The 54731-nt window shown below is 66.8% G+C and carries 56 protein-coding genes and 1 tRNA gene (2 of these 57 cut by a window edge); 37 read left to right on the top strand and 20 right to left on the bottom strand.

Features of this window, described 5'->3' with window-relative positions; all coding sequences use genetic code 11:
• Positions 1 to 122, top strand: the 3' end of a protein-coding gene (locus tag CX676_RS22950) for a hypothetical protein (RefSeq protein ID WP_232816412.1). Its footprint begins 178 nt before the window's first position; only the last 122 of its 300 coding nucleotides appear in the window; the start codon falls outside the window, past its left edge; it ends in the stop codon at positions 120 to 122.
• A 275-nt stretch (positions 123 to 397) separates the two neighbouring features.
• Here CX676_RS22950 and CX676_RS10365 read toward each other — a convergent pair.
• Positions 398 to 473, bottom strand: a tRNA-Lys gene (locus CX676_RS10365).
• A gap of 97 nt (positions 474 to 570) precedes the next feature.
• On the opposite strand from CX676_RS10365, the gene dapF reads away from it, so the two are divergent.
• The 7 genes from dapF to dxs all read left to right on the top strand — a co-directional run bounded on the left by dapF (position 571) and on the right by dxs (position 7639).
• Positions 571 to 1401, top strand: coding sequence for a diaminopimelate epimerase (gene dapF / locus CX676_RS10360; RefSeq protein ID WP_232816411.1), 831 nt, complete (start codon positions 571 to 573; stop codon positions 1399 to 1401).
• A complete protein-coding gene (mtaB, locus tag CX676_RS10355) occupies positions 1398 to 2660 on the top strand; it encodes a tRNA (N(6)-L-threonylcarbamoyladenosine(37)-C(2))-methylthiotransferase MtaB (RefSeq protein WP_101752549.1) in 1263 nt (420 codons plus the stop codon). Before dapF ends, mtaB begins: the two co-directional genes overlap by 4 nt.
• A 78-nt stretch (positions 2661 to 2738) precedes the next feature.
• Positions 2739 to 3572: a 3-methyl-2-oxobutanoate hydroxymethyltransferase gene (gene panB, locus CX676_RS10350; RefSeq protein WP_101752548.1), complete on the top strand. Its 834-nt coding sequence runs from the start codon at positions 2739 to 2741 to the stop codon at positions 3570 to 3572.
• A gap of 63 nt (positions 3573 to 3635) precedes the next feature.
• Positions 3636 to 4556: a histone deacetylase family protein gene (locus CX676_RS10345; RefSeq protein ID WP_101752547.1), complete on the top strand. Its 921-nt coding sequence runs from the start codon at positions 3636 to 3638 to the stop codon at positions 4554 to 4556.
• Entirely contained in the window at positions 4553 to 4792 is a 240-nt protein-coding gene (locus CX676_RS10340) for an exodeoxyribonuclease VII small subunit (protein WP_101752546.1), read from the top strand. Before CX676_RS10345 ends, CX676_RS10340 begins: the two co-directional genes overlap by 4 nt.
• On the top strand, positions 4793 to 5656 hold the full coding sequence (locus CX676_RS10335; protein WP_101752545.1) for a polyprenyl synthetase family protein: 864 nt from the start codon (positions 4793 to 4795) through the stop codon (positions 5654 to 5656).
• 51 nt (positions 5657 to 5707) lie between these two features.
• Positions 5708 to 7639 (top strand): 1-deoxy-D-xylulose-5-phosphate synthase, encoded by a 1932-nt coding sequence (gene dxs / locus CX676_RS10330; RefSeq protein ID WP_101752544.1) that lies wholly within the window; start codon positions 5708 to 5710, stop codon positions 7637 to 7639.
• Between the two features lie 37 nt (positions 7640 to 7676).
• Here dxs and fliP read toward each other — a convergent pair whose 3' ends face one another.
• From fliP to fliF, 4 genes are read right to left on the bottom strand one after another with little or no spacing between them, the layout of a single operon-like run.
• On the bottom strand, positions 7677 to 8402 hold the full coding sequence (gene fliP, locus CX676_RS10325; protein WP_198590347.1) for a flagellar type III secretion system pore protein FliP: 726 nt from the start codon (positions 8400 to 8402) through the stop codon (positions 7677 to 7679).
• Positions 8402 to 8662, bottom strand: a complete 261-nt coding sequence (locus CX676_RS10320; RefSeq protein ID WP_232816410.1) for a FliM/FliN family flagellar motor switch protein — start codon at positions 8660 to 8662, stop codon at positions 8402 to 8404. The genes fliP and CX676_RS10320 overlap by 1 nt, the downstream gene beginning before the upstream one ends.
• Positions 8659 to 9219: a hypothetical protein gene (locus CX676_RS10315; protein ID WP_101752541.1), complete on the bottom strand. Its 561-nt coding sequence runs from the start codon at positions 9217 to 9219 to the stop codon at positions 8659 to 8661. Before CX676_RS10315 ends, CX676_RS10320 begins: the two co-directional genes overlap by 4 nt.
• Entirely contained in the window at positions 9216 to 10814 is a 1599-nt protein-coding gene (fliF, locus tag CX676_RS10310; RefSeq protein WP_101752540.1) for a flagellar basal-body MS-ring/collar protein FliF, read from the bottom strand. The genes CX676_RS10315 and fliF overlap by 4 nt, the downstream gene beginning before the upstream one ends.
• A gap of 112 nt (positions 10815 to 10926) precedes the next feature.
• Between fliF and CX676_RS10305 the strand changes: the two genes are divergently transcribed.
• From CX676_RS10305 to CX676_RS10245, 13 genes are all read left to right on the top strand, one after another.
• Complete coding sequence (locus CX676_RS10305; protein ID WP_101752539.1) at positions 10927 to 11415, top strand: flagellar basal body-associated FliL family protein; 489 nt, start codon at positions 10927 to 10929, stop codon at positions 11413 to 11415.
• Positions 11412 to 11774, top strand: a complete 363-nt coding sequence (locus CX676_RS10300; protein WP_101752538.1) for a hypothetical protein — start codon at positions 11412 to 11414, stop codon at positions 11772 to 11774. Before CX676_RS10305 ends, CX676_RS10300 begins: the two co-directional genes overlap by 4 nt.
• The gene (locus CX676_RS10295; protein ID WP_157935894.1) at positions 11767 to 12312 is read left to right on the top strand and encodes a MotE family protein; all 546 of its coding nucleotides are present in this window, start codon (positions 11767 to 11769) and stop codon (positions 12310 to 12312) included. The genes CX676_RS10300 and CX676_RS10295 overlap by 8 nt, the downstream gene beginning before the upstream one ends.
• Before the next feature lie 10 nt (positions 12313 to 12322).
• Entirely contained in the window at positions 12323 to 13189 is an 867-nt protein-coding gene (gene motA / locus CX676_RS10290; protein ID WP_101752536.1) for a flagellar motor stator protein MotA, read from the top strand.
• Entirely contained in the window at positions 13190 to 13465 is a 276-nt protein-coding gene (locus CX676_RS10285; RefSeq protein ID WP_101752535.1) for a hypothetical protein, read from the top strand.
• Positions 13462 to 15561: a flagellar biosynthesis protein FlhA gene (locus CX676_RS10280; RefSeq protein ID WP_101752534.1), complete on the top strand. Its 2100-nt coding sequence runs from the start codon at positions 13462 to 13464 to the stop codon at positions 15559 to 15561. The genes CX676_RS10285 and CX676_RS10280 overlap by 4 nt, the downstream gene beginning before the upstream one ends.
• Positions 15558 to 16343, top strand: a complete 786-nt coding sequence (locus tag CX676_RS10275) for a flagellar biosynthetic protein FliR (protein WP_232816409.1) — start codon at positions 15558 to 15560, stop codon at positions 16341 to 16343. Before CX676_RS10280 ends, CX676_RS10275 begins: the two co-directional genes overlap by 4 nt.
• Positions 16340 to 17410 (top strand): flagellar type III secretion system protein FlhB, encoded by a 1071-nt coding sequence (flhB, locus tag CX676_RS10270; RefSeq protein ID WP_101752533.1) that lies wholly within the window; start codon positions 16340 to 16342, stop codon positions 17408 to 17410. Before CX676_RS10275 ends, flhB begins: the two co-directional genes overlap by 4 nt.
• Positions 17404 to 17766 (top strand): hypothetical protein, encoded by a 363-nt coding sequence (locus CX676_RS10265; protein WP_101752532.1) that lies wholly within the window; start codon positions 17404 to 17406, stop codon positions 17764 to 17766. The genes flhB and CX676_RS10265 overlap by 7 nt, the downstream gene beginning before the upstream one ends.
• 77 nt (positions 17767 to 17843) lie before the next feature.
• On the top strand, positions 17844 to 18914 hold the full coding sequence (bioB, locus tag CX676_RS10260; RefSeq protein WP_101752531.1) for a biotin synthase BioB: 1071 nt from the start codon (positions 17844 to 17846) through the stop codon (positions 18912 to 18914).
• A gap of 35 nt (positions 18915 to 18949) precedes the next feature.
• Entirely contained in the window at positions 18950 to 20095 is a 1146-nt protein-coding gene (locus CX676_RS10255; RefSeq protein ID WP_101752530.1) for an 8-amino-7-oxononanoate synthase, read from the top strand.
• Complete coding sequence (gene bioD / locus CX676_RS10250) at positions 20080 to 20769, top strand: dethiobiotin synthase (RefSeq protein ID WP_101752529.1); 690 nt, start codon at positions 20080 to 20082, stop codon at positions 20767 to 20769. The genes CX676_RS10255 and bioD overlap by 16 nt, the downstream gene beginning before the upstream one ends.
• A gap of 13 nt (positions 20770 to 20782) precedes the next feature.
• Positions 20783 to 22027, top strand: a complete 1245-nt coding sequence (locus CX676_RS10245; protein WP_101752528.1) for an adenosylmethionine--8-amino-7-oxononanoate transaminase — start codon at positions 20783 to 20785, stop codon at positions 22025 to 22027.
• A 54-nt stretch (positions 22028 to 22081) separates the two neighbouring features.
• On the opposite strand, the gene CX676_RS10240 is transcribed toward CX676_RS10245, so the two are convergent.
• Positions 22082 to 23512 (bottom strand): Glu/Leu/Phe/Val family dehydrogenase, encoded by a 1431-nt coding sequence (locus CX676_RS10240; protein ID WP_101752527.1) that lies wholly within the window; start codon positions 23510 to 23512, stop codon positions 22082 to 22084.
• Positions 23513 to 23933: 421 nt separating this feature from the next.
• Between CX676_RS10240 and CX676_RS10235 the strand changes: the two genes are divergently transcribed.
• The 4 genes from CX676_RS10235 to CX676_RS10220 all read left to right on the top strand — a co-directional run bounded on the left by CX676_RS10235 (position 23934) and on the right by CX676_RS10220 (position 25782).
• Entirely contained in the window at positions 23934 to 24563 is a 630-nt protein-coding gene (locus CX676_RS10235) for a TetR/AcrR family transcriptional regulator (RefSeq protein WP_232816408.1), read from the top strand.
• 146 nt (positions 24564 to 24709) lie between these two features.
• Positions 24710 to 25057: a hypothetical protein gene (locus tag CX676_RS10230; protein WP_101752525.1), complete on the top strand. Its 348-nt coding sequence runs from the start codon at positions 24710 to 24712 to the stop codon at positions 25055 to 25057.
• Positions 25057 to 25359 (top strand): I78 family peptidase inhibitor, encoded by a 303-nt coding sequence (locus CX676_RS10225; protein ID WP_101752524.1) that lies wholly within the window; start codon positions 25057 to 25059, stop codon positions 25357 to 25359. The genes CX676_RS10230 and CX676_RS10225 overlap by 1 nt, the downstream gene beginning before the upstream one ends.
• 90 nt (positions 25360 to 25449) lie before the next feature.
• Positions 25450 to 25782 carry a DUF2794 domain-containing protein gene (locus CX676_RS10220; RefSeq protein WP_101754256.1) on the top strand — a complete coding sequence of 111 codons (333 nt, stop codon included), beginning with the start codon at positions 25450 to 25452 and terminating at the stop codon, positions 25780 to 25782.
• Between the two features lie 4 nt (positions 25783 to 25786).
• Here the strand turns inward: CX676_RS10220 and CX676_RS10215 are convergent, their stop codons facing one another.
• Entirely contained in the window at positions 25787 to 26506 is a 720-nt protein-coding gene (locus CX676_RS10215; protein WP_101752523.1) for an LrgB family protein, read from the bottom strand.
• A complete protein-coding gene (locus CX676_RS10210) occupies positions 26499 to 26873 on the bottom strand; it encodes a CidA/LrgA family protein (RefSeq protein WP_101752522.1) in 375 nt (124 codons plus the stop codon). Before CX676_RS10210 ends, CX676_RS10215 begins: the two co-directional genes overlap by 8 nt.
• Positions 26874 to 27026: 153 nt before the next feature.
• Here CX676_RS10210 and CX676_RS10205 point away from each other — a divergent pair, with 153 nt between their 5' ends.
• The 4 genes from CX676_RS10205 (at position 27027) to CX676_RS10190 (ending at position 32582) form a co-directional block, all read left to right on the top strand.
• Positions 27027 to 30479, top strand: a complete 3453-nt coding sequence (locus CX676_RS10205) for a chromosome segregation SMC family protein (protein WP_101752521.1) — start codon at positions 27027 to 27029, stop codon at positions 30477 to 30479.
• A 42-nt stretch (positions 30480 to 30521) separates the two neighbouring features.
• Positions 30522 to 30977, top strand: a complete 456-nt coding sequence (locus CX676_RS10200; protein ID WP_101752520.1) for a RidA family protein — start codon at positions 30522 to 30524, stop codon at positions 30975 to 30977.
• Positions 30977 to 31729, top strand: coding sequence for a glycerophosphodiester phosphodiesterase family protein (locus tag CX676_RS10195; RefSeq protein ID WP_332872927.1), 753 nt, complete (start codon positions 30977 to 30979; stop codon positions 31727 to 31729). The genes CX676_RS10200 and CX676_RS10195 overlap by 1 nt, the downstream gene beginning before the upstream one ends.
• Before the next feature lie 76 nt (positions 31730 to 31805).
• Entirely contained in the window at positions 31806 to 32582 is a 777-nt protein-coding gene (locus CX676_RS10190; RefSeq protein ID WP_101752518.1) for a GNAT family N-acetyltransferase, read from the top strand.
• Positions 32583 to 32618: 36 nt separating this feature from the next.
• Here CX676_RS10190 and CX676_RS10185 read toward each other — a convergent pair whose 3' ends face one another.
• Both CX676_RS10185 and CX676_RS10180 read right to left on the bottom strand, forming a co-directional pair.
• On the bottom strand, positions 32619 to 33932 hold the full coding sequence (locus CX676_RS10185; protein ID WP_101752517.1) for a DEAD/DEAH box helicase: 1314 nt from the start codon (positions 33930 to 33932) through the stop codon (positions 32619 to 32621).
• Positions 33933 to 34217: 285 nt separating this feature from the next.
• Positions 34218 to 34619: a GFA family protein gene (locus CX676_RS10180; RefSeq protein WP_101752516.1), complete on the bottom strand. Its 402-nt coding sequence runs from the start codon at positions 34617 to 34619 to the stop codon at positions 34218 to 34220.
• A 119-nt stretch (positions 34620 to 34738) separates the two neighbouring features.
• Between CX676_RS10180 and CX676_RS10175 the strand changes: the two genes are divergently transcribed.
• Positions 34739 to 35200 carry an AAC(3)-I family aminoglycoside N-acetyltransferase gene (locus CX676_RS10175; protein ID WP_101752515.1) on the top strand — a complete coding sequence of 154 codons (462 nt, stop codon included), beginning with the start codon at positions 34739 to 34741 and terminating at the stop codon, positions 35198 to 35200.
• Between the two features lie 75 nt (positions 35201 to 35275).
• Positions 35276 to 36409, top strand: coding sequence for a GNAT family N-acetyltransferase (locus CX676_RS10170; RefSeq protein ID WP_101752514.1), 1134 nt, complete (start codon positions 35276 to 35278; stop codon positions 36407 to 36409).
• A 120-nt stretch (positions 36410 to 36529) separates the two neighbouring features.
• Here the strand turns inward: CX676_RS10170 and CX676_RS10165 are convergent, their stop codons facing one another.
• Genes CX676_RS10165 through CX676_RS10150 form a run of 4 tightly spaced genes read right to left on the bottom strand, consistent with a single transcriptional unit; the run spans position 36530 to position 41113 of the window.
• Complete coding sequence (locus tag CX676_RS10165; RefSeq protein WP_101752513.1) at positions 36530 to 37609, bottom strand: BMP family ABC transporter substrate-binding protein; 1080 nt, start codon at positions 37607 to 37609, stop codon at positions 36530 to 36532.
• Positions 37610 to 37635: 26 nt separating this feature from the next.
• Complete coding sequence (locus CX676_RS10160) at positions 37636 to 38523, bottom strand: ABC transporter permease (protein ID WP_101752512.1); 888 nt, start codon at positions 38521 to 38523, stop codon at positions 37636 to 37638.
• A complete protein-coding gene (locus tag CX676_RS10155; protein ID WP_101752511.1) occupies positions 38520 to 39596 on the bottom strand; it encodes an ABC transporter permease in 1077 nt (358 codons plus the stop codon). Before CX676_RS10155 ends, CX676_RS10160 begins: the two co-directional genes overlap by 4 nt.
• The gene (locus CX676_RS10150) at positions 39593 to 41113 is read right to left on the bottom strand and encodes an ABC transporter ATP-binding protein (RefSeq protein WP_232816406.1); all 1521 of its coding nucleotides are present in this window, start codon (positions 41111 to 41113) and stop codon (positions 39593 to 39595) included. The genes CX676_RS10155 and CX676_RS10150 overlap by 4 nt, the downstream gene beginning before the upstream one ends.
• A 93-nt stretch (positions 41114 to 41206) precedes the next feature.
• Here CX676_RS10150 and dnaE point away from each other — a divergent pair, with 93 nt between their 5' ends.
• Together dnaE and CX676_RS10140 are read left to right on the top strand one after the other, a co-directional pair.
• A complete protein-coding gene (gene dnaE, locus CX676_RS10145; protein ID WP_101752509.1) occupies positions 41207 to 44677 on the top strand; it encodes a DNA polymerase III subunit alpha in 3471 nt (1156 codons plus the stop codon).
• Between the two features lie 94 nt (positions 44678 to 44771).
• Complete coding sequence (locus CX676_RS10140; protein WP_101752508.1) at positions 44772 to 45836, top strand: hypothetical protein; 1065 nt, start codon at positions 44772 to 44774, stop codon at positions 45834 to 45836.
• A 21-nt stretch (positions 45837 to 45857) separates the two neighbouring features.
• Here CX676_RS10140 and CX676_RS10135 read toward each other — a convergent pair whose 3' ends face one another.
• The 6 genes from CX676_RS10135 to CX676_RS10110 are packed head-to-tail and all read right to left on the bottom strand — an operon-like array spanning position 45858 to position 51874.
• Positions 45858 to 46250, bottom strand: coding sequence for a Na+/H+ antiporter subunit G (locus CX676_RS10135; protein ID WP_408634457.1), 393 nt, complete (start codon positions 46248 to 46250; stop codon positions 45858 to 45860).
• 12 nt (positions 46251 to 46262) lie between these two features.
• Entirely contained in the window at positions 46263 to 46532 is a 270-nt protein-coding gene (locus tag CX676_RS10130) for a K+/H+ antiporter subunit F (protein WP_101752507.1), read from the bottom strand.
• Positions 46529 to 47020 (bottom strand): Na+/H+ antiporter subunit E, encoded by a 492-nt coding sequence (locus CX676_RS10125; protein WP_101752506.1) that lies wholly within the window; start codon positions 47018 to 47020, stop codon positions 46529 to 46531. Before CX676_RS10125 ends, CX676_RS10130 begins: the two co-directional genes overlap by 4 nt.
• Entirely contained in the window at positions 47017 to 48615 is a 1599-nt protein-coding gene (locus tag CX676_RS10120) for a monovalent cation/H+ antiporter subunit D (RefSeq protein WP_101752505.1), read from the bottom strand. The genes CX676_RS10125 and CX676_RS10120 overlap by 4 nt, the downstream gene beginning before the upstream one ends.
• A complete protein-coding gene (locus tag CX676_RS10115) occupies positions 48612 to 49028 on the bottom strand; it encodes a Na+/H+ antiporter subunit C (RefSeq protein WP_101752504.1) in 417 nt (138 codons plus the stop codon). Before CX676_RS10115 ends, CX676_RS10120 begins: the two co-directional genes overlap by 4 nt.
• Positions 49028 to 51874, bottom strand: a complete 2847-nt coding sequence (locus CX676_RS10110; protein WP_101752503.1) for a monovalent cation/H+ antiporter subunit A — start codon at positions 51872 to 51874, stop codon at positions 49028 to 49030. Before CX676_RS10110 ends, CX676_RS10115 begins: the two co-directional genes overlap by 1 nt.
• A gap of 155 nt (positions 51875 to 52029) precedes the next feature.
• Between CX676_RS10110 and ruvC the strand changes: the two genes are divergently transcribed.
• The 4 genes in view from ruvC to ruvB are tightly spaced (at most 10 nt apart) and all read left to right on the top strand, a layout consistent with a single transcriptional unit that may run on beyond the window.
• Positions 52030 to 52518, top strand: a complete 489-nt coding sequence (gene ruvC / locus CX676_RS10105) for a crossover junction endodeoxyribonuclease RuvC (RefSeq protein ID WP_101752502.1) — start codon at positions 52030 to 52032, stop codon at positions 52516 to 52518.
• The gene (gene ruvA / locus CX676_RS10100) at positions 52515 to 53198 is read left to right on the top strand and encodes a Holliday junction branch migration protein RuvA (RefSeq protein WP_101752501.1); all 684 of its coding nucleotides are present in this window, start codon (positions 52515 to 52517) and stop codon (positions 53196 to 53198) included. Before ruvC ends, ruvA begins: the two co-directional genes overlap by 4 nt.
• A 4-nt stretch (positions 53199 to 53202) precedes the next feature.
• Positions 53203 to 54039, top strand: a complete 837-nt coding sequence (locus tag CX676_RS10095) for a M48 family metalloprotease (RefSeq protein WP_101752500.1) — start codon at positions 53203 to 53205, stop codon at positions 54037 to 54039.
• Between the two features lie 10 nt (positions 54040 to 54049).
• Positions 54050 to 54731, top strand: the 5' portion of a protein-coding gene (ruvB, locus tag CX676_RS10090) for a Holliday junction branch migration DNA helicase RuvB (protein ID WP_101752499.1). Its footprint extends 338 nt past the window's final position; 682 of the gene's 1020 nt are visible here — the first part of the coding sequence; its start codon is at positions 54050 to 54052; the stop codon falls past the right edge of the window.

Raw genomic sequence — 54731 nt, 5'->3', positions numbered from 1 at the left:
ACTCACACTTTCCGCCCACATTGCCGGATATCGCTCCCACGAAGGCGGGAACCGCTGCGATATTTGAGGTCTCCGCGCTTCCCGCCTTCGCTACCCTCAGTGAAAATCGCAAAAAAAATTAAGCAACTGATCAATCTCAATAACCGCAGCTGCTCAATGCCCGTCGCTGGGGGCGATTATTCTCCTGACCGTGGATAGCCCATTCGGCCAATCATTGGCTCGCGCGTATGCAACAGCGCATCTTGATCCTGAGATGCCAGAAACCGGGATCTTCGGGCGGGTCGCCCCCGCTGATCCAAGCATCAGGAGCGCCAATGGGCAGAACTTCTGTCGCAAATGGACAGAAAGCTGTCCCAAATGGCCAACTTAGGTGTCACCTGTCAAAGAGGAAGTTCAGTGGTGAGCCCAACAGGATTCGAACCTGTGACCCACTGATTAAAAGTCAGTTGCTCTACCAACTGAGCTATGGGCCCACAACAGGGAGCCTAACTAGGAGGGGCGTCGGGCAGCGTCAAGCGGAAAAATCATCATCTCTGGCGGAATCTTCATCGGGGGCCTATATGCCCGGTCATGAACACATATTCCGGCGATGCCCTGCCTTTCATGAAGATGCACGGGCTGGGCAATGATTTCGTGGTGATCGATCTGCGCGGGGGCGGCGAAGCCCCGGCGGCAGAGGTGATCGCGCGCATCGCGGACCGCAATCGCGGCGTAGGATTCGACCAGCTTGCGACCATCCAGATGGACGATCAGGCCGATGTCCGGCTGCGCTTCTGGAATGCGGATGGCTCGGTCAGCGCGGCTTGCGGCAATGCGACGCGATGCATTGCCCGCCACGTGATGGATGAGACCGACCGGGACCGGCTGTCGCTGCGCACGGATCACGCCGTCCTTTTGGCCGAGGATGCCGGGAACGGGCTGACCCGGGTGAACATGGGCCAGCCGGTCTTGGACTGGCGGGCGATTCCCTTGGCGGAAGACGTCGATATCGACCATCTCCCGATTGCGGGCGATCCGGTCGCCACCGGCATGGGCAACCCGCATATTACCTTCTTCGTCCCCGATGCCGCCGCCATCGACCTGCCGCGATTCGGGGCGGAATACGAACATCACCCGCTTTATCCCGAGCGCACAAATGTCGAGGTCGTTCAGGTGCTGTCGCCCGACGAGATCCTGTTGCGGATCTGGGAGCGTGGCACCGGGCCGACGCTGGCCTCGGGCTCCTGCTCCTGCGCGGCGGCGGTGGCTGCGGCGCGGCGCGGACTGACCGGGCGGCGGGTCAAGGTGAATGTTCCCGGCGGCGTGCTGATGATCGACTGGCGCGAGGATGGCGTCTGGATGGAGGCGCCGACGGCGCATGTCTTTTCCGGCGTCTTCACCCCCGAATGGCTGGCCGGATGAGCGCGCCGGTCTTCTCCACGCTCGGCTGCCGGCTGAATGCCTATGAGACCGAGGCCATGCGCGAGATGGCCGAGGCGGCAGGGCTGTCGGGCGCGGTCGTCGTGAATACCTGCGCGGTGACCGCCGAGGCCGTGCGCAAGGCCCGGCAGGAGATCCGCCGGCTGGCGCGCGAGAATCCGGGTGCGCCGGTCATCGTCACCGGCTGCGCGGCGCAGACCGAGCCCGAAACCTTTGCCGCCATGCCCGAGGTCACGCGCGTCATCGGCAATCACGAGAAGATGCAGCCTGAGACCTGGAACGGGCTGCGCGCACCGAACTGGATCGGCGAGACCGAAAAGATCCGCGTCGATGACATCATGTCGGTCAAGGAAACCGCTGGCCACCTGATCGACGGCTTCGGCCGGCATCGCGCCTATGTGCAGGTGCAGAACGGCTGCGATCACCGCTGCACCTTCTGCATCATCCCCTATGGCCGGGGAAATTCCCGCAGCGTTCCGGCGGGCGTGGTGGTCGAGCAGATCCAGCGGCTGCGCGATCGCGGCTTCAACGAGGTGGTGCTGACCGGCGTTGACCTGACCAGCTGGGGTGCCGATCTGCCGGGCCAGCCGCGTCTGGGCGATCTGGTCATGCGCATCCTGCGGCTGGTGCCCGACCTGCCGCGGCTGCGGATCAGCTCGATCGATTCGATCGAGGCGGACGAGAACCTGATGCTGGCCATCGCCAGCGAGAAGCGCCTAATGCCGCATCTGCACCTGTCGCTGCAGGCCGGCGATGATATGATCCTGAAGCGGATGAAGCGGCGTCACCTGCGCGACGATGCCATCCGCTTCTGCGACGAGGCGCGCCGGCTGCGCCCCGACATGGTTTTTGGCGCCGACATCATCGCCGGGTTCCCGACCGAAACCGATGCGATGTTCGAGAACAGCCTGAAGCTGGTCGAGGATTGCGGCCTGACCTTCCTGCATGTCTTTCCCTATTCCGCCCGCAAGGGCACGCCCGCCGCGCGGATGCCGGCGGTCAAGGGGCCGGTGATCCGCGACCGCGCAGCCCGGCTGCGCGCGGCAGGGGATGCCGCGCTGCACCGCCATCTCGAGGCGCAGGTCGGGCGGCAGCATCTGGTCTTGACCGAAGGTGCGGCGCTTGGCCGGACCGAGCAGTTCACCGAGGTGACGCTGCCCGAGGGCCTGCCCGAAGGTTCGCTGATGACTCTGCAGATCGTGGGACATGACGGCACGCGGCTGGTTGCCGCGCGGCCATAGGCTCGCGCTCTGGACCGGATGCGTTGATCGCGGGGCGGTGAGCGGCTAGAACCACCGCGAGCGCATGGGGGATCAGGGATGAGTGTGACCGGCACGATCAAGCGATTGACCGCAGTTGATATCCGCGCCCGCAAGGGCGGCGATCCCATCGTCAGCCTGACCGCCTATACCAAACCCATCGCCAAGCTGGCCGATCCGCATTGCGATGTGCTGCTGGTGGGCGATTCGCTTGGCATGGTGGTCTATGGCTTTGACTCGACCCTGCCGGTGACCCTGCAGATGATGATCGATCACGGCCGTGCGGTCATGCGCGGCAGCCAGCATGCGCTGGTCGTGGTCGACATGCCCTTTGGCAGCTACGAGGCCGGGCCGGACAAAGCCTTTGCCAGCGCGGCCCGTATTTTGGCCGAGACCGGGGCAGGGGCGGTGAAGCTGGAGGGCGGGGTCAGCATGGCGCCGACCATCCAATTCCTGACCCAGCGCGGCATTCCGGTCATGGCCCATGTCGGGTTGACGCCGCAGGCGGTGAACGCCTTTGGCGGCTATTCGGTCCAGGGGCGCGGCGCGGCGGCGCAGAAGGTGCTCGATGATGCCAAGGCGGTTGCCGATGCCGGGGCCTTTGCCGTGGTGCTGGAAAAGCTGCCGGCCAGCCTCTCGGACCGGGTCACAGCCGAAATCGATATTCCGACCATCGGCATCGGTGCCTCGGCCGGTTGCGACGGGCAGATATTGGTGATCGACGACATGCTGGGCCTCTTCTCGGATTTCCGCCCGAAGTTCGTGCGCCGCTATGCCGAACTGGGGCAGGCGGCGGATCAGGCGATTGCCGACTATGCCGGCGATGTGCGCGCCCGTCGCTTTCCGGGGCCGGAACATCTGTTCGCCGACGAGGCACCGAAGCCCAAGGGCTAGGCCCATGCCACGCGGCCTTGTTTCACATTGCCCTGACCCGGCAGCCGGCCTAGCCTGCCGACCATGACCACGCGCGTTTATACCCATCCCGATGCCGACCGACATGTCACCCCGCCCGGCCATCCCGAGCAGGTTCCCCGGCGGCGCTCGGTGCTGGACGCGCTGGCGGACCTGCCGCTCGACTGGCACGATGCGCCCCTGGCCGATCAGGCCGAATTGCTGCGCTGCCATCCGCAATCCTATGTCGACCGTATCCGGGGTTCGATCCCGACCGAAGGCTGGCAGATGCTGGACGGCGACACCCATGCCGCGCCGGGCAGCTGGGATGCGGCGCTCAGGGCGGTGGGCGGGGCCACGGATGCCGTCGATGCGGTGCTGACCGGTAAGGCGCACAGCGCCTTTGTCGCCATGCGCCCGCCCGGCCACCATGCCGAGCGCGAGACGGCGATGGGCTTTTGCTTTTTCGGTACCGTCGCGATCGCCGCGAAACGGGCGCTGGACCATCACCGGCTGGACCGCGTGGCAGTGCTGGATTTCGACGTTCATCACGGCAATGGCACGCAGGACCTGCTCTGGTCCGAGAAGCGCGCCTTCTTTGCCTCGAGCCACCAGATGCCGCTTTATCCCGGCACGGGCGCGGCTGACGAGACGGGTGAATTCGGCCAGATCATGAACGTGCCGCTGCGTCCGGGTAGCGACGGGGCGGTGGCGCGCGCGGCCTGGGGGCGCATTCTCGACCGGATGATCGGCTGGAAGCCGCAGCTGGTGCTGATTTCCGCCGGCTTCGATGCCCATGCCGATGATCCCCTGGCGCAGCTTGACTGGCAGGATCAGGATTTCACCGCCATCACCCGCGCCATCTGCGACGCGGCGGCGGTCTCGGGCGCCCCGGTGGTCAGCAGCCTCGAAGGTGGTTATGATCTCGCCGCTCTGGGCCGCAGCGCGCGCGCCCATGTGATCGAACTAATGGAGACCGCCGGATGAGCGATGATGTCAGCAGCCTGAGTTTCGAACAGGCGATGAAGGAACTGGAAGCAACGGTCTCGAAGCTGGAAACCGGCGACGCCACGCTGGACGAATCGATCAGCCTCTACGAGCGCGGGGCGAAGCTGCGCGCGCATTGCGAGGCGCGGCTGCGCGAGGCGGAGGAGCGGGTCGAGAAGATCACCCTGGCCGCCGATGGCACGCCCGCCGGCACCACGCCCGCCGAGGGCCTGTAAATGCAGGAACGGCTCGAGGCCGTGAAGACCATGGTCGCTGCGGCGCTGGACGAGGCCATCGCCCGCCTGCCGCGCGGCGAACTGGCCGATGCGATGCGCTATGCCACGCTTGGCGGCAAGCGGGTCCGGGCCTTTCTGGTGATGGAATCGGCGCGGCTGAACGGCGTCAGCGACGAGGCCGCCCTGCCGGTTGCCGCTGCCGTCGAGGCGCTGCACGCCTATAGCCTCGTCCATGACGACCTGCCGGCGATGGATGATGACGACCTGCGCCGGGGGATGCCCACGGTGCATATCCAATGGTCCGAGGCCACCGCGATCCTTGCGGGTGACGCCCTGCAGACATTGGCCTTCCAGCTGTTGACCAACGAGGTCATCGGTTCACCCGAGGCGCGGGTGGCGCTGATCGCCGAATTCGCCCGCGCGGTCGGCGCGCAGGGCATGGTCTGGGGTCAGGCGCTGGACATCGCCGCCGAAACCGCCGTTGAAGAGCCCGACGTGAAGCAGGTGACCCGTATTCAGGAAGCCAAGACCGGCGCGCTAATCGAATTCTCGGCGGTCGCGGGCGCGATCATCGCCGGTGCCGATCCCGAGCCGCTGCGCGACTATGCCCGCAATCTGGGTCTGGCCTTCCAGATCGCCGACGACATCCTTGACGTGACCGGCGACGAGGCCGCGACCGGCAAGCGCGTCGGCAAGGATGAGGAGGCCGGCAAGGCCACCTTCGTCTCGCTTCTGGGCCTCGAGGGCGCGCAGACCAAGGCAGGCAAGCTGGTCCACCGGGCCGAAGCCGCACTGGAGCCCTATGGCGAGGCGGCCGGAAACTTGCGCGAGCTTGCGCGTTTCGTTATCGAACGCGACACCTGACCGACGCCAAGCCCGATTGCCCAGCCTGATTGCCCCGAGGAGGGGACAGCCATGACCCCGACCCACGGAAACGACCGGCCCGCGACGCCCGTTCTGGACCGCGTCACCCTGCCCTCCGACCTGAAATCGTTGAGCGATGCCGAGTTGCGGCAACTGGCCGACGAGTTGCGGGCCGAGACGATCAGCGCGGTGTCCGTGACCGGTGGGCATCTGGGTGCGGGGCTGGGCGTGGTGGAACTGACCGTGGCGCTGCACGCCGTTTTCGACACGCCGCGCGACAAGATCATCTGGGATGTCGGCCATCAGTGCTATCCTCACAAGATCTTGACCGGCCGGCGCGACCGCATCCGCAGCCTGCGCATGGGCGGTGGGCTGTCGGGTTTCACCAAGCGCGCCGAAAGCCCCTATGACCCCTTCGGCGCCGGCCACAGCTCGACCTCGATCTCGGCGGCTCTCGGCTTTGCCATGGCGCGCGAGCTGGGCGGCGATCCGGGCGACGCCATCGCCGTGATCGGCGACGGCGCGATGAGCGCCGGCATGGCCTATGAGGCGCTCAACAATGCCGGTGATCTGGGCAAGCGGCTGTTCGTCATCCTGAACGACAACGAGATGTCGATCGCGCCCCCGGTGGGCGCCATGTCCTCCTATCTGACCAGGCTCTATTCCGAGGGCCCGTTCCACGAGCTGAAGGCCGTGGCCAAGGGCGCCGTCGGCTTCCTGCCGCCACCCTTCCAGGAGGGCGCGCGCCGGGCCAAGGAAATGCTGAAGGGCATGACCGTCGGCGGGACGCTGTTCGAGAACCTGGGCTTTTCCTATATCGGGCCGGTCGATGGCCACGACCTTGACCAGCTTCTGCCGCTGCTGCGGACGCTGAAGACCCGGGCCAAGGGACCGGTGCTGATCCATGCGGTGACCAAGAAGGGCAAGGGCTATGGCCCGGCCGAAAGCGCCGCCGACAAGGGCCATGCCACCGGCAAGTTCGACGTGCTGACCGGGGTGCAGGCCAAGGCCAAGTCGAACGCGCCCAGCTATACCGCCGTCTTTGCCGATGCGCTGGTCGATCAGGCCAGTCGCGACGACAGGATCGTGGCGATCACCGCCGCCATGCCCGATGGCACCGGGCTGAAGAAATTCGCCCAGACCTTCCCGCGCCGCTGCTTTGACGTGGGCATCGCCGAACAGCATGCCGTCACCTTCGCCGCCGGGCTGGCGGCGGGCGGTATGAAGCCCTTCTGCACGCTCTATTCGACCTTCCTGCAGCGCGGCTACGACCAGATCGTCCATGACGTTGCGGTGCAGAACCTGCCCGTGCGCTTTGCCATCGACCGCGCCGGTCTGGTCGGCCAGGACGGCCCGACCCATGCCGGGGCCTATGACATCGCTTTCCTCGCGAACCTGCCGGGTTTCGTGGTCATGGCCGCCGCCGACGAGGCCGAGCTGGTCGACATGCTCGCCACCGCCGCCGCCCATGACAGCGGCCCGATTGCCTTCCGCTTCCCGCGTGGCGAGGGCGTGGGGGTGGAGCTGCCCGAGCATGGCCGCGTGCTGGAGATCGGCAAGGGCCGCATCGTCGCACCGGGGCGCGGCGTCGCCATCCTGTCCTTCGGCACCCGCCTCTCGGCCGTGCTCGAGGCGCGCGAGGCACTGGCGGCGCGGGGCATCACCCCCACCGTCGCCGATGCCCGCTTCGCCAAGCCGCTGGACCGCGACCTGATCCTGAAACTGGCCGCCGATCACGAGGCGCTGATCACCATCGAAGAGGGGGCGGTCGGCGGCTTCGGCAGCCATGTCGCCCAGCTTCTGGCCGATGAGGGCGTCTTTGATCGCGGGCTGAAATTCCGCTCAATGGTGCTGCCCGACGAATTCGTCGATCAGGACGCGCCCATGGCGATGTATGACACCTCGGCGCTGAACGCCCCGCATATCGTCGCCAAGGTGCTGGAGGTTCTGGGCATTTCCGAGTTCAAGGGCAAGCAGGCCTGATCACGCGCCTGTCGCGCCGATTTATCGCTGGCGCGGCCTATTGATAGCTGCGCACCAGCGCGCCGGCGATCAGCGTCCAGCCATCGACGACGACGAAGAAGGCCAGCTTGAAGGGCAGGGCCACCATCACCGGCGGCACCATCATCATGCCCATCGACATCAGCACCGCCGAGACCACCAGATCGATGATCAGGAAGGGCAGAGAGATCAGGAAACCGATCTCGAAGGCGCGGGTGATCTCGGACAGCATGAAGGCGGGCACCAGAACTGACAGCCGCTCGGGCGGCCCGATGCCCGCCGGCGCCACCTCGGCCAGCGCCAACAGCGTGTCGGGATCGGTGCGCGCGATCATGAAGCCGCGGAACGGCTCGATCCCGAGGCTAAGGGCCTCGGTCAGGCTGATGCGGCCCTCGCTCAAGGGCAGGCCGGCCACCTCCCAGGCCTCGCGCAGCACCGGGTCAATGATGAACCAGGTCAGGAAGATGGCGAGGCTGACGATCAACATGTTCGGCGGTGATTGCGGCAGGCCGATCGACTGCCGCAGGATCGACAGCACGGTGACGATGAAGGGAAAGCAGGTGACCATGATGGCGATGCCGGGTGCCAGCGAGATCGCCGTAAGCCCCAGCACGATCAGCACCGCGTTCTGCCCGAGGCCCGCTGCACCCTGCTGCTGCAAGGGTGCGAGCCCCTCCAACCCCTGCGCCCCGGCCGGCAGCACCGACAGGGCCAGGGCCAGAAACAGCAGCGGCAGCGCGCGGATCACGGGGTTTCAGCCGCGCCGATGATGCGGATGCACAGACGGTTCTCGGGCGCGCCATCGCCGGTCAGTTCGCCCCGGGCGATGACCTTCTCGCCGACGCAGATCTCGACCCCGTCGCTGATCGACTGGTCCAGCGTCAGCACTTCGTTCCGGCGCAGGGCCGAGAGCTCGGCCACGGTCAGTCGCGTGCGACCGATGCGGATGGTCACCTCGACCTCGATGTCATCGGTGTCGATCAGTTGCGATGGATCATCCATCATCCTTCATCCTCCAGCAATTCGGCGATCAGGTCGCGGAAATGCTGGGCGACCTGCTGTTTCGAAAAGGCGCTGCGGCCCTGGTCGAAGATGATCGAGGCCTCCTCGCCTTCGGGGCCGATCCGGATATCGGCTTCCCCGATTCCGGCCGCCGCTGCGCAGCGGCGGATCATCGCCTCCATCTCCGGTGGACAGAGGATGTGCCAGCCGGGCGGCGTCGCCTGGCCGGCCAGCCACAGGAGTTCCTCCCGAAGCGCGGCCTCGATACCGGCGGAGTCGGCCCGGGCGGCCAATGCGCCCACGATCTCGCTCAGCACCGGCATGAGCCCCGCCACGGTCTCCCGCTCGGCCTCGGCCCAGAGCGCCTTGGCGTCAGTCACCACCAGCCCGAGCGCACCGATGGCCTCGGTCAGTGCGCGCAGTTCGTCCGAGAAACCCATGGCGCGGCCTTCGGCCTGGCCGTCGCGATAGGCGATGGCCAGTTCATCCCGGCGAGTCAGCTCGCGGGCTGGCGCAGGGTCCGTGGAGAAGGATTCAAGCCTGAAGACCGCTTCGCTCAATGCGCCTTCTCCTTCTCGTCGATCCACCCCGAGAGGATCTTCAGGCTTTCCTCCTGCCGGTCCTTCATCATGCCGCGCAGCCGCGCGACAGGGTCGGCGGGAGGCAGCGACAGCGGCGCCTTGCCCGGCAGGTCCGAGCCGATCAGCGTCGCGTCAAGCCCCGCCTGCGAGAAGGGCGGCTCGATCACCGCAGCGTCGGACGTCAGGGCGGTCAGGCCCATGGGGCCGGCTCCGCTGTCATCCAGCAAGCGATTTCCCGTCTGGCCGGCCTGACGCCCGCGCAGGATCGGGCGCAGGATCAGCGCGGCGACGGCCACGGCGAAGAAGCCGATCAGCATCAGTTTCAGCAGCGCGTTCAGCTCCAGCCGGTCCAGCCAGCCCCCCTGCGTGGCCAGCGTGCCCTCGGTGCCCAATTCGGCGAAGGGCAGGGACTTGACGGTGATCTGGTCGCCGCGCGCCGGATCGAAGCCGACGGCAGAGGCCACGAGCTCGCGCAGGGTCTCGATCTCGGCATCCGGGCGCGGCACCATGGACGTACTGCCATCGGCGGCGGTCTGGACGATGCCATTGACCAGCACCGCCACGGACAGGCGCTTGACCGAACCGGGCTGGCGCGACACCTCGCGCACCGATTTGCTGACCTCGTAATTCGACTGTTGGCGATTCTCCGAGCGCGAGGATTTGCTGGGATCGCCGCCCGCGGCACTGCCATCGGGCAGGTTCGAGGCTGCGGTCACGGCCGGCGACCCGCCGCTGCTGCTCTGATCCGAGGTCTCCTCGACCAGTTCCGATATCTTCGCCGTTTCCTGCGGATTGAAGCGCTGTTCCGTCACCACTTCGGACTCCGTCACCAGGTCCAGGTTCAGCTCGACGATGGCATTGCCCAACCCCACATGCGGCTCGAGGATGCGTTCGACATTGTGCTTCATCGCGTCGGCGCGCTCGGTGCCGGTGCCATCCTGGCCGTCCGCGACCACGCCGCGCTCGCTGTCGATGACGGTGACCGCTTCGGGCAGCAATCCCGGCACCCCCGAGGAGATCAGGTATTTCAGCGACCTTGCCTGCGCCTGGCTGATCGGCCCGGTTGCGGTGGTCAGCGTCACCGAGGCGCTGGCGCTGTCGTCGCGCCGGTAGCCCCTGCCCTGCGTCACCGCCAGGTGCACGCGGGCCGATTTCACATTGGGCAGCGCCAGGATCGTTCGGGCCAGTTCGCCCTCTTTCGCCCGCCAATAGGCGGCGTCGAACATCTGTGAGGTGGTACCAAAGCCCGACATCCCGTCCAGCAGTTCGTAACCGGCGGTGCCGCTGGCCGGTAGCCCTTCGGCAGCCAGGTCCATGCGCAGCCGGTCGCGCTGTACTGCATCGACATAGATGGAATCGCCGCGCACCAGGTAGGGAACGCCGGCGCGTTCGATCCCGGCGATCACCTGTCCGGCGACTGTCGGATCGAGCCCGGCATAAAGCAGCGCCATGTTCGGACGGTTGACGAGCCAGGAGAAGGCCGACACGGCCAGGAAGGCGGCGAGGAACGCGCCGACGAGGATCGTCCGCTGCCGGGGGCTTCGCTCGCTCCAATAGTCCTGCAGTTTTTGCAAAACCGATCCTTTCGAATCACCGCTTTCGTCTTGCCTCCTGATGCCATGACGCGCGTTAATATTCGGTTAGTGCCATGGTGTTATTCAATTTCCCGTCGGAAGGAGAATCGCCATGCAGGCCGAAGCAGCACAGGCTGTCGAACCCGCAAAAGGCCGCAAGCGCCTGCTGCTGCCCCTGATCGCGACGGTCGTTCTGGCCGGGGCCGGTTTCGGTTCGACCTTCATGGACTTCTGGTCGCCGCTTGCCCTGATCGCACCGGGGCCGGAGGCGGCGGCGAAGAAGGAGGAGGAGCCTGCCGATCGCGCCGTCGCCTTCGTCGCGGTGCCCCCCATCGAGCTGACGCTGGCCGGGGGCAGCCATAGCGTGCTTGGCCTTGCAACGGTGATCGAGACCGAGGCGGGCGCGGTCGAGGCCATCACCGCGCTGCTGCCCCGCGTGCTGGACGGCTTCAACGGCTTTCTGTCGGGGGTCGATCCGCTGGCCTTCGACAAGCGTGGGGTGTTGGACATCATCAAGTACGAGTTGACCGCCCGCGCCCGCGAGGCGCTGCCCGATCTGCCCGTCACCGATCTGCTGATCACGGAGTTCAGACTGAAATGACGCTCGATACGGCCATGGAATGCGGCATCATCGCCGGTTCGGCCCTCCTGATGGTGTTCTGCACCATCCTCGCGCGCCGCCTGCGGCGCCTCAACGATCTGGAGCAGGGACTCGGCGGCGCCATCGCCGTCATGGCCGCCGAGATCGACCGGCTGGAGCAATCGATCAGGCTGGCGCGGCAAGAGGCGATGAGCGCGGGCGAGGTCCTCGCCGCCGAGGTGCAGAAGGCGCAGTCCGAACGGGCGCGCTGGGATCTGCATCTGCGGATGCGCGATGCCCTCGCTGCCGGTCCAGCACCCGACGCCCCGAGCGGCGCGGTCACTCGGTTGCGCCGGCGGCGGGTGCCGCTCGATGCCTAGGGCGCTGCTGCCCTTGCTGGGGCTGGTCTTCGCTCTGCCGCTTGGCGTCGCGCTGGTGCAGGGTTCGGGCCAAGCCGCGAGCATGCTGGCCTTCGCCTCGCCCCCGCCCGAATTGCTGGAGGGCTGTGGCGATGTGCCGGAGGCCGTTGCCCTGGCCGAGGAGCTGCGCGACCGTGGACTGCGGATCGAGCGCTACCTGGAGGCCATCGACAGCCGCAAGCAGGAGCTGGCGGCGGCCGAGGCCAGCCTGCGATCGCGGCTGGTCGAGCTGAAGGCGATGAAGGCCAGTGTCCAGCTTCGGCAGACCGATCACAGCACCCAGGTGCAAAGCGATGTCGACCGGCTGGTGGCGGTCTTCGACAAGATGAAGCCTGCCGAAGCCGCGGCGGTGCTGACCAATCTTCCGGCCGATTTCGCCGCCGAGATCGTGATGCGGGTCCAGCCGGAAACCGGCGCCCGCATCATGGCTGCGGTCGATCCCAACCAGGCGGCCATCCTGACAACGCATATGGGCGCCCGCAGCGTGCGCGAGAGATAGGAGAGCCTGCATGTTCGGTCTGGTTGGCATCATCGTGACCATGGGGATGGTGTTCGGTGGCTTCCTGCTGGCGGGTGGCCATCTCGAGGTCATCCTGCACTCGCTGCCGCATGAATTCATGATGATCGGCGGCGCCGCGGCGGGTTCCTACCTGCTGTCGAATGACAGCCACGTGCTCAAGGCGACGCTTGGCGGGCTGATCCGCTCGTTCAAGGGGCCGCGCCTCAGCGTCAGCGATCATCAGGATGTGCTGTGCCTGCTTTATCAACTGCTGCGCATCGCCCGGGAAAACCCGGTAGTGTTGGGCGAACATATCGAGAACCCGCATCAATCGACGATCTTCTCGGCCTATCCGCGCCTGCTGTCGGACGAGAATATCGTCTCGCTGATCGCCGATACCCTGCGCTCGGCCAGTCTCAATTATGACGATCCCTACCAGGTCGAGGACATGCTGTCCCGCCGCATCGCCGCGATCCGTGAAGAGGCGCTGGAGGTCCCCCATGCCCTGCAATCCATGGCCGACGCGCTGCCGGCACTGGGCATCGTCGCCGCGGTTCTGGGCATCATCAAGACCATGGGCTCGATCGACCAGCCGCCCGCCGTGCTGGGCAAGATGATCGGCAGCGCGCTGGTCGGCACCTTCCTGGGGGTGTTTCTCGCCTATTGTCTTGTCGCGCCGCTGTCGCACCGGCTGGCCGGGGTGATCCGCAAGGACCTGGCCTTCTATGACGTGATCAAGTCGGTGCTGATCGCGGGCCTGCACCAGCACGCCACCAATCTCTGCGTCGAGGTCGGCCGACAGACCGTACCCGAACATGTGCGGCCCGATTACGACACGCTCGAGGCCAAGCTGCGCGATCTGAGAAAGGCCGCCTGAATGCTGGTCCCGGCCCTGCTTCTGGTCTGGCCGATGCAGCAGGCGGTCACGCCTGACCTGCAGGGGTACCGCGAGCGGGCCGAGACGCTGCTCCTCGACGGCGGAACGCTGCCGCCGGATTACCGCGGCGAATTGCGCGACATGTCCCCTGCCGACCGGATCGAGGCGATCATCTTCCTGCGCCGCGCCGGCCTGATGACCGGCAGGCCCTGGACCATCGGCGATCTGCTGGCACCACCGTCGGGGACGACAGCGATCCCGGAGGCCACGGAATGACCGGGATCGCGGCCATCGCGCGCCGCCCCGGCGCCGAGCACGCCGGGACTCCGCTGATCGTCACCGGCGTGCTGGTGCTGATCGTTATCTCGCTGGTGGTGCCGCTGCCGCCCGGCCTGCTGGATTTCGGTATCGCGCTTTCCATCGCCACGGCGGTCCTGGTGCTGGTCATGGCCTCGCTGGTCGAGCGTCCGACCGATTTCCAGGCCTTCCCGCTGCTTCTGCTGGTTTCGCTGGTAATCCGCCTGTCGCTCAACGTCTCCTCGACCCGGCTGATCCTGTCGGAGGGCCATAACGGCACCGAGGCGGCGGGGCAGGTGATCAACGGTTTCGCGGAATTCGTCGCCGGCGGATCGCTGCTGGTAGGCATGACGGTCTTTGCCGTCATTTCGGTGGTGAACTTCATGGTCATCACCAAGGGTTCGGGCCGGATGGCCGAGGTCTCGGCGCGCTTCGCGCTGGATTCGTTGCCGGGCAAGCAACTGGCCATCGATGGCGATCTCAGTTCCGGCGCCATCGATCACGAGGAGGCCAAGCGCCGCCGCATCGCCGAGCAGCGCGAGATCAGTTTCTTCGGCTCGCTGGACGGTGCGTCGAAATTCGTCAAGGGCGACGCCATCGCCGGGATCGTGATCACCCTGATCAACCTGATCGTCGGGCTCTGTGTCGGCGTGATCGTCCATCACATGCCGATCGGCGACGCGCTGGCGACCTATTCGCACCTGACCATCGGCGACGGGCTGGTCAGCCAGGTGCCGGCGCTGATCACCTCGATGGCGGCAGCCCTGCTGCTGTCGCGGGGCGGGGCCACCGAAACTACGGCGCAGCTTGTCTCGCGCGAGTTCCTGATGCGCTGGCATGGCCCGGCGGTGGTGGCGGGCGCCATGGCCCTGATGTCCTTCGTGCCGGGCATGCCGCGCCTGCTGTTCCTGGGCGTTGCTGCGGCGCTGGCGGCCTTGGCGCTGCAGATCGCGCGGAGGAAGCCGCAGGCGGCAGCCCCGGTCCGTGAGGCCGAGGCCGACAGCCCTGAACTCTTGCCGGCACGGATCGGCGATCTCTTGGATACCGACGAGATCAGCGTCGAGATCGGCACGGCACTGGTCCTGACCGCGCTGGACCCGGCGCGCGGGCTTGGCGCCCGCATCGCCAACCTGCGCGTCCACATCGCCCGGAGCTATGGTCTGATCCTGCCGGATGTCCGCATCACCGACGATCCGTCGCTGCCGGGCGGCGATTACCAGATCCGCATCCAGGGCGTCATCCGTGGCCGCGGCAGCCTGCGCCCGGGCGAGGTCCTGGCCCTTGGCCCTGACGACGTTCTGGCAGGGCTGGCCGGGGTCTCGGTGGTCGAACCGGTCTATGGCCGCGCTGCACGCTGGCTGTCACGCGACGACCAGGAAAACGCCGCTGTGCGCGGGGCGACCGTGGTCAGCCCGATGGAGGTGATCTCGACCCATCTGATGGAGGGGGTGAGGTCGCATCTCGCGGCGCTGATGACCATGGCGGCGATGCAGCGCCAGATCGACGAGCTGAAATCGCTCAGCGATACCGCCCGGTCCGAGCGTCACCGCCGCTATTTCGACAGCATGATCCCCGAGAAGGTGGCGCCCGAACTGCTGCTCACGGTGCTGCGGGCGCTTCTGGCCGAGGGCGTTTCGATCCGCAATCTGCCACTGATCGTGGATGCGCTGTGCGAATACCGGGGCCTCGACAGCCCCGAGGCGATCTACGAAATGGTGCGCAAGCGGCTGCGCGACCAGATCACCCAGCAACTGGCCGCGACCAGCGGGCAGCTGTCGATCATCCAGTTGCATCCGGCCTGGGAAAGCGAGTTCGTCCAGATCGAGATCGAGCCGGGGCGCGGCGGCACTGGCGCTCTTGGCCCGGCGCTGTCGCAGAAGCTGGCCTTGGCCGTGCGGCGAACCGTTGCCGCCGTCGATCCGCGCGCCGAGGCCGTGATTGCCGCGCCGGATCATCGCCGCCGCGCGGTGCGCGCCATGCTCGGCGCCCATGGCCTGACGGTGCCGGTCCTCAGTCTCGACGAGATCGATCCCGCCGCCAATTTGCGGCTCCTGGGCACGATCGAGCTGCCATGATGACCGGCGATCCGCTGCATGGAATGGACCTCGAGGTGCTGCTGCGGTCGAACTGGCCGCTTGTTCTCTGTTATCTCCGCGTGCAGGCCTGCATCTTGGCCATGCCGGGCTTTGGCGAGACGGTCCTGCCGGGCCGGGTCAAGATCGCCGTCGCCATGGCGCTGACACCGATCCTGGCCGAGGTGGCGAGATCCACGGCCGCGCGGTCCGTGCCGCCGGATACGCCGTTCCTGATGATCACTGTCGCACTGGCCGAGCTGGCCATCGGTCTTGCCGCCGGGATTTTGGTGCGGCTGATGGCCTTTGCCATCAATATCGCCGCCACGGCCATTGCCGCGACCGCCTCGCTGTCGCAGATCATCGGCGCGCCGAGCGAGGCCTCGCCGCATCCGATCGGTAACCTCTTCCATCTTGGCGGCATCTCCCTGCTGATGGCGCTTGGCCTGCCGGTGATGCTGGTCCGGCTGCTCGCCGACAGCCTGATGCTCTGGCCGGCGGGAAAGCTACCCCCGGTCGACGGGCTGCTGGCCGGCATGGTCACCGTCACCGCCGCCAGCTTCCAGCTGGCGATGATGCTCTCGGCCCCCTTCGTTCTGGGCGGCTTCCTGTTCCAGGCGCTGTCCGGCATTGTCAGCCGGGTGATGCCGGGCCTGCCGGTGATGTTCATCGCCGCGCCCGCGGCGACCCTGCTGGCGCTGGCGGCCCTGGTGGTTCTGACCCCGCCTATCCTGTCTGGCTGGGCGGATGCCGTCCTGTCCCTGCAATTGCCGGAGGTGCGATGAGCGGCGAGGTGGACAAGGACTCCAAGCAGTTCGAGCCGAGCGAACAGCGGCTGCGCCGGGCGCGTGAACAGGGCGATGTGCCGCGCTCGACCGAACTGAACGCGGCGGCCATGTATGCCGGGGCCTGGCTGGCCTTTGGGATTGCGGCGGTCTTCGCGGTGAAGTCCTGGCTCGGCATGGCGACGCGGATCATGGGTTCGGATGGCTGGCCCATCGGCCCGGTCTTTGCCCTTGGCGCGGCGCTGGGGCAGTTCGCCGCGCTTGCCGTCACGCTGCTGGCGGCGATCCCGATGGTTTTCATCTTGCTTGCCCTGATCGCGCAGCGCGGGCTGGTCTTCTCTGTCGGGAAGCTGGCCATCGACTTCCGCCGCATCGACCCGGTGAAGAACGCGGCGCAGAAATTCGGCGCATCGGGATGGGTCAGCTTTGCCATTTCGCTGGGGAAATCGGTGCTGGTCTGCGCGGGTGGCGTCTACCTGTTCCGTTCGCTGTTCGTGATGCTCGAGAATGCCGGGCTTGGCGGCGGCACGGCCTGGGTGCTGGGGCTGGGTGCGATCCTGCAACGCGCCTTCCTGCTGGCACTTGTCGTTTCCGCCGGATTCGCCGTGGTCGATCTTCTGTGGAAGCATCTCGAGCATCGGCGCAAGAATCGCATGACCCGGCAGGAGATGCAGGATGAACACAAGGAATCCGAGGGTGATCCGCATCTGAAGGCCGCGCGGCGGCAGAAGGCGGTCGATATCGCCATGTCCAAGATGCTCGCGGATGTCGAGACGGCCGATGTGGTGATCGTGAACCCGACGCATTACGCCGTGGCGCTGAAATGGCATCGCGGCAGCGGTCGGGCACCGGTCTGCGTGGCCAAGGGCGTGGACGAGATCGCGGCCCGTATCCGCGAAAGGGCCGGGGCGCACCGGGTGCCGGTCTGGTCCGACCCGCCCTGCGCACGGGCGCTGCACGCGACGGTACAGCTGGGCGAGGAGATCCGGCGGGATCAATTCGCGCCGGTCGCCGCCGCCATCCGTTTTGCCGAGAAGATGCGCGAACGGGCGCGGGCAGGATGGTGAAACCGGGGGGTAGGCCGGCGCAACTGGCCCAACTGGCGCGGCTGGCCGAGTTGAAATCCGAGATGGAATTGAAGCGTCTTGCGGCCCTGAACCGGAATGTCGCGGCCGCCCGCCAGCGAATCGTGACAGCCGAGGCAGTCGTGGCAGGTTGCTATGCCGCCGCCGCGCCGCTGTCGCTGGCCGAGGCGCGGGTGGCCAGCGCCGAGGCCGGGGCGGCGGCACGGCAGGCCGAGGCGGCGCGCAGCGATCTGGCGCAGATGATGCCGCGCTTCGAACAGGCCCGCCAGCGCGCCCTGCGCGAGTTCGGCCGCGCTGCGGCGCTGCGCGGATTGGCCGAAAAGGCCGGCAGGGACTAACCTTGCGGCTCTGCAGCATTGGACAGCGACGCGGCGACTTGCTAAGGCAAGCCCAGATCATTCTGCCCGGGGGGACCATGCTGCAATCCGATCTGACCGCTGAAGTCGCAGGAAGCCGCAAGCTCTGGACCGCCGACGAGGCGCGCGCGCTCTTCGATCAGCCGTTCATGGACTTGCTGTTCCAGGCCCAGACCGTGCATCGCCGGACCTTCGATCCGAACCGGGTGCAGATGAGCCGGCTTCTGTCGATCAAGACCGGCGGCTGCCCCGAGGATTGCAGCTATTGCAGCCAGTCCTCGCGCTATGACTCGGGGCTCTCGGCCTCGAAGCTGATCGAGGTCGAGCGGGTGATCGCCGAGGCGCGCCGGGCGCGGGATGCCGGGGCCACGCGCTATTGCATGGGCGCGGCCTGGCGCAGCCCCAAGGAACGCGACATGGCGCAGGTCATCGCCATGGTCGAGGGGGTGAAGGCTCTGGGGATGGAAACCTGCATGACGCTGGGGATGCTGGATGGCGACCAGGCGCAGCGGCTGAAGCGCGCGGGGCTGGACTATTACAACCACAATATCGACACGTCGGAAGCGCATTATGCCAGCGTGATCACCACCCGGACCTTCGCCGACCGGCTGGAGACGCTGCAGAACGTGCGCGACAGCGGCATCAAGGTCTGTTCGGGCGGGATCCTGGGTCTGGGCGAGGGCAACCAGGACCGGGTCGAGATGCTGGTGACGCTGGCGAACCTGCCCGAGCCGCCCGAAAGCGTGCCGATCAACATGCTGATCCCGGTCGAGGGCACGCCGCTTGCGGATGCCGCGCCGGTCGATCCGATCGATTTCGTCCGCACCATCGCCACGGCGCGGATCATGATGCCCGAAAGCCATGTCCGCCTGTCCGCTGGCCGCACCGGGATGAGCGACGAGATGCAGGCGATGTGCTTCTTTGCCGGGGCGAACTCGATCTTCGTCGGCGACACGCTCTTGACCAAGGACAATCCCGGCGAGGACCTGGACATGCGGCTGTTCGCGCGCCTGGGTCTCAAGCCGATGGCCGCGCACGAGCATCACCCCGAGGATCGCCCTGCGGCGCCGGGCGAGGCGCAGCGCGAGGCCCTTCGGCGCGCCGATCCGGCGATCCCGGTCCTGCGCTGAGGGGCGCAGCGCCCCGCCAACCGGACAGGAATGAGATGGCAGAACCTGCGGACCGTCTGGCCGTGTTTCGGGACCAGCTTGCCGATCTGGCGGGGCAGGCGCGGCTGCGCCGGCTGAACCCGCGCGCCGGCGTCGATTTCTCCTCGAATGACTATCTGGGACTGGCAGGCTCGCCCCGTCTGGCCGATGCGGCGCGGCGGGCGCTGGAGGCCGAGGTTCCGGTCGGGGCGGCCGGATCGCGTCTGCTGCGCGGCAATGTCGATCTGCAGGAGGCCTTCGAGGCCGAGGCGGCGCGGTTCTTTGGTGCCGAGGCGGTGCTGGGCTTCGGCGGCGGCTACGTGGCGAATTTCGCCCTGCTCAGCACCCTGCCGCAGCGGGGCGACCTGCTGTTGTTGGACGAGCTCTGCCATGCCAGCGCCAATGAGGGCGCGCGGGCCGGGCGGGCCGAGGTGCTGCGCTTTCGCCATGGCGATGTGGGCCATGCCGAGGCGCTGATCGGCACGTGGCGTGCAGATGGCCATCGCGGCACGGTCTGGATCGCAGTCGAAAGCCTTTACAGCATGGATGGTGACATCGCGCCGCTGGACGATCTGGCGAAGCTCGCCGATGCGCAGGGCTTTTTGGTCGTCGACGAGGCCCATGCGACCGGGGTCTACGGTCCCGAGGGTCGCGGGCTGGCGCATCATCTGGAAGGGCGCGAGAATGTCGTGACCCTGCACACGCTCGGCAAGGCTCTGGGCGGGTCGGGGGCGCTGATCTGCGCGGCGAGGCCGTTGATCGACTTCCTGATCAATCGCAGCCGGCCGTTCATCTTTGCGACCGCGCCCTCGCCGCTGATGGCCGCCGTGGGGATCGAGGCGTTGGCGATCCTGCGCGACGAACCCGAACGGCGGGCGACGCTGCAAGCGCATGTGGACCTGTTCAATGCTGAACTGGCGCGGCGGCTGCCGGAGGTAAAAACCAGCGGCAGCCAGATCGTGCCGCTGATCGTCGGCGGCGATGCCGAGACCATGGAACTGGCCGCTCAGATCCAAGGCCGGGGTTTCGATGTCCGTGGGATACGGCCGCCGACCGTGCCGGTCGGCACCTCTCGGCTGCGGGTCTCGCTGACCCTCAACGCCACGCAGGACGACGTGCTGCGGCTGGCCGAGACGCTGGAGGAGCTATGGCCCGCTATGTGATCACCGGCACCGGAACCGATGTCGGCAAGACGGTGTTCGCGGCCGGGCTTTGCGGGCTGATCGGTGCGGAGTACTGGAAGCCGGTGCAATCCGGGCTGGTCGGGAACCTGCCGAACGAGGGTTGCACCGGGCCCGCACAGCCTGTGCACAGCGCGTACACCGCCCGTACTCAGGCAGCGCAGCAGGCCACCGACGCCGCCGATGTCGTCCGGCTGTCGGGCGCGCGCGTCTATCCCGAGGCCTACCGCCTCGGCCAGCCGCTGTCGCCGCATCGCGCCGCCGAACTGGACGGGGTCGAGATCGATCCCGCTCTCCTGACCCCGCCGCCGGTCGATCCGCTGGTGATCGAGGGGGCGGGAGGCGTCCTGGTGCCGGTGACGCGGCAGGTCCTCTTCGCCGATCTCTTCGCGGACTGGCAGATCCCGGTCATTCTCGTCGCCACCACGGGATTGGGGACGATCAGCCACAGTCTCACCGCGCTGGAAAGCCTGCAAACCCGGATGGTGCCGGTGCATGGCGTGGCCTTCGTCGGGCCGGAGAACGCGGACAACATGGCGACCATCGGGCAGATCGGCGGGGTCAAGGTGCTGGGGCGGTTGCCGATGTTGCTGCATCTTGACCGCGACAGCCTGTCGGCGGCGATGGCGGAAAACTTCCGCCGTGCGGATTTCTGAGAAAGGCACAGCCATGAGCGTCAGCGCCGTCTGGCATCCCTTCACCCAGCACGCGACCGAACCCGCGCCGCCGGTGGTCACCCGCACCGATGGCGCCTGGATCGAGACCGACCGGGGGCGGCTTCTGGACGGGATCAGCAGCTGGTGGGTCGTGACCCATGGTCATCGCCAGCCACAGATCATGGCGGCGATCCGCGAGGCCAGCGAGGTGCTGGACCAGGTGATCTTCGCCGGGCTGACCCATGAGCCGGCGGAGAAGCTGGCCGAGGCGCTGGTCGAAATGGCGCCCGGGGGTCTCGCCCATGTCTTCTATTCGGACAGCGGCTCGACCGCCGTCGAGGTGGCGCTGAAGATGGCGCTCGGCTATTGGCGCCACGCGGGCGATGGGCGGCACCGGATCGCGGTGATGGAACACAGCTATCACGGCGACACCATCGGCACGATGAGCGTGGGCGAACGCGGGGTCTTCAACGCCGCCTATGATCCGCTGATGTTCGGCGTGGAGAAGCTGCCCTTTCCGACCGGCGACGGGCAGGCGACGCTGGACGCTTTCGAGACGCTGGCCCGCAGCGGCCAGATGGCGGCGCTGATCCTCGAGCCGTTGGTGCTGGGGGCTGGGGGGATGCTGATGTATGCGCCCGAGGTGCTGCGCGGGCTGCGCGAGATCTGCGACCGCCATGACGTGCTGCTGATCGCCGATGAGGTGATGACCGGATGGGGCCGGACCGGGCGGCTCTGGGCCTGCGACCATGCCGGAATCGCGCCGGATATCCTGTGTACAAGCAAGGGCCTGACCGGCGGCGCGGTGCCGCTGGCGGCGACGCTGGCCAGCGAGAGGATTTTCCGGGCGCATTATTCCACCGACCGGACCCGGACCTTCTTCCATTCGTCCAGCTACACCGCCAACCCGATCGCCTGCGCGGCGGCGCTGGCCAATGTTGCCCTGTGGCAGGCCGAGCCGATGCAGCAGCGGCTGGACAAGCTGGCGGCGCTGCAAGCCGAGCGGCTGGCACGGTTCGAAGGCGATGCGCGCTTCGAGAACCTGCGCCAATGCGGCACCATCACGGCGCTGGACCTGCGCGTGGGCCAAGGCGGCTATCTCGCCGAGGACGGGCCGCGGATGCGGGCGCATTTCATGGCCGAGGGCGTGCTGCTGCGGCCCCTCGGCAATACCGTCTACCTGCTGCCGCCCTATTGCGTCACCGGCGAGGATCTGGACCTGGCCTATGCTGCCATCGACAGCTACGGCAGGATATGAAAAAGGCGGGGCGCAGTGGCCCCGCCTTGCTTTCACGATGCCGGCGTCTGGCCGTCAGAGGCCCATCGCCTGGTAGCTCTGGGCGATGCGGCGGATGGAGACGACATAGGCTGCGGTGCGCAGATCCTCGACCTTCTCATCGCTGTACCAGATCTCAGCCATGCTCTGGAACGCGCCGCGCATGGTGTCGTCGAGACCCGAGCGCACCAGCTCGATCTCGCTGGCACCCTTGAGGTAGCGGTCCTTGAAGTCCTTGGTCAGCGTCCAGCCCAGGCCCTTGTCGGCCGAGAGCCGCTCGAGTTCGTTGACCAGCAGATTGGTGCGGGCCTCCTGCTCGCGCCGCTCCATCCGGCCGAAGCGGATATGGGTCAGGTTCTTGACCCATTCGAAATAGGAGACGGTCACGCCCCCGGCATTGGCATACATGTCGGGGATGATGACAATGCCGCGCTTCTTCAGGATGGCGTCGCCCTCGGCGGTGATCGGGCCGTTGGCGGCCTCGACGATCAGGCGGGTGCTGATGCGGTCGGCATTCTCGGCATTGATCACGCCCTCGATTGCCGCCGGGATCAGGATGTCGCAATCCAGTTCCAGTGCGCCAAGGCTGTTCTGGCTGTAGCTGGTGGCGCCGGCAAAGCCCGCGACCCCGCCGGTTTCGCGGATATGGGCCTGCAGGTCGGCGATGTTCAGACCATCCTCGTTCACCACCGAGCCGTCCCGCTCGGCCACGGCGATGATCTTGCAGCCGTCATTGTCCGACAGGAACTGCGCGGCATGGAAGCCGACATTGCCGAGGCCCTGCACGATGACCCGCTTGCCGTCCAGCCCGCCGGTCAGGCCGGCGGCCTTCATCGCCTCGGGATGGCGGAAGAATTCGTGGATCGCATATTGCACGCCGCGCCCGGTCGCCTCGACCCGGCCGGCGATGCCGCCGAAGGACAGGGGCTTGCCGGTGACACAGCCGCGGGCGTCGATGTCGTCGGGATGCAGCCGCTTGTAGGCATCGGCCATCCAGGCCATCTCGCGCTCGCCGGTGCCCATGTCGGGGGCAGGGACGTTCTGGCTGGGCGAGATCAGGCTGCGGCGCGACAGCTCGTAGGTGAAGCGGCGGGTGATCCGCTCCAGCTCGTCCTCGCTGTATTGGCGGGGATCGATGGCCAGACCGCCCTTGGAGCCGCCGAAGGGCACCTCGACCAGCGCGCATTTGTAGGTCATCAGCGCGGCCAGTGCCTCGACCTCGTCCTGGTTGACCGACAGGGCATAGCGGATGCCGCCCTTCACGGGTTCCATATGTTCGGAATGGACCGAACGATAGCCAACGAAGGTATGGATCGCGCCGCGCATCCGCACGCCGAAGCGCACGGTATAGGTCGAGTTGCAGACCCTGATCTTTTCCTCGAGCCCGGGGGGCAGGTCCATCAGCCTTGCGGCATGGGTAAACATACGGTCAACCGAGTCGCGGAACGACGTGTGAGGCTGTGACATGATCGATCCCTCCTTCTGATGTTTTGATTTCCCTGTCCCTCTTGAGTGGCCTTTGCCGAAGAAACAGGCAAGTTTTTTTCGTGTTCCTGCCTAAGATTGGGAAACCGATCCGGCCCGCTTCAAGTTATGTCCGCGACGGAGGCCGATTTTTGCCTGCGGAGATCTGCTGCTGCACTGGCGTCGTGGTCATTTTAGGCTTATGAAGGACGGGTTCTATTTTCGACTTGTCATTCCTTTCCTATCAAGCCCGATCCAGCTGAGCGGCCATCTGTCATAGTTAGCGTATCGAACCAGTCCTGCCCGGAACTGGGGGAAGTTAAGTTCACCGACGTAAGTTTCGGAGGGTTAAATGGTATTGAGAAAAGTCTCGCCCATCACAAAGGGGCGAAAGTTCAAGCAAGTGCTTGAAGGTGCCCGCAAGGTGTTTCTGCGGGAAGGCTATGCTGGGGCCAGTGTCGATGACATCGCAGGCGAAGCCAAAGTGTCCAAGGCGACGCTCTACAGCTACTTCCCTGACAAGGAGCAGATGTTCAGCGAGGTGTTCCGCGCTGACTTGGTGCAGGAAGACGAGGAGCCGCTGTTCCCGGTCTCCAGCGACCTGCCGGCGGCGCGCGCGCTGCCGCAGATCGTGGAAGTCATGGCCGCGCGGATCGTGTCGCCCGCAGGGCTTCACGCCTATCGGATGCGGGTGGGGGAATCCGCCCGGTTTCCCGATCTGGCGCGGGAATATCACGACGCCATCCATCGCCGGCAGCGCGATGCCCTGCGCCAGGTGCTGGAGCGCTGGGTCCGACGCGGCGAGCTGGAGATCGTCGACACCGAGCTTGCCGCCGAACAGCTGATTGCGCTGGCCGCCGCGCTGATCCGTGACCGGGCGCTGTTCCTGGGCAGTGACAGTGTCACTGACCTGCATCTGCGCCGTATCACCGACCGGGCAGTGCAGGTCTTTCTCTCGGCCTATACGCCGCAATTCGAGAACTCGCACGGGCTGTCGCGCGGCGCTCGATCCTATCCCGGGGATCGCAGCAAGACCGTGCCACCGATGGAATGACATTCCGGCAACAGCGGCCGGTTTTCGGCGGGCGCTGAAGGGATCGTGATAATCGCGTCAGCTTAACAAGCTGCTAGCATGATCCTATAAGGCACCACACGCCGAACCGGCCCGTTGCAATCGGGCCCGCCAGCCACGGACCAGACATGACCAGAACAGTGATCCTGCCCCTTCTCGCCTCGGCCCTTCTGCTGACGGCCTGTATGCCCGCACCGGCGCCGGTGCCCGAACCCATGCCGATGCCCGTGGTCCAGCCGATGGTCGCCCCGGTCGCGGGCGTTGCCGGGCTGCAGTCGCGCGAACCCGACCTGTGCAAGGCGAAGGACTACGCCAGCTCGCTGTCGCAGCCGGGCTCGATCATCCCGCAGCTTGGCATCACCAAGGAATACCGCGTGGTCGAGTATCGCGGCATCGAGCCGCAGGAATATGACCCGAACCGCATCGTCTTCCGGCTGGACGCCGCGGGCAATATCCAGAACGTGGATTGCGGCTGATGCGTCTCGCCAGCCTCACCCTTGCTGCTGTGGCGGTGATTGGGCTTGCCGCCTGCGAGCCGCTGCCGCCCAATGGCAATCCCGGGCCGCTGCCGCCGGAGCCCGCGCCCAAGGACGAATGCGGTGCAGCCGGCTACAAGGGCCTGATCGGCCAGCCCCGCGAGGTGCTGAAGCCGATGAAATTCCCCATCGGCACCCGGGTCATCGGCCCCGAGGATGCGGTGACCGCCGACTACCGCGTCGACCGGTTGAACATCGAATACGGCCAGAGCGGGCTGATCGAGAAGGTCAGCTGCTACTGAGCCTTTCAGGCAATCGATTGAAAAGGGGCGGCGCGGGCCGCCCTTTTTTCGTTTGCTTTGCCGCAGGTGCAATGTCACCATTCGGTCATGATGAACGCATCGCCGCCGTTTCATGCCGACCCCGACCGCGTCGTCTTTGACCGGGCCGAGTTGGGGATCATCCTGACCGTCTATGGCCGCATGGTTGCCGCAGGTGAATGGCGCGATTACGCCATGTCCTTCCTGCGCGATGTGGCGGTCTTCAGCGTTTTTCGCCGCGCCGCCGAGCATCCGCTCTACCGCATCGAGAAGCGGCCGAAGCTTAGGGGTGCGCAGGGCGCCTATGCCGTCATCGGCATGGATGGCCGCATCCTGAAGCGAGGCCATGACCTGCCGACGGTGCTGAGGGTGCTGGAGAAGAAGCTGATCCGCGCGGTGGAATAGCGCCTCAGCCGCCAAATAAGCGCAGCGCCAGCGGCGCGATGATCGCGGTCAGCACCGCATTCAGCCCCATGCCGATGCCGGCGAATGCCCCCGCCGTCTCGTTCACCTGGAACGCCCGGGCGGTGCCGATGCCATGCGCCGCCACGCCCACCGAAAAGCCGCGCGCCCGCCAGTCGCGGATGTGCAGCGCGTTCAGCAGCGGCGTGGCGATAATCGCGCCGAAGATGCCGGTCAGCAGCACCAGCGCGGCGGTCAGGGTGGGGCGGCCGCCGATCCGCTCGGCAATGCCGATGGCGACCGGCGCGGTGGTCGATTTCGGCGCCAGCGAGGCCAGCACCTCATGCCCGATGCCGAAGCCCCGCGCGATCAGGATCACAGAAACCACGGCCACGCCCGAGCCGACCAGCAGCCCGGCCAGCATCGGCAGCGCGGCCTTCTTCACCCGCGGCAGGTTGTCGAAGAGTGGCAGTGCCAGCGCGACCGTGGCGGGGCCGAGCATGAAATGGACGAATTGCGCGCCCTCGAAATAGGTCTGGTAATCGGTCCGTGTAATCCACAACAGAGTAGCGAGGATCAGCACCGCGATCAGCACCGGATTGGCCCAGCTTTGCCGCCCGGTCCGGCGGAAGGTGGCATCGCCGATGAGATAGGCCACCAGCGTCGCGGTCAGCCACAGCAGCGGCCCCTGCGTCAGATAGGACCAGATCATCGCCGGATCAGACATCGGGCTTCTCATCCTCGGGCGCGGTCGATCCGGTCAGACGGGCCACGGCGGTGAAGGCCAGGGCCCCGGCGCCGATGGCCAGCACGGTCGAGCCGGCAATGGCCACGACCAGCCCCAGCCCCTCTTCGCGCAACAGATCCATATGCGCGACGATGCCGACGCCGGCGGGGACGAAGAACAGCGACAGATGCGCCAGCAAGCCCTGGGTCACCGGGCGCAGCCGATCGGCCAGCGCCGGGCGGGCAAGGCAGCAGGCGACCAGCAGGCACAGACCCACGACCGGGCCAGGCAAGGGCAGGTTCAGCGCCCGCGAACTGACTTCGCCGACCAGCTGATAGCCAAGGATGATTGCAAGCGCACCGATCATGTCGCTGATAGTAGCGCGAAAATATCTTGTGGCGACCCCTTTCATCTTGTGGATAACCTGCCTGCCGGCCCCATATCTAGCGGTTCTGGTTGACTTGGAGGCCGTCCCTGCCGACAATCCGGCAACGAAACCCGATTCTGACGGACCCCGCCCTTGCGCTTTGACCGCCTGAAACTGAACGGCTTCAAGAGCTTCGTGGACCCCACCGATCTGGTGATCCGCGAGGGGCTGACCGGCGTGGTCGGTCCGAATGGCTGCGGCAAGTCGAACCTGCTCGAGGCCCTGCGCTGGATCATGGGCGAGAACCGCCCGACGGCCATGCGCGGCTCGGGCATGGAGGACGTGATCTTCGCCGGCACCTCGCGCCGGTCGGCGCGCGGCCATGCCGAGGTGACGCTGACCATCGACAACCGCGACCGGCTGGCACCTGCGGGCTTCAACGAGGACGATCATATCGACATCGTGCGCCGCATCACCCGCGATGCCGGTTCGGCCTACAAGATCAACGGCAAGGAGGTGCGCGCCCGCGACGTGCAGATGCTCTTCGCCGATGCCTCGACCGGCGCGCACAGCCCGGCGCTGGTGCGGCAGGGGCAGATCTCGGAACTGATCAACGCCAAGCCGCAGAACCGGCGGCGGATTCTGGAAGAGGCGGCGGGGATCTCGGGCCTCTATCAGCGGCGGCACGAGGCCGAGCTGAAGCTTAACGGAGCCGAGGGCAACCTGACCCGCGTCGATGACACGCTGGAACAGCTGGCGACGCAGGCGGCATCGCTGGCTAGGCAGGCGCGGGCTGCGGCGCGATATCGCGAGATCGGCGCGGCGCTGCGGCAGGCCGAGGGCGTGCTGCTCTATCGCCGGTGGGCCGAGGCCGATCAGGCGCGGGCTGCGGCGGCCGAGGCGCTGGCGCAATCGCTGCGTGCGGCGGCTGAGGCCGAGGCGGCGTCGCGTGCGGCCAGCGCGTTGCGCGAGAAGGCCGAGGCCGGATTGCCGGCGTTGCGAGAAGAGGAACAGATTGCCGCCGCGATCCTGTCGCGGGTGGTGGTCGAGCGCGAGGCGCTGGACGAGGCCGAGGCGCGGGCCGCCGAGGCGATCACCCAGCTTCAGGCGCGCATTGCCCAGCTGGACCGTGACATCGAGCGCGAGGCGGCGCTGAACCGCGATGCGGGCGAGGTGATCGAGCGACTGACCTGGGAAAAGAGGGAACTCGAGAAGGCCGGGCAGGGGCATGAGCCGCGTCTCGACGCCGCCGCCGGCATGGCCGACGAAGCGGCCGAGGCGCTGCGCGAGGTCGAGGCGCGGCTGGCCGAACTGACTGACGAATCCGCACGTCTGGCCGCGCGGCACCAATCGGCCGAGCGTCTGGCCTCGGACCTGCGCGACATGCTGTCCCGCGCCGAGCGGGCAGCGGGCGAGGCCGATCAGAACGCCACGCGGGCCGCCGAGACCGGGCGCACGGCCGAGGTGGCGCTGGCGGAAGCCGAGGCGGCGCAGGAGGCCGCCCGAGACCGCGCCGAGGGGGCCGAAGATGCGTTGACCGGCGCCGAGGCGGCGCGGGCCGAGGCCGAGGGCGCCGAATCCGCCGCCCGTGCCGCCCGCGCCGAGGCCGAGGGCGAATCCGGCGCGCTGGCCGCCGAGATGGCGGCGCTGAAGCGGCTGGTCGAGCGGGGCGATACCGGCGGCAAGTCGATCCTTGACCGGGTGAAGGTCGCAAAGGGCTATGAAATCGCCTTCGGTGCGGCGCTTGGCGATGACCTGCGCGCCGGGCTGGCGGCGGATGGCACCTCGGGCTGGCACAAGCTGCCGGGCTGGGACGCGCCGCAGGCGCTGCCCAAGGGCACCGAGCCGCTGGCGCCGCATGTCACCGGACCCGAGGCGCTGGACCGCCGGCTGTCGCAGGTGGGGCTGGTCGCGGATGCCGCCACGGCGGCGGGCCTACAGGCCGCGCTGGCACCGGGTCAGCGGATCGTGACGCGGGCGGGCGATCTGTTCCGGTGGGACGGGATGCGGGTCATGGCGGGCGAGGCTTCGTCCTCCGCCGCGCTGCATCTGCAGAAGGTGAACCAGCTGGCGGAGATCACCGGGCAGGCCGAGATTGCCGCCGAACGCGCTTCGGGCGCGGTCGAGGAGCACGAGGCGGCCAAGGCGCTGCTCTCCTCGGCGGCGATGGCCGAGAAATCGGCGCGCGAGGCGCGGCGCGAGGCGGAACGGCTGCTGTCGGATGCCGCGCGCGCGGCCACCCGCGCCGAGTCGGACCTGTCGCTGGCCACCAGCCGGGCCGAATCCGCCCGCGCCGAACTTGCCCGGCATCAGGCCGACGCCAGCGATGCGCGAGGCCGTCTGGGGCAGGCCGAGCGCGCGCTGGCCGATCTGCCCGATCGCGGCGCGGCGGCGCAGGCGGTCGAGAATGCCAAGACCGGGGTCGAGGCCGCGCGCATCGCCACCATGTCCCGCCGTTCGGCGCTGGATGAGCTGCGGCGCGAGGGCAATGCCCGGATCAAGCGGCAACAGGAGATCGCCAAGGAGGAATCCGGCTGGCGGCATCGTCTGGATCAGGCCGGCACCCGTGCCGCCGAACTGACGGCACGCCGGGATGCCGGTGCCGAAGAACTGGCCAATGCCGAGGCCCAGCCCGCGCTGCTGGCCGAGAAGCGGGCAACGCTGACCGGGCGCGAGGCTGAGGCCGAGACGCGGCTCGACAAGGCGCGGGTGGCGCTGACCGCAGCGGATCTGGCGCTGCGCGAGGCGAGCCATGCCGAGCGCGACGCCGAGCGCCATGCATCGGAAGCGCGCGAGTTGCGCGCCTCGCGTGAGGCGCGGGCCGAGGCGGCACGGGATGGCGAACAGGCGGCGCGCGCCCGCATCCATGAGGAAACCGAGGGCACACCGCAGGCGCTGCTCGAAAGCCTCGCGGATGCCGATACCGAGACGGCGGCGACGGCACTGGAGGATCAGATCGCCCGGCTGCGCAGCCAGCGCGATGCGCTTGGCGCGGTGAACCTGCGGGCCGATGAGGACAAGCGCGAGCTTGAGGCCGAGCGCGACACGCTGGCCGCCGAGAAGAACGATCTGGAAGAGGCCATCCGCAAGCTGCGCGCCGGAATCGGCAGCCTGAACCGCGAGGGGCGCGAGCGGCTGCTGGCCGCCTTCGACACGGTAAACGGCAATTTCACCACGCTCTTCACCACGCTCTTTGGTGGCGGCGAGGCGCGGCTGGTGCTGGTCGAATCTGACGATCCGCTGGAAGCCGGGCTGGAAATCATGTGCCAGCCACCGGGCAAGAAGCTGAGCACGCTGAGCCTTTTGTCGGGGGGCGAGCAGACGCTGACGGCGCTGGCGCTGATCTTCGCGGTCTTCCTCGCCAATCCCGCGCCGATCTGCGTGCTGGACGAGGTGGATGCACCGCTGGACGATGCCAACGTCTCGCGCTTCTGCGATCTGCTGGACGAGATGACCCGGCGCACCGATACGCGCTTCCTCATCATCACCCACCATGCCGTCACCATGTCGCGCATGGATCGCCTGTTCGGCGTGACGATGGTGGAACAGGGCGTCAGCCAACTGGTCAGCGTCGATCTGAAGCGCGCCGAGGCTCTGGTCGCCTGACACCCCGCGGGTTAGGCTGCGGCCAATCCACGGAGGAATCACATGAGCATCGAGACCCGCCTGACCGACCTTGGCATCACCCTGCCGGACGCCCCCGCACCTGCGGCGAATTATGTGCCCTTCGCGCGCTCGGGCAATCTGGTCTTTGTTTCGGGCCAGATCAGCCAGGGCGAGAACGGGCTGATCAAGGGCCGTCTGGGGGAAAACATGGACGTGGCCGCCGGTGCTGCCGCCGCCCGTCGCTGCGGGCTGTCGCTGATCGCGCAGGTCAAGGCCGCTGTCGGTTCGCTGGACAAGGTGGCGCGGGTGGTGAAGCTGTCGGGCTTCGTCAACTCGACCGGCGATTTTACCGACCAGCCCGAGGTCATCAACGGCTGTTCCGACCTGATGGTCGAGGTCTTTGGCGACAAGGGCCGCCATGCCCGCGCCGCCGTCTCGGTTCCGGCCCTGCCGCGCGGTGTGGCGGTCGAGATCGAAGCGATCTTCGAGGTGGAATGATGGCGCTGCCCGAAAGCTTCATCAACATCCCCATCGCCCATCGCGGGCTGCACGGACCCGGCGTGCCGGAGAACAGCCTTGCCGCCGCCGAGGCCGCGATCGCCGCCGGCTACGGGATCGAGCTGGACATCCAGCCCGCCGCCGATTGCGTGCCGATGGTGTTTCACGATTACGACCTGTCGCGGCTCGCGGGCGATGAATCCTATATCGCCGATATCTCGACCGAGGATCTGTCCGGGTTCAAGCTGTCGGGCAGCGATCAGGCGATCCCGACGCTGGCAGAGTTCCTGCGCACCGTCGCGGGGCGGGTGCCGCTGCTGATCGAGATCAAGGATCAGGATGGCCGGCTTGGCGACCAGATCGGCGAATTGCACCGGCATGTGGCCGAGCAGTTGCAATCCTATGAGGGGCCGGTGGCGGTCATGTCCTTCAACCCGCATACCGTCGCGGCCTTCCACGAGCTGGCGCCGGGCATCCCCTGCGGCTTGACCACCTGCGCCTTTCCCGAGGATGACTGGCCGATGCTCGACGAGGAAACCCGCGACAGCCTTGCCGCGATCAGCGATTTCGACCGGTCGGGTTCGTGCTTCATCTCGCATGACAAGTCCGACCTGACCAATCCGCGCGTCGATGCGCTGAAATCGCAGGGCGTGCCGATCCTCTGCTGGACCGTGCGCTCGGCCGCGCAAGAGGCCGAGGCGCGCCAGATCGCCGACAACATCACCTTTGAAGGATATGCCGCGCCGTTGTGACGGTTCCGCATAGCTACAGGACCCGCGGCGCGCGATCTGCGCCGCGGGTCGTTTTTTGAGACGACAGGACCAACCCATGACCCAGCTTGCCCCCGGACTTGACCTGCAGATCATCGATGCCGGGCGTGGCGATCCTGGACTGGAAGCGGTCATCGGCGAGATCTTCGCGCTGTTTGCGGGACGAGAGCGCGAGTTCGGCGTCAATCCCGATGTAGTGATTGATTATCCCGATCTCGAATGCTCGGATTTCCTTGCCGATCCTGCGGCCTACCTGACCCGGCGGCAGACCGAGGTCGAGGCCGATCGCGGCGCGCCGCTGGCCCGGATCGTCATGCTGACCACCTATCGCGACCGGATCGGCGCCGCGCTGACCGATGCGGGCTTCATCCTGACCCCGATCGACATGGGCGCGGGACCACTGGGCACGGCCTTCCTGACCCGCGATCTGGGCGCGGAGGGGCCGGTGCTTTATGTCGAGGCGGTGAACGAGGCCGATCCCCGGATCAGTCCGAGTTTCGCGCTCCGGCTGACCGATGCCGCGGGGCGGTTGGTCGGCGGCGCCTGCGGCTCGGTCCAGCGCGAGGGCGGTGTGGCGCGGGCCTATCTGGCGATCATGGCGGTGGCGCCGGACCAGCCGGCGGGAACCGGAACGGCGCTGGCACAGGCGATGACCCATCATCTGACGCAGATGGGGGTCACACAGATCAACTTGGGCACCCAGACGGCGGATCGATTCTACGAGAAGCTGGGCTTCCGGCAGCAGCATGTGGTTCAGCCCAAGCTGCGCTTCCGCGAGGGGGTGGAGGGCAAGCGCGTCTGGCATGACCTGGTGATGATGCAGCGCGACTTGTGAAAAACGGCGGTCCCGGAGGACCGCCGTTTCGCCATCTTACGCTGCGCGGGTATTGCGGCGGGCGCGGAAGCGGCGCGGTTTGGCCGGCTTTCCGGCCTCGCCACCGGCAGCCTCGTGCGAACGGCTGCCGCCATGCGCGGGCTTCGGACCCCGCTTCGGCCCATGCGGCGAGTTCGAGGCCTTGCGCGGACCTGCGCGGTCATCGCCGCGACCCGAGGGCAGCGGGGATTTGCCGCTGGCGACCGGGATGTCCATCTTCATGACCTTCTGGATCTGGCGCAGCTGATCGGCCTCGTCCGGGGCGCAGAAGGCGATCGCCTCGCCCTCGCGACCGGCGCGGGCGGTGCGGCCGATGCGGTGGACATAGTTGTCCGGCGTATCGGGCAGTTCATAGTTGATGACATAGGCCACGCCCGGGATGTCGATCCCGCGCGCCGCCACATCGGTGGCGACCAGCACCGTGACCTGACCGTCGCGGAAGGCCTTGATGGCGCGGTCGCGCTGACCCTGGCTCTTGTTGCCGTGGATCGAGGCGGCATTGTAGCCATCAGCCACCAGCCCCTTCATCAGCTTCTCGGCCCCGTGCTTGGTGCGCGCGAAAACCAGCGTCAGCGCCGAGAGATCGCGCGACAGGATCTCGCGCAGCTTGCCGGGCTTGGCGCCTTTCTCGAGGAAATGCACCGACTGGGTCACCTTGTCGGCGGCTTTGCCCGGAGGCGAGACCTGCACCTTCTTCGGGTTGGTCAGATAGGCGGCCGAAAGTTCTTCCATCTGCTTCGGCATGGTGGCCGAGAACAGCATGGTCCGGCGCGGCTTGCCGAGGCGCGGAGCGATTTTGCGCAGGGCATGGATGAAGCCCATGTCCAGCATCTGGTCGGCCTCGTCCAGAACCAGCTGGCGCACGGTCGACAGATCAACCGCGCCGCGTTCCATCAGGTCAATCAGCCGGCCCGGGGTGGCGACGAGAATGTCGGTGCCGCGTGCGAGCAGCTGGATCTGGCGGCCGATGGACTGGCCGCCGACGACGGTGGCGATGCGCAGGCGGGTGCCAAGAACCAGCGGGCGCAGGCTGTCGGCGATCTGGTTGACGAGTTCGCGGGTCGGGGCCAGCACCAGTGCCTTGACGGTCTTGGGCTGGGGTTTCCTGTCTTCATCGGTCAGCGAGGCGATCAGCGGCAGGCCGAAGGCCAGCGTCTTGCCGGTGCCGGTCTGGGCGAGGCCCAGGATGTCATGACCCTGCAGCGCCAGCGGGATCGCCTGCGCCTGGATCGGGGTCGGGTCGGTGAAGCCTGCATCGGTCAGCACGCGGCTGAGCTCCGGCGTCAGGCCGAGGGTGGTGAAGTCAAACACAATTATTCCTTTCGCCCCAATCACGGCAGAAGGCCGGGGGCATGTCGAGATCGGACAGCTTGCCAGGGGCAAGTTGCGCGCGGGTAATCGCAAGGAGCAGCGCGTCTGGCGCGACAGAACCTTGCGTCTAGAACCCTGCGTGATGGGAACCGGGATATCTTGTCGCTGATGCGCCCGTCCGCGATCTGGCGGAGAAATGGGCGCTGCCGGCTCACGCGGCGGCGCAGCGAACTTTGGTCATCTGGGGCATGACGCGTCAAAAGTCAAGCCGGCAAGTCGTTCAAATCAGAACCATCTGTCGCGGACGCAACTGCCATCCGGCGGCAGGTCGTCGAAACTGTCGAACCCGTCGAAGCGGAAAAGCGGGATCGCCTCGACACTTTCGGGCTCGGCCAGCCGCAGGTTCACCGCGATCCGCCGCCGCCCATCTGCGGGCGGGGCAAGGGCGCGCCAATAGGCGACACAGCCGCAATCGGGGCAGAAGTGAAAGCCGATCGACTCGCTGCCCCAGATATAGGCCATGTTGCGGCCCTGCACCTCGATCCGCTCTCCCTCGATATCATAGGCCCAAAGGACGCCATAGCGACGGCAGAGGGTGCAGTTGCAGATCGTCGCCGCCTCGGGCTGGCCGCGGAATACCCAACTCAGCCCACCGCAATGGCAGCTGCCGCGAAGATCATCACTCATGACGCTGCCCCTGTTGGCGATCCGAGCGGATGGTTGCACGGGCGGCAAGAACTGTCATCGGGGGCGCGAAAACCCCAGCGGAACTTGGCCGAACCGATTGGTCGCGTTAGTCTGGCACCATGACCAGAGCACCCATCGCCGTCCGCCAGCTTGGCCCCGAGGAGCTCCCACGGGCGCGGGCGCTGAACCGGCTGTTCGCGCAGGTCTTTGACGATCCCGACAGTTATCAGGCGAACCCGCCGGATGACGCCTATCTGTCGGACCTGCTGACGCGCGGGCAGGTCATCGTTCTGATCGCGGAAGTGGGCGGGGAGGTGACTGGCGGACTGGTCGCCTATGACCTGCCAAAGCTCGAGCAGCGCCGCAGCGAGATCTACATCTACGACCTCGCCGTCAGCGCGGACCATCGCCGTCAGGGCATCGCCACCGCGCTGATCGACCATCTGCGCCAGATCGCCCGCACGCGCGGAGCATGGGTGATCTACGTGCAAGCCGATCACGGCGACGACCCGGCCATCGCGCTTTACACCGGGCTTGGCCAGTGCGAGGACGTGCTGCATTTCGACATCGCCCCCGAGTGACGCGGGGCACCGCTCACCGCCCCGTGCAGACGCTGCCCCCTGACAATCCCGGATTCCCGCCTTATCTCTGGGCGCATGAGCAGTGACGCGATCAGCATCGAGACCCATTCCGACATCAGCACGATCCCGGCGGAAGACTGGGACCGGCTGGCCGGCCCGCATCCCTTTACCTCGCACCGGTTCCTGCACGCGCTGGAAGCCTCGGGTTCGGTCGGGCGCGGCACCGGCTGGCAGCCGCTGCATCTGGCGGCCCGTCGGGACGGCGCGCTGATCGGGGTGGCGCCGCTTTATGCCAAGTCGCACAGCCAGGGCGAATACATCTTCGACCATGCCTGGGCCGATGCCTTTGAGCGCGCGGGCGGGCACTATTACCCCAAGCTGCAATGCGCCGTGCCCTTCACCCCGGCCACCGGCCCGCGCCTCTTGTCGCCCGATCCCGGCGTCAAACAGGCCCTGCTGGCCGGCATGGCGCAGATTGCCGAACGGGTGGGGGCCTCGGGCGTGCATGTGACCTTCTGCACCGAGGGCGAGGCGGAACTGGGTGCCGAGGCCGGATTCCTGCCGCGAACCACTCAGCAATATCATTGGGTGAACCGGGATTACGCCGATTACGACGCCTTTCTGGCCGATCTGTCCTCTCGCAAGCGCAAGGCGCTGCGGAAGGAACGCGAGCGGGCGCAGGGCTTTGGCGGCACCATCCGACAGTTGACCGGCGACCAGATCCAGCCCGAGCACTGGGATGCCTTCTGGCGCTTCTATCAGGATACCGGCAGCCGCAAATGGGGCCGGCCCTATCTGACCCGCGCCTTCTTCGACCAGATCCATCAGACCATGCGCGACGACATCCTGCTGGTTCTGGCCGAGCGCGAGGGTCGGCCCATCGCCGGGGCGCTGAACTTCATCGGCGCGGATACGGTCTATGGCCGCTATTGGGGCTGTGTCGAGGATCACCCCTTCCTGCATTTCGAGCTCTGCTATCATCAGGCCATCGACTTCGCCATCGAACAGGGGCTTTCCCGGGTCGAGGCTGGCGCGCAGGGTGAACACAAGTTGGCCCGGGGCTATCTGCCGGTCGAGATCCACTCGCTGCACTGGGTGCAGGACCCGGGGTTCTTGCGGGCCCTGGCGCAGTATCTGGACCAGGAGCGCAGCGCGGTGGGGGCAGAGATTGCGGAGATCGCGGATTGGGGACCGTTCCGGCGCGGGTGAGCAGCAGACCCCGGCCCGGATGCGCCGCGCCAGCGGCCCGGGCCAGCGCCGGACCTCTGCCTCAACGAAAACGCCCCGCCGTTTTCGGGCGGGGCGCTGATCATCAGGTCAATCCGCAGCTTACTGCGGAATCTGCGCGGTGATACCTTCGACGAAGAAGTTCATCCCCGACAGCTCCTCATCCGACGCGACCGCACCTTCGGCCAACCAGTCGCTGCCATCGGCCTTTTTCAGCGGGCCGGTGAAGGGGTGATAGGCACCCGAGGCGATCTGGTCGCGCAGCGCCTCGGCCTCGGCCTTCACCTCGGCAGGCACGGTCTCGGTGATCTCGCCGATCACCACCTCGCCATCGCCGATCCCGGCCCAGGTGCCTTCGCTGGCCCAAGTGCCATCCAGCGCCGCACCGACGCGCTTGATGTAATAGGGCGCCCAGTTGTCGATGATCGACGAAATCCGCGGCGAGGGCGCGAAATTGGCCATGTCCGAGGCCTGACCAAAGCCGAGGGCGCCGGCCTCCTGCGCCTTGGCGAGCGGCGCGGTGGAATCGGTGTGCTGCATGAACACGTCGACGCCCTCGGCGATCAGCGCGGCGGCGGCATCGGCCTCTTTCGCGGGATCGAACCAGCTATAGACCCAGACCACCTTCATCTCGACGTCGGGGTTGACCTTCTTCGCGTGGATATAGGCCGAGTTGATGCCCTGGATGACCTCGGGGATCGGGAAGCTGCCGATGTAACCGATCTTGTTCGACTCGGTCATGCGCCCGGCGATGGTGCCGATGACGGCGCGGCCCTCGTAGAAGCGGGCGTCGTAGGTGGCGACGTTGTCGGCGCGCTTGTAGCCGGTGGCGTGCTCGAATTTCACATCCGGGAACTTGGCGGCGACGTTGATCACCGCATCCATGAAGCCGAAGCTGGTGGCGAAGATCAGCTTGTTGCCGGCCAGCGCCAGCTGGGTCAGCGCGCGTTCGGCATCGGCGCCCTCGGGCACGCTTTCGATGAAGGTGGTCTCGATCTTGTCGCCATATTCGGCCTCGATCGCCTGCCGGCCCAGATCGTGCTGATAGGTCCAGCCGCCATCGCCGACGGGACCCACGTAGATGAAGCCGACTTTCAGCTTCTCATCCTGCGCGAAGGCCGGAATGGCCAGCGTCATGGCGCCAAGGGCGGCCGCAGAGGCCAGAAGTTGTCTGCGTTTCATGGTCTTTCTCCTGTTGGTTCTGCGTCTCAGCGCAGTGCGTGAAAATTCTGGCCCAAAGATCCGGGCGCGCCAAGCCCCGCGCGGCGGCTGAATTTCTGCCGGGCGGAAATGAGGACGAGGACAAGGATGGTGGCGAGATAGGGCGCCATGGAAAGCAGTTGCACCGGTACCGCCACGCCCGCCGCCTGCAGCCGCAGTTGCAGCACGGTGACACCGCCGAACAGCCACGCGCCCGCCAGCACGCCGGGTGCGGTCCAGTTCGAGAAGACGACGATGGCCAGCGCGATCCAGCCGGCCCCGGCGGTCATGCCTTCGGTCCATTGCAGCACGATGGCGATCGAGATGAAGGCGCCGCCGATCCCGGCCATCGCGCCGCCAAAGGCGATGGCGCCGGTGCGGAACCGGCGGACCGGATGGCCTAGGCCGTGCGCGGCATCGTGGTTTTCGCCCACGCCGCGCAGGATCAGCCCAGGCCGCGTGCGATTGAGGAACCACCAGATCGCGGGAACCGAGGCGAGGCCCAGCCAGACGATCCAGTTGAGGCCAAGCGGACCGGGCCCCACGGCGGGCGCCTTGATTCCTTCATAGGCCTTGCCGAAAAGCGCCGCGAGGCCGAGACCGAACATGGTCAGGGCAAGCCCGGAGGCGACCTGGTTGGCCAGAAGCACCTGCGTCAGCAGCGCGAAGACCATCGAAACGGCGGCCCCGGCAACTGCGGCGGCAACAAAGCCCAGATAGGGATTGCCGGTGGCGACGGCGGTGGCAAAGCCCGCCAGCGCGCCGACGATCATCATCCCCTCGACGCCGAGGTTCAGCACTCCCGCGCGTTCCACCACCAATTCGCCAAGCGCGGCGAACAGGATGGGCGTCGAGGCCGCCATCAGCATCGGGATCAGGGTGGTGAGGTCGATCATGCCGGCACCCCGCGGGTGATGCGGAAGCGCGTGAGCAGATCAAAGCCCAGCAGGAAGAACAGCAGCATCCCCTGGAACACCTGAACCGTCGCGGCGGGCAGCTGCATGGTCAGCTGCGCCAGCTCGCCGCCGATATAGGTCAGCGCCAGCAACAGCCCCGCCAGCAGGATGCCGACCGGGTTCAACCGGCCCAGAAAGGCCACGATGATCGCGGTGAAGCCATAGCCCGAGCCGAAGCTGTCGGTGATCTGGCCGGCGGGGCCGGCGGCCTCGAAGATGCCGGCCAGACCGGCCAGCGCGCCCGAGAGGCCGAGGCAGAAGGCCACCAGTGTTTCGGGGCGGACCCCGGCGAAACGGGCGGCGCGGGGGGCAAGGCCGGCGGCGCGGATGTGGAAGCCGCGGATATGGCGGCTCATCAGCACCCAGGTCGCCAGCACCGCCAGCGCGGCGGCAAAGACGCCCCAATGCGCGCCGGTCCCGGCGATCAGTTCCGGGTTCGAGGCCGAGGGATATTGCTGCAGGTTACGCGAGCCGGGAAAGCCGAAGCCCTCGGGGTTCTTCAAGGGTCCAAAGGCCATCCAGGCGGCGACTTTCTGTGCCACGTAGACCAGCATCAGCGAGACGAGGATCTCGGACGCGCCGAACCAGTTCCTGAGCATCGCCGGGATCATCGCCCAGGCCCAGCCTCCAAAGGCGCCCGCCGCGATCATCGCCGGAAGCAGCCACCAGTGTTCGCCGGGATAGGCGGCCAGCGCCATCGCCGCGCCGCAGATGCCGCCGATGATGTATTGCCCCTCGGCCCCGATGTTCCAGATGCCGGCGCGGAAGCCGATGGCAAGGCCCGAGGCGATCAGGATCAGCGGCCCGGCCTTCACCAGCAGCTGTGGCCGGGAATAGCTGGCGGCCGGGCCGAACAGCGGATCCCAGAAGATGGTGCGGATGGCGGCGACCGGGTCATAGCCCATGATCGCGAACAGCAGCCCGCCGGCGATCATCGTCGCCAGCACCGCCATGATCGGCGTGGCGATCTGCCAGCCGGTCGAGGTCTCGGTCCGGGGAGTGAGCATCATCATATCTGCGCCTCGGCCATGCCATGTGCGCCCCCGAGCATCAGCCCGATCTCGTCCAGCGTCAGCCCCTCGGTCGGGCGCGGATCGGACAGGCGGCCTTCGTTCAGGGCGCAGAAACGGTCGGAAAGCTCCATCAGTTCGTCCAGATCCTGTGAGATGACGATGACACCCGCTCCTGCGCGGGCGAGGTCCAGCAGCGACTGGCGCACGGCGGCGGCGGCCCCTGCATCGACGCCCCATGTCGGCTGGTTCACCACGAGGACGCGCGGGACCTGCATCACCTCGCGGCCGATGACGAATTTCTGCAGATTGCCACCGGACAGGGCGCGAGCCGCCGTGCCGGGGCCGGGGGTACGCACGTCGAAACCCTTGATGACCGCTTCGGCAAAGCTGCGGGCGGCGCCGTGATCGATCAGCCCCTTGCGCACCAGCGCCTTGCGCCCGCCGGCGGTCAACAGCGTGTTGTCGGTCAGGCTGAAATCGGGCACCGCCGCATGACCCAGCCGATCCTCGGGCGCAGCCAGAAGCCCGGCCAGTCGCCGCGCCTCGGGCCCGGCCTGCGACAGGTCGCGGCCTTCCAGTGTGACCGAACCGGGGCGGGTGAGCACCTCGCCCGAGAGGACCGACAGCAATTCCTCCTGCCCGTTGCCGGCCACCCCGCCGATGCCGAGGATTTCACCCGAGCGGACGGCCAGCGAAACGCCTTTCAGCGCCGTGCCTTCAGCCGAGGGGGCGGGTGCGGAAACATTTTCCATCTGCAGCAGCACATCGCCCGCCACCCGGCCGGATCGGTCGATCTCGCGCATCTGGCCGCCGACCATCATCGCCGCCAGTTCGCGGGCGGAATGGGCGCGGGGATCGGCGCTATCGACCACCTTGCCGCCGCGCAGGATGGTGGCGCGGTCGCAATGGGCGCGGATCTCTTCGAGCTTGTGGCTGATATAGAGGATCGCCGTGCCCTGGCCCGCCAGCTTGCGCAGGGTGGCAAACAGCAGTTCCGCCTCTTGCGGGGTCAGGACCGAGGTCGGTTCGTCCATGATCAGCAGGCGCGGGTTCTGCAACAGGCAGCGGATGATCTCGACCCGCTGACGCTCGCCCGCCGACAGGGTGGCGATGCGGCGCGCGGGGTTCAGCGGCAGGCCGAATTCATGGCTGACCTGTGTGATGCGCTCCGACAGGGCGCGGCGGGGCGGCGGGTTCTCCATGCCCAGCGCGATATTCTCGGCCACGGTCAGCGCGTCAAACAGCGAGAAATGCTGGAACACCATCGCCACGCCGGCAGCGCGGGCGGCGCGCGGGTCGGCGGGGTGATGCGGTTGGCCCATCAGGACCATCTGCCCGTCATCGGGGCGGACGAGGCCATAGATCATCTTGACCAGGGTCGATTTCCCGGCCCCGTTCTCGCCCAGAAGCGCATGAATCTCGCCGGGGGCGACGGCAAAGGAGACGTCGTCATTGGCGCGAACGCCGGGATAGGATTTGCCGATCCCCTCGGCCCGGAACACCGCCGTCTCTGCCAAATTTGTCCCCTTGGTCAAATCATTGTTTTGATAGCGCGGAAATCCCATGTGAGGCAATTGCACAGTTGGACAGGTCAGGGATAGTGTCGCGCCATGCCCGATAAATCACCCCGATTCATTCACCTGCGCACGCATTCCGAGCATTCGCTGCTGGAGGGTGCGATCCCCGTGGCCAAGCTGGCCAAGCTGGCGGCCGAGAAGGGCATGCCGGCGGTCGCGCTGACCGACACGAACGCCATGTTCGCGGCGCTGGAATTCAGCGTGAAGGCCAAGGATGCAGGCGTGCAGCCGATCATCGGTTGCCAGTTGACGCTGGGGGCGGGTGTGACTGGCCCGGTGGTGGCGCTGGCGCAGAATCAGGCGGGCTGGCTCAACCTGATGGCGCTGAATTCGGCCCTTTACCTGCGCAAGGATGGCAGCCTGCCGCATGTGACGCTGGACGAGCTTTGCGCCCATGCCGAGGGGCTGATCCTGCTGACCGGCGGCGCGACCGGGCCGCTGGGGCAGTTGGTCGCGCAAGGGAAGCAAGCGGATGCCGAGGCGCTGGCCGAGCGGTTGGCGGCGGCCTTTCCGACGCGGCTTTACATCGAATTGCAGCGGCATCCGGGCGAGAATGGCGCGCTGATGGCGGCCGAGGCGGCCAGCGAGGCGGGGCTGATCCGGCTGGCCTATGACAAGGCGCTGCCGCTGGTGGCGACGAACGATGTCTATTTCCCCAAGCCGGCGATGTATCAGGCGCATGACGCGCTGATCTGCATTGCCGAAAAGGCCTATGTCGACCAGCCGCAGCCCCGACGCCGGCTGACGCCGCAGCATTACTTCAAATCCGCCGAGGAAATGGCGGTGCTGTTCGCCGATCTGCCCGAGGCGCTGGAGAACAGCGTCGAGATCGCCCGCCGTTGCGCCTTCGCCGTTGCCAAGCACAAGCCGATCCTGCCGCGCTTTGCCGAGAACGAAGTCGAGGAGCTGCGCCTGCAGGCCAAGCAGGGGCTGGCCGAGCGGCTGAAGGTCATTCCCCATGCCGTCAGCGTCGCGGATTACGAGGCGCGGCTGGAGTTCGAACTGGGCATCATCGAGCAGATGGGCTTTCCCGGCTATTTCCTGATCGTGGCCGATTTCATCAAATGGGCCAAGGATCACGACATTCCAGTGGGGCCGGGGCGGGGTTCGGGCGCGGGCAGCCTTGTCGCCTATGCACTGACCATCACCGACCTTGATCCCTTGCGCTATTCGTTGCTGTTCGAGCGCTTCCTGAACCCCGAACGGGTCTCGATGCCCGACTTCGACATCGACTTCTGCATGGACCGCCGCGAAGAGGTGATCCGTTACGTGCAGGAGAAATACGGCTCGGACAAGGTCGGCCAGATCATCACCTTCGGCGCGCTGCTGTCCAAGGCGGCTGTGCGCGACGTTGGCCGGGTGCTGCAACTGCCCTTCGGGCAGGTGGACCGGCTGTCGAAGATGATCCCGGTCGAGGGGGTGAAGCCGGTGAGCGTCACCAAGGCGCGCGCCGAGGAGCCGCGCTTGCGCGAGGCGGCGAAGGAAGAGGTCGTCGGCCGGCTTCTGGATTATGCCGAGCAGATCGAGGGGCTCTATCGCAACGCCTCGACCCATGCCGCCGGGGTGGTGATCGGCGACCGGCCGCTGGACCGGCTGGTGCCGCTTTACCGCGATCCGGGTTCGGACATGCCGGCGACGCAGTTCAACATGAAATGGGTCGAACAGGCCGGGCTGGTGAAGTTCGACTTTCTGGGCCTGAAAACGCTGACGGTGATCCAGAACGCCGTCGATCTGATCAATGGCGGTGGCCGTCCCCTGCACGTTGCGGCGGATGGGCGCGAGCTTTATCAGCCGCCCGAGGGGGCGGTGAACCAGATCAACGCCATCCCGCTGGATGACAAGGCCAGTTACGATCTCTTCGCCAGCGCCCGGACCGTCGCGGTGTTCCAGGTGGAAAGCTCGGGCATGATGGACGCGCTGCGCCGCATGCGGCCGACCTGCATCGAGGATATCGTGGCGCTGGTGGCGCTCTATCGCCCCGGCCCGATGGAGAACATCCCGACCTATTGCGAGGTGAAGAACGGCGTCCGCGATCTGGAATCGCTGCATCCGAGCATCGACCATATCCTCGCCGAGACGCAGGGCATCATCGTCTACCAGGAACAGGTGATGCAGATCGCGCAGGAGATGGCGGGTTACAGCCTCGGCGGCGCCGACCTGCTGCGCCGCGCGATGGGCAAGAAGATCGCCGAGGAGATGGCGAAGGAACGGCCGAAATTCGTCGATGGCGCGGTGGCACAGGGGGTCGAGCCGAAGAAGGCCGGCGAGGTCTTCGACCTCTTGGAAAAGTTCGCCAATTACGGCTTCAACAAGTCCCACGCGGCGGCCTATGCCGTGGTCAGCTACCAGACGGCATGGCTGAAGGCCAATCACCCGGTCGAGTTCATGGCGGCGGTGATGAACTGCGATATCCACCTGACCGACAAGCTGGCAGTCTACAAGCGCGAATGCGACCGCATGGGGATCGAGATCGTGCCGCCCTGCGTGAACCGCTCGGCGCCGAAATTCACCGTCGCCGAGGGGCGCATCCACTACGCGCTCGGCGCGTTGAAGGGGGTGGGTCTCGAGGCGATGCGGCTGATCCACGAGGCGCGTGGGGATAAGACCTTCCGTGACATCCATGACTTCGCCCGCCGGGTGGACATGCGCCGGGTGGGCAAGCGGGCGCTGGAAATGCTGGCCCGCGCCGGGGCCTTTGACCTGCTGGACAGCAACCGGGCGCGGGTGCTGAAATCGCTGGACGGGCTAGTGGCGTGGTCGGCGGCGGTTCAGGATCAGGCCGCTTCGAACCAGACCTCGCTGTTCGGCGGGGGCGAGGACCTGCCGCCGCCACGCACGCCCATCGCGCCGGTCTGGCTGCCGACCGAGAAGCTGGGCGAGGAGCACAAGGCCATCGGCTTCTACCTGTCGGGCCATCCGCTGGATGACTACCTTCCGGCGCTGAAGCGCAAGAAGGTGCAGACACTCGCCGAGATCGCCGCCGAGGCCGAGGGCGGACCGCTGGTCGCGATGATCGCCGGTACCGTCTCGGCACGGCAGGAGCGCAAATCGGCCAAGGGCACGCCCTTCGCCTTTGTCAGCCTGTCCGACCCGACCGGGCTTTACGAGGTGACCTGCTTCTCGGACCTGCTGACAAGTTCCCGCGACCTGTTGGAGCCGGGCGAGAACGTGGTCCTGCAGGTCAAGGTCGAACCGGCGGCGGACCAGGTGAAGATGCTGGCGAATTCCGTGCAGCGCCTCGAGGATGCCGTGGCCGATGCCGGGGCGGGGGCGCTGGCGGTGGAACTGGCCGAGGTCGAGGCCGTGCCGCGCGTGGCCGAGGTGCTGCAGCGGATCATGGACGAGATCAAGGCTGGTCCGCGCTCGCGCGGTGCCATCCGGCTGCGGGTCAAGGACGGCGCACGGCTGGTCGAGATCGAGGTGGCGGGCGACATGCCGGTCAGCACACCGGCCCGGCAGGCGCTGAGGGCGGTGCCGGGCGTGCTGGATGTGGTCGAGGAATAGGGCGCGCGGGCAGCCCGGATTTGGTCTTCCCCGTGTCATCCGGCTGCGCTAGCCTGCGGACAAATCGCGTTTTAACAAGTTGTTGGGGGACAGGATGCAAGCGGTGAATATTCGGCAGGGAACGGCACCGGGGGAGGATGGGGATGTCACCCGTTTCGTTTCGCCCGAGGTGCGCGACAAGGCCTGGTTCAATCCATCGAAGCCGGTGATCTTCGTCAACGGCATGATGAACGATCCCTCGCATCACGTGGAAAGCGCGATGGCGCTGTCGCTGATGATGGGGGCGCCGGTCTATGGCGTCTACAACGCGAAGATCGGTTTCGCCGCCGACCTGTGGCAATGCCTGACCGACAAGCTGCGGCTGAGCGCGATCCAGGCGCAGCGGCCAAGCGGGTTCGAGGCTTGGGCGAAGCTGATCGAGGTCGAATACCAGCTGGTGAAGAAGGCGCAGCCGGGGCTGAGCAAGACCGACTATGTCGGCTCGCTGCTGGGATCGAACAAGGCCACCCAATCGCTCTACCGGCTGCTGACCGGGCAGGGCGGGATGCTGGGCGCGCCGATCTATTGCCACAGCCAGGGCAACCTGATCACCTCGAACGCACTGACCGCCGTGGCGCTTGCCAAGGGCACGCAGGCAATCTCGGGGCTCGAGGTGAACAGCTTCGGTTCGCCCTGCCGCTATTGGCCGCCGGGGATCCGGCGCACCAACTATGCCTTTACCTTCGATCCGGTCAGCATGCTGGACCTGCGCGCGGATCTGACCAGCAGCAAGGTCGGCTACAGCTTCAGCCACGGCTTTCCGGTGGTCCACGGCTTCAAGTGGTATGCCGAGCAAGATGGCGAATTCGTGGTCAACCGCTTTCGCTGGGGCAGCTGGGGCATGACCTTCAGCCTCGACGAGAAGGGGCTGGCGAAGTTCTGCGCCAATCAGGGCGACAATGTGCGCCGGTTGCGCGCGATCTTCGACCGGCTGGAAAAGGCCCATCCCACCGACAGCGACGATGTGGCGCTGGAATATGTGAAGCTGCTCAGCGACACACAGATCGCGCGGCTGAAGCTGCTGGATGCGGGCTTTGTGACCCAGTTGGTCCGGCTCTTGGAAAGCGGCGCGACCTTTGCCGATGAACGCGGCGCCATCGAGCGGTTGAAGGCGGCCTGAGCCGCCCTCACCGGGTTACGCTCACCCCAACGCCTTCTGGTGCTCAGCCTCGGGCTCTTCGCGGTCCGGGGCGCAGGTTGCCCAGTTCTCGTCCGGTTTGGGCTTCGGCAGTTCATGCCATTGCCAGCTGCGGTGGATATGCGACTTGGCGATCATCAGCCCGGTGATCGGTGCGGTCAGGAAGATGAAGAGGATGATCAGCAGCTCGTGCCAGCTTGACTGTTCATTGAAGAAGCCGAACCACAAGAGCGAGGCAACGAGCACGCTGCCCACGCCAAGCGTCGCGGCCTTGGTCGGCGCGTGCAGGCGGGTCATCGGGTCGGGCAGCTTGACCAGACCGTAAGAGCCCACCGCACCGAAGATGCCGCCGATGACCAGCAGGGCCGAGATCAGGATTTCCAGAAACATGTCCATCGGTCAGCCCCCTTATTCGATCACGTCGCCGCGCAGGATGAACTTGGCGTAAGACACCGTCGAGACGAAGCCCACCATGGCGAACAAGAGCGTCGCCTCGAAATACATCGCCGTGCCATGCAGGATGCCGAACAGCGTCAGCAGTGCGATCATGTTGATGGTCATGGTATCCAGCGCCAGCACCCGGTCGCTGACCCCCGGTGCGATGACCACGCGGTAGAGGCAGAACAGTTGGCCAATGCCGAAGCAGGCGAAGGCGAAATAGAGCGCGTAGTCGATCATTCGAAGATCTCCTTCAGCCGGGCCTCGTAGCGGGACTTGATGTCATCGCGCACCGCATCCGGGTCGGGGGCGTGCAGGCAATGGACCAAGAGCGCGCGCCCCTCGTCCGAGACATCGCAGGTGACGGTGCCGGGAGTCAGCGTGATGGTGCCGCCCAGAACCGCGATCGCCTCGGGTGCGGTCAGTTCCAGGGGCACATTGACCCAGGCCGGTTGCAGCTTGCGGTTGGGCATGAACAGCACGATCCGCGCCACCTGGATATTGGCGACGATGATGTCCCACACGACCAGTGCCGAATAGGCGAGGAACTTGATCGGCCGGCGGATGCGCGGACGATCGGGCCAATAGGGCGCGATCAGGATCGGAATGATGGTGGCAAGGATGACTGCAAAGACCAGCGAGCCCCAGGCAAAGCGGTTGACCAGCAGCATCCAGACCAGCGTCAAGAGGATCGACAGCAGCGGATGGGGGAACAGGCGCCAGATCATTTCGTGTCCTCCTGCTGGTGCAGGACCGGCTGAATGTAGCTGTCGATATCATGCAGCTGCGCGGCGGTGCGCGCCAGATAATCCGTCACCGGCCCGGCAAAGATGGTCAGCGCCACCAGCCCGGCCAGCAGCAACCCGACCGAGGTGAAGGCAAGCGCCGGCGAGGCGGAATCGTCGACGTCCTGGATATGCTCGTCGGTTTCCAGCTTGTGGAGGATCGGCCCGGGTTTCGGGCGCGGTCCCTCGTCGGTGTCATTGTCAGGCTCGGGGTCGAGCTCGTGCGATTTCCAGAAGAGGGTCGAGCCGGCGCGGCCAAAGGCCACCAGCGCGATCAAGGAGGTGATCAGGATGATCGCCCAGATCCACGGCATCCAGGCATCGTCGGCGGTGGCCTGCATCACCAACAGCTTGCCGATGAAGCCCGAGAGCGGCGGCAGACCCACGACGGCGATGGCAGTGGCGAAGAACAGCACCGACAGAAGCCCGGTATTCGGGAAGGTCGGGCGCAGCCGGATCCAGACATCACCGCCGCGCCGTGCCGCGATCATGTCGACGACAAGGAACAGCGCGCCGGCTGCCAGCGTCGAATGGATCAGGTAATACATCCCCGCCGTCAGCCCGGTCTCGTCGAAACGGGCGATGGCGATGGTCAACGTGCCGATCGAGCCGATGGCCGCGTAGGCCGCCAGCCGGGTCAGGCTGCGCGTGCCATAGACGCCGAGTTGCCCGAGGAGCAGTGTGGCGAGCGCCGCCGGCAGCAAGAGGTTCGTCGCCAGATGCTCGACCACCGAGTCATTCGGGAAGATCAGCGTGAAGAAGCGGATGATCGCATAGATGCCGACCTTGGACATGACCGCGAAGAGGGCGGAGGACGGACCCGGCGCATTGGCATAGGTCGAGGGCAGCCAGAAATGCAGCGGCACCAGCGCCGCCTTGACGCCGAAGACGATCAGCAGAAGCACCGCGCCGACCCGCAGCAGGCCGGTATCATCGGGCGGCAGGGCCGCCACGCGCTGCGCCAGATCGGCCATGTTCAGCGTGCCGGTCGAGGCATAGATCGCCCCCAGCGCCGCGAGGAACAGCGTCGAACCGGCGAGGTTGTAGCTGATATACTGCACGCCCGCGCGCAGCCGCATCGGGCCGCCGCCGTGGATCATCAACCCATAGCTGGCGATCAGCAGTACCTCGAAGAACACGAACAGGTTGAAGGCGTCACCGGTCAGGAAGGCGCCATTCAGGCCCATCAGCTGGAACATCCAGAGCGCATGGAAATGCCAGCCCTTGCGGTCCCAGCCCGAGCCGAAGGCGTAAAGCTGCACCACAGTCGCCAGAAAGCCCGTCAGTAGCAGCATCATCGCCGACAGCCGGTCCAGCATCAGCACGATGCCGAAGGGCGCGGCCCAGTTGCCAAGGCGATAGACCTGCACCTCGCCGCCGGCGGCCAGCACGTTCAGATAGATGGCGGTGCCCAGCAGGAACAGCGAGCCGATGATGCCAAAGGTCCGCTGCAGCAGCAGGTCATGCCGCATCCACAGGATGATGAGCGCGCCGAAAAGGGCCGGCAAGAGAACCGGGGCAATGATCCAGTGATTCATGCGCTGCCACCCTTCGTCTGGCCGGCGATCTCCGACTCTTCTTCAGCCTCCACCGTCAGCAGCGGCGGCATGTTGCGGTCTTCTTCGGGCATGTTGATGTAATCGTCACCGCCCTCGATGAAGGCGCCAAGCGCCATCATCACCACCACGGCGGTCATCCCGAACGAGATCACGATGGCGGTCAGCACCAGCGCCTGCGGCAGCGGGTCGGTATAGCCGGTGATATTGCCCGAATGATCGCGCAGGATCGGCGGCTGGTTGATCACCAGCCGGCCCGAGGTGAACAGGAAGACGTTGATCGCATAGGTCAGCATGGTCATGCCCAGCACCACCGCGAAGCTGCGCAGGCGCAGGATCAGGTAGACGCCGGCAGCGGTCAGCGCGCCAATGGCCGTTGCAACAAGGGCCTCCATCAGTGCGCCTCCTTTCCGGTCATGTCCTTGGTGTCGATATTGTCCATCGGGTCGGCATTCACCGTGCCCCCGGCATGGCGGGCGATCCGCGACAGCGAGTTCAGCGCCAGCATCACCGCGCCGACGACGCAGAGGAACACGCCGAGGTCAAAGCCCATGGCGGTCGCCAGCTCGAACTCCTCGAGGAAGGGCAGTTTGAAATAGCCGTAATCCGAGGTGAGGAAGGGCCGACCGTTGAACCATGCACCAACGCCGGTGATCGCCGCCGCCACCACGCCCGCGCCGATCATGGCGTGATAGGGCACGCGCTGGCGGTCCATCGCCCAGCCAAAGCCCGAGGCCATGTATTGCATCAGGAAGGCGATGGCGACGACCAGGCCGGCGATGAAGCCGCCGCCTGGCTCGTTATGGCCGCGCAGGAAGATGTAGATGCCGACGACCAGCGAGATCGGCAGCAGCATCCGCGTCGCCACCACCAGCATCAGCGGGTGACGGTCGCCGGCGCGGCGGTAATCGCGCACCCAGTTGCGCAGCCGGCGCGAGGATTTGCCCTGCAACAGCGTCTCGGTCAGCGCGTAGATGACCAGCGCGGCAATCCCCAGGACGGTGATCTCGCCGAAGGTATCATAGCCCCGGAAGTCCACCAGGATGACGTTCACGACGTTGTCGCCGCCGCCCTTCTTGTAGCTGGTTTCCAGCATGTAGCCGGCGATGCTGTCAAAGGCGAAGTCGCGCCGCATCATCGCATAGGCCAGCGCGCCGAAGCCCACACCCGCCAAGGTGGCGATGAAGGCATCGGTGCCGCGCCGGCGGCTGGTGGTCTCGACCGCGGTGCGCTTGGGCAGGAAGTTCAGCGCCAGGAGCAGAAGGATCACGGTGACGATCTCGACCGAGATCTGGGTCAGCGCGAGGTCGGGGGCCGAGAAATAGGCGAAACCGACCGAGACGATCAGCCCGACAATGCCCACCAGCACCAGCGCCAGCAGGCGATAGCGATGGAAGGCGACCATGCAGCCGGTGGCGACGATCAGCATGATCCAGCCAATGACCGGCACCAGTTCCAGGGGCAGCATCGGCCGCGTCACCGGGCCGACCGCGCCGGTGGACCAGGCCAGCGCGCCGCAGAAGACCGAGGTCAGCGTAAAGGCCGCCAACGCGCGGGGCATGGTGCCGTCGGTGATGCCGTTGGTCAGGTTGCGCGCGCCGAGTACCGTCTGGCCGATCAGCCATTGGAACATGGTCTTTGCCTCGGGATGCGGACCCGCGCGCCAGATCGCCTGCGCCGCCGGATAAAGCCACAGCAGGGTGGCGCCGCCGGCCAGCGCGATGCCCGACATGATCAGCGCATTGTTCAACCCATGCCACAGCGCCAGATGGGCGTGCTGCGCCTCGCCGGTCACTGCGGTGGCCGAGGCATCGACCAGCCAGCCCGCCATGGTGTTCGGGAACAACCCGATCAGGATCACCAGCGAGACGAGGAAGGCCGGCCCGATCCACATGCCGAGACCCGGATCATGCGGCTTGTGCGGATAGTCGTCGCGCACCGGGCCGAGGAAGACGTGGAAGATGAAGCGCAGCGAATAGGCGACCGAGAAGGTGGCGGCCAGCGTGGCGATGACCATGAAGACCTGCCGCGCGCGCTCGAGATGATCGACCTCGTAGAGCATCATCTCTTTCGAGATGAAGCCGTTCAGCGGTGCCACCCCGGCCATGGACAGCGCGGCGATGGTACCGATGGCGAAGGTAATCGGCATCAGCTTGCGCAGTCCCCCCAGCCGCGCGATCGAACGGGTATGCGCCTCGTGATCGACGATCCCGGCGGTCATGAAGAGGGCGGCCTTGAAGGTCGCGTGGTTGATGATGTGGAAGACCGCGGCAACGGCGGCCTCGGGCGTGCCAAAGCCCAGAAGCATGGTGACAAGGCCCAGATGGCTGACCGTCGAGAAGGCCAAGAGCGCCTTCAGATCATCCTTGAAAAGCGCGATGAAGGCGCCGAGCAGCATGGTGATCAGGCCGGTGGTCGAGACGATCCAGAACCATTCCGGCGTGCCCGACAGCACCGGCCAGAGCCGCGCCATCAGGAACAGCCCGGCCTTCACCATGGTCGCGCTGTGCAGATAAGCCGAGACCGGCGTCGGCGCGGCCATGGCGTGGGGCAACCAGAAGTGGAACGGGAACTGCGCCGATTTGGTGAAGGCGCCCAGAAGGATCAGGATCAGCGCCGGGAAATACCACGGGCTCGCCTGGATGGCGTCCTTCGCCTGAAGGATGTCGCCGATCTCGTAGCTACCGGCGATCTGGCCGAGGATCAGCATCCCCGCGATCATCGCCAGACCGCCCATCCCGGTCACGGTCAGCGCCATGCGCGCGCCTTGCCGGCCGTCGGGCAGATGCCGCCAATAGCCAATCAGCAGGAAGGAACTCAGCGAGGTCAGCTCCCAGAACACCAGCAAAAGCAGGATGTTGTCCGACAGGACGATGCCCATCATCGCGCCCTGGAACAGCATCAGATAGGTATAGAACTTGCCGACCGGGTCCTTCCGCGACAGGTAGAACCGGGCATAGGTGATGATCAGCAGCCCGATCCCGAGGATCAGGATGCCGAACAAAAGCCCCAGCCCGTCAACGCGGAAGCTGGCGGCCAGCCCGATCTGCGGCAGCCACGAGAAGCTGGTGGTGACGACGCCGCCATGCAGGATCTCGGGGATGTGCAGCAAAAGCCCGATCAGGGCGATCAGTGTCGCCGTGCCGCAGCTGATCGCGGCCACGTCGCGTCCTGATCGGATCAGGAGGCCGGGCAGCAAGGCTCCGATGAAAGGCAGCATGGCGATGAGAGCTGGCGACATTCGATCGTCTTCCCCGTTCAGGCTGGTTTCTTCTGGTTATTGAATCTCTTGCGGGGATGGCGTGCCAGTGTCAACCCGATCTCCCGCGAGCGCGCATCAGCCTCTAGGCGATGTTCGCCTTTCGTGCTAACCCTTGGAAAAAAGAGAGGGCAGTCATGCGGGTACTGGGCATCGACCCGGGTTTGCGGAACATGGGCTGGGGCGTGATCGCCGTTGACGGCTCGCGTCTGCGCCATGTCGCGAACGGGGTGATCCATTCCGAGGGCGGCGATCTGGGGCCGCGTCTGGTCGCGCTCTATCGCGGGCTTTGCGCGGTGATTATCGCCCATGCCCCGGATGCGGCGGCGGTCGAGCAGACCTTCGTGAACAAGGATGCGGTCGGCACGCTGAAGCTGGGCCAGGCGCGGGGGATCGCACTACTGGCCCCGGCCGAGGCCGGGCTGGCGGTGGGCGAATATGCCCCGAACGCGGTGAAGAAGACGGTGGTGGGCGTGGGCCATGCCGCCAAGGAGCAGGTGCAGCACATGGTCCGCATTCAACTGCCTGGTGTCCAGTTCGACAGTCCCGATGCGGCAGACGCCTTGGCCATCGCCATCTGCCACGCCCGGCATCTGCAGGGCCGCAATATCCGGGTGGTCGCATGATCGGCCGCATCGCCGGGGTGATCCTGCACCGCGCCCGCGATCATGTGCTGATCGATGTGCGCGGCGTCGGTTATATCGTCCATGTCAGCGACCGCACGGCGGCCAGCCTGCCGCCGGCGGGGCAGGCGGTGGCGCTTTATACCGATCTTCTGGTGCGCGAGGACCTGCTGCAGCTGTTCGGCTTCCCGACCATGCTGGAAAAGGAATGGCACCGGCTACTGACCGGGGTGCAGGGCGTCGGCTCAAAGGTCTCGCTGGCGATCCTCGGCACGCTGGGGCCGGAGGGTCTGGCCCGCGCCATCGCCATCGGCGACTGGTCGGCGGTCAGGAAGGCGCAGGGTGTCGGGCCCAAGCTGGCGCAGCGCGTCGTGCTGGAGCTGAAGGACAAGGCCCCCGCGGTCATGGCGCTTGGCGGCGATCTGACGGTCGAGGCCGAGGGCGCGGCACTGGTCGAACCGGATGCCCCGGCCACGGCGACAGCCCCGGCTGCACCGCGCGCGCCCAGTGCCGCCGCGCAATCGGCGCAGGCGGCGGCGGATGCGCTGTCGGCGCTGGCCAATCTGGGCTATGGTCCCTCCGAGGCGGCGGCGGCGGTGGCGCAGTCGCAGGCCGAGGAACCCGGGGCGGCGGTAGCGGCGCTGATCCGGGCCTCGCTGAAACGTCTGGCACCGAAGGGATAGCGACATGGCCGGCAATGCGCGCACCTTTATCCTGATGGCCGTGATGACGGCCCTGCTGATGGTCCTTGGCTGGATGCTGGGCGGGCAGGGCGGTGCCGTGATCGCGCTGGCCGTGGCCGGGGCGATGAACCTCTGGTCCTATTGGAACAGCGACAAGGCGGTGCTGCGCCAGCAGAACGCGGTGCAGGTCGACCGGAACTCGGCGCCGGAACTCTTCGACATGGTGGCGACGCTGGCGCAGCGCGCCGGCCTGCCTATGCCTGCCGTCTATGTGCTGGCGACCGAGCAGCCGAATGCCTTCGCCACCGGCCGCAACCCGCAGAATGCCGCCGTGGCGGTGACGCAAGGCCTGCTGGCCAATATGCCGCGCGAGGAACTGGCGGGCGTGATCGCGCATGAACTGGCCCATATCAAGAACCGAGATACGCTGACCATGACCGTTACCGCGACACTGGCCGGGGCCATCGCCATGCTGGGCAACATGATGATGTTCACCGGCGGACGCGACGGTCGGGGCGGCGGCTTCGGCGCGATCCTTGCCATGATCTTCGCGCCGCTGGCCGCCGGTCTGGTGCAGATGGCGATCTCGCGCACCCGCGAATTCGAGGCCGACCGCGAGGGGGCCGAGATCAGCGGCCAGCCGCTGGCGCTGGCCAATGCGCTGGCTCGCATCGCCACGCTGGCCGGGCGCACGCTGAATGTCCCGGCTGAACGCAACCCGGCAGCAGCACCGCTGTTCATCATCAACCCGCTGCACGCCTTGCGCGCCGACCGGCTGTTCTCGACCCACCCGCCGACCGAGGAACGCATCGCCCGGCTTCAGGCCATGGCGCGTGGCTGAGGCGGGGGCGATGAATCAACCTGACCCGACCCTGCGCCCCGAGCGGCTTGAGGGCGAGCCCGAGGACCGGGCGCTGCGTCCTCAGGCGCTGACCGATTTTGTCGGTCAGGCCGAGGCGCGGGCCAATCTGCGGGTCTTCATCGAAAGCGCCCGGATGCGCGGGCAGGCGATGGACCACACGCTGTTTCATGGGCCCCCGGGCCTCGGCAAGACCACGCTGGCGCAGATCATGGCGCGCGAGCTGGGGGTGAATTTCCGCATGACCTCCGGGCCCGTTCTGGCGCGGGCGGGCGATCTGGCGGCGATCCTGACCAACTTGGAAGCGCGCGATGTTCTTTTCATCGACGAGATCCACCGGATGAACCCGGCGGTCGAGGAGGTGCTGTATCCGGCGATGGAGGATTTCGAGCTGGATCTGGTCATCGGTGAAGGCCCTGCCGCCCGCACCGTCCGGATCGAGTTGCAACCCTTCACGCTGGTCGGCGCGACCACGCGGCTAGGGCTCTTGACCACGCCGCTCCGCGACCGTTTCGGCATTCCGACGAGGCTGCAATTCTACGAGGTGGCCGAGCTCGACCAGATCGTCCAGCGCGGGGCGCGGATGATGGGGATCAAGGCCGATCCCGATGGCACGCTGGAGATTGCCCGCCGCGCCCGTGGCACGCCCCGCATCGCCGGGCGGCTGTTGCGCC

Origin of the sequence: Paracoccus zhejiangensis (assembly GCF_002847445.1) — a bacterium.
GTDB classification, from domain to species: domain Bacteria; phylum Pseudomonadota; class Alphaproteobacteria; order Rhodobacterales; family Rhodobacteraceae; genus Paracoccus; species Paracoccus zhejiangensis.
This window is presented reverse-complemented; position numbering and strand designations above follow the sequence as displayed.

What these genes read in the sequence shown, in the direction of transcription:
- dapF (WP_232816411.1), top strand. Translation starts at nt 571, where the DNA reads ATGAACACATATTCCGGCGATGCCCTGCCTTTCATGAAGATGCACGGG.
- mtaB (WP_101752549.1), top strand. Translation starts at nt 1,398, where the DNA reads ATGAGCGCGCCGGTCTTCTCCACGCTCGGCTGCCGGCTGAATGCCTAT.
- panB (WP_101752548.1), top strand. Translation starts at nt 2,739, where the DNA reads ATGAGTGTGACCGGCACGATCAAGCGATTGACCGCAGTTGATATCCGC.
- CX676_RS10345 (WP_101752547.1), top strand. Translation starts at nt 3,636, where the DNA reads ATGACCACGCGCGTTTATACCCATCCCGATGCCGACCGACATGTCACC.
- CX676_RS10340 (WP_101752546.1), top strand. Translation starts at nt 4,553, where the DNA reads ATGAGCGATGATGTCAGCAGCCTGAGTTTCGAACAGGCGATGAAGGAA.
- CX676_RS10335 (WP_101752545.1), top strand. Translation starts at nt 4,793, where the DNA reads ATGCAGGAACGGCTCGAGGCCGTGAAGACCATGGTCGCTGCGGCGCTG.
- dxs (WP_101752544.1), top strand. Translation starts at nt 5,708, where the DNA reads ATGACCCCGACCCACGGAAACGACCGGCCCGCGACGCCCGTTCTGGAC.
- CX676_RS10320 (WP_232816410.1), bottom strand. Translation starts at nt 8,662, where the DNA reads ATGATGGATGATCCATCGCAACTGATCGACACCGATGACATCGAGGTC.
- CX676_RS10305 (WP_101752539.1), top strand. Translation starts at nt 10,927, where the DNA reads ATGCAGGCCGAAGCAGCACAGGCTGTCGAACCCGCAAAAGGCCGCAAG.
- CX676_RS10300 (WP_101752538.1), top strand. Translation starts at nt 11,412, where the DNA reads ATGACGCTCGATACGGCCATGGAATGCGGCATCATCGCCGGTTCGGCC.
- CX676_RS10295 (WP_157935894.1), top strand. Translation starts at nt 11,767, where the DNA reads ATGCCTAGGGCGCTGCTGCCCTTGCTGGGGCTGGTCTTCGCTCTGCCG.
- motA (WP_101752536.1), top strand. Translation starts at nt 12,323, where the DNA reads ATGTTCGGTCTGGTTGGCATCATCGTGACCATGGGGATGGTGTTCGGT.
- CX676_RS10285 (WP_101752535.1), top strand. Translation starts at nt 13,190, where the DNA reads ATGCTGGTCCCGGCCCTGCTTCTGGTCTGGCCGATGCAGCAGGCGGTC.
- CX676_RS10280 (WP_101752534.1), top strand. Translation starts at nt 13,462, where the DNA reads ATGACCGGGATCGCGGCCATCGCGCGCCGCCCCGGCGCCGAGCACGCC.
- CX676_RS10275 (WP_232816409.1), top strand. Translation starts at nt 15,558, where the DNA reads ATGATGACCGGCGATCCGCTGCATGGAATGGACCTCGAGGTGCTGCTG.
- flhB (WP_101752533.1), top strand. Translation starts at nt 16,340, where the DNA reads ATGAGCGGCGAGGTGGACAAGGACTCCAAGCAGTTCGAGCCGAGCGAA.
- CX676_RS10265 (WP_101752532.1), top strand. Translation starts at nt 17,404, where the DNA reads ATGGTGAAACCGGGGGGTAGGCCGGCGCAACTGGCCCAACTGGCGCGG.
- bioB (WP_101752531.1), top strand. Translation starts at nt 17,844, where the DNA reads ATGCTGCAATCCGATCTGACCGCTGAAGTCGCAGGAAGCCGCAAGCTC.
- CX676_RS10255 (WP_101752530.1), top strand. Translation starts at nt 18,950, where the DNA reads ATGGCAGAACCTGCGGACCGTCTGGCCGTGTTTCGGGACCAGCTTGCC.
- bioD (WP_101752529.1), top strand. Translation starts at nt 20,080, where the DNA reads ATGGCCCGCTATGTGATCACCGGCACCGGAACCGATGTCGGCAAGACG.
- CX676_RS10245 (WP_101752528.1), top strand. Translation starts at nt 20,783, where the DNA reads ATGAGCGTCAGCGCCGTCTGGCATCCCTTCACCCAGCACGCGACCGAA.
- CX676_RS10240 (WP_101752527.1), bottom strand. Translation starts at nt 23,512, where the DNA reads ATGTCACAGCCTCACACGTCGTTCCGCGACTCGGTTGACCGTATGTTT.
- CX676_RS10230 (WP_101752525.1), top strand. Translation starts at nt 24,710, where the DNA reads ATGACCAGAACAGTGATCCTGCCCCTTCTCGCCTCGGCCCTTCTGCTG.
- CX676_RS10225 (WP_101752524.1), top strand. Translation starts at nt 25,057, where the DNA reads ATGCGTCTCGCCAGCCTCACCCTTGCTGCTGTGGCGGTGATTGGGCTT.
- CX676_RS10220 (WP_101754256.1), top strand. Translation starts at nt 25,450, where the DNA reads ATGAACGCATCGCCGCCGTTTCATGCCGACCCCGACCGCGTCGTCTTT.
- CX676_RS10215 (WP_101752523.1), bottom strand. Translation starts at nt 26,506, where the DNA reads ATGTCTGATCCGGCGATGATCTGGTCCTATCTGACGCAGGGGCCGCTG.
- CX676_RS10210 (WP_101752522.1), bottom strand. Translation starts at nt 26,873, where the DNA reads ATGATCGGTGCGCTTGCAATCATCCTTGGCTATCAGCTGGTCGGCGAA.
- CX676_RS10200 (WP_101752520.1), top strand. Translation starts at nt 30,522, where the DNA reads ATGAGCATCGAGACCCGCCTGACCGACCTTGGCATCACCCTGCCGGAC.
- CX676_RS10195 (WP_332872927.1), top strand. Translation starts at nt 30,977, where the DNA reads ATGGCGCTGCCCGAAAGCTTCATCAACATCCCCATCGCCCATCGCGGG.
- CX676_RS10190 (WP_101752518.1), top strand. Translation starts at nt 31,806, where the DNA reads ATGACCCAGCTTGCCCCCGGACTTGACCTGCAGATCATCGATGCCGGG.
- CX676_RS10180 (WP_101752516.1), bottom strand. Translation starts at nt 34,619, where the DNA reads ATGAGTGATGATCTTCGCGGCAGCTGCCATTGCGGTGGGCTGAGTTGG.
- CX676_RS10175 (WP_101752515.1), top strand. Translation starts at nt 34,739, where the DNA reads ATGACCAGAGCACCCATCGCCGTCCGCCAGCTTGGCCCCGAGGAGCTC.
- CX676_RS10170 (WP_101752514.1), top strand. Translation starts at nt 35,276, where the DNA reads ATGAGCAGTGACGCGATCAGCATCGAGACCCATTCCGACATCAGCACG.
- CX676_RS10165 (WP_101752513.1), bottom strand. Translation starts at nt 37,609, where the DNA reads ATGAAACGCAGACAACTTCTGGCCTCTGCGGCCGCCCTTGGCGCCATG.
- CX676_RS10160 (WP_101752512.1), bottom strand. Translation starts at nt 38,523, where the DNA reads ATGATCGACCTCACCACCCTGATCCCGATGCTGATGGCGGCCTCGACG.
- CX676_RS10155 (WP_101752511.1), bottom strand. Translation starts at nt 39,596, where the DNA reads ATGATGATGCTCACTCCCCGGACCGAGACCTCGACCGGCTGGCAGATC.
- dnaE (WP_101752509.1), top strand. Translation starts at nt 41,207, where the DNA reads ATGCCCGATAAATCACCCCGATTCATTCACCTGCGCACGCATTCCGAG.
- CX676_RS10140 (WP_101752508.1), top strand. Translation starts at nt 44,772, where the DNA reads ATGCAAGCGGTGAATATTCGGCAGGGAACGGCACCGGGGGAGGATGGG.
- CX676_RS10135 (WP_408634457.1), bottom strand. Translation starts at nt 46,250, where the DNA reads ATGGACATGTTTCTGGAAATCCTGATCTCGGCCCTGCTGGTCATCGGC.
- CX676_RS10130 (WP_101752507.1), bottom strand. Translation starts at nt 46,532, where the DNA reads ATGATCGACTACGCGCTCTATTTCGCCTTCGCCTGCTTCGGCATTGGC.
- CX676_RS10125 (WP_101752506.1), bottom strand. Translation starts at nt 47,020, where the DNA reads ATGATCTGGCGCCTGTTCCCCCATCCGCTGCTGTCGATCCTCTTGACG.
- CX676_RS10120 (WP_101752505.1), bottom strand. Translation starts at nt 48,615, where the DNA reads ATGAATCACTGGATCATTGCCCCGGTTCTCTTGCCGGCCCTTTTCGGC.
- CX676_RS10115 (WP_101752504.1), bottom strand. Translation starts at nt 49,028, where the DNA reads ATGGAGGCCCTTGTTGCAACGGCCATTGGCGCGCTGACCGCTGCCGGC.
- CX676_RS10110 (WP_101752503.1), bottom strand. Translation starts at nt 51,874, where the DNA reads ATGTCGCCAGCTCTCATCGCCATGCTGCCTTTCATCGGAGCCTTGCTG.
- ruvC (WP_101752502.1), top strand. Translation starts at nt 52,030, where the DNA reads ATGCGGGTACTGGGCATCGACCCGGGTTTGCGGAACATGGGCTGGGGC.
- ruvA (WP_101752501.1), top strand. Translation starts at nt 52,515, where the DNA reads ATGATCGGCCGCATCGCCGGGGTGATCCTGCACCGCGCCCGCGATCAT.
- CX676_RS10095 (WP_101752500.1), top strand. Translation starts at nt 53,203, where the DNA reads ATGGCCGGCAATGCGCGCACCTTTATCCTGATGGCCGTGATGACGGCC.